This is a genomic window from Cytobacillus oceanisediminis (genome assembly GCF_003182355.1).
Classification (GTDB): domain Bacteria; phylum Bacillota; class Bacilli; order Bacillales; family Cytobacillaceae; genus Cytobacillus; species Cytobacillus oceanisediminis_A.
In genome coordinates, this window is the sequence record NZ_QGTW01000008.1 from 115343 (window position 1) to 173013 (window position 57671).

Annotated in this window: 51 protein-coding genes (2 of these 51 running past the window's edge); 1 reads left to right on the top strand and 50 read right to left on the bottom strand. The window is 42.1% G+C overall.

Features of this window, described 5'->3' with window-relative positions; all coding sequences use genetic code 11:
- The 48 genes from fliI to DFO73_RS16005 all read right to left on the bottom strand — a co-directional run.
- Positions 1-907, bottom strand: partial view of a flagellar protein export ATPase FliI gene (fliI, locus tag DFO73_RS15770; protein ID WP_110065691.1) — the 5' portion only. It extends 410 nt beyond the left edge of the window; only the first 907 of its 1317 coding nucleotides appear in the window; the start codon lies at positions 905-907; the stop codon falls past the left edge of the window.
- Positions 904-1689: a flagellar assembly protein FliH gene (gene fliH / locus DFO73_RS15775; protein ID WP_110065692.1), complete on the bottom strand. Its 786-nt coding sequence runs from the start codon at positions 1687-1689 to the stop codon at positions 904-906. The genes fliI and fliH overlap by 4 nt, the downstream gene beginning before the upstream one ends.
- The gene (gene fliG, locus DFO73_RS15780; protein ID WP_110065693.1) at positions 1673-2689 is read right to left on the bottom strand and encodes a flagellar motor switch protein FliG; all 1017 of its coding nucleotides are present in this window, start codon (positions 2687-2689) and stop codon (positions 1673-1675) included. The genes fliH and fliG overlap by 17 nt, the downstream gene beginning before the upstream one ends.
- A 13-nt stretch (positions 2690-2702) precedes the next feature.
- Positions 2703-4301 carry a flagellar basal-body MS-ring/collar protein FliF gene (gene fliF, locus DFO73_RS15785; protein WP_110065694.1) on the bottom strand — a complete coding sequence of 533 codons (1599 nt, stop codon included), beginning with the start codon at positions 4299-4301 and terminating at the stop codon, positions 2703-2705.
- Positions 4302-4476: 175 nt separating this feature from the next.
- Entirely contained in the window at positions 4477-4782 is a 306-nt protein-coding gene (fliE, locus tag DFO73_RS15790) for a flagellar hook-basal body complex protein FliE (protein ID WP_110065695.1), read from the bottom strand.
- 12 nt (positions 4783-4794) lie between these two features.
- Entirely contained in the window at positions 4795-5247 is a 453-nt protein-coding gene (gene flgC / locus DFO73_RS15795; protein ID WP_110065696.1) for a flagellar basal body rod protein FlgC, read from the bottom strand.
- Positions 5248-5249: 2 nt separating this feature from the next.
- Positions 5250-5645, bottom strand: coding sequence for a flagellar basal body rod protein FlgB (gene flgB, locus DFO73_RS15800; RefSeq protein ID WP_110065697.1), 396 nt, complete (start codon positions 5643-5645; stop codon positions 5250-5252).
- A 423-nt stretch (positions 5646-6068) separates the two neighbouring features.
- Positions 6069-6848, bottom strand: coding sequence for a GTP-sensing pleiotropic transcriptional regulator CodY (gene codY / locus DFO73_RS15805; RefSeq protein WP_110065698.1), 780 nt, complete (start codon positions 6846-6848; stop codon positions 6069-6071).
- Positions 6849-6983: 135 nt separating this feature from the next.
- Entirely contained in the window at positions 6984-8390 is a 1407-nt protein-coding gene (hslU, locus tag DFO73_RS15810) for an HslU--HslV peptidase ATPase subunit (protein WP_110065699.1), read from the bottom strand.
- Between the two features lie 18 nt (positions 8391-8408).
- Positions 8409-8951, bottom strand: coding sequence for an ATP-dependent protease subunit HslV (gene hslV / locus DFO73_RS15815; RefSeq protein ID WP_110065700.1), 543 nt, complete (start codon positions 8949-8951; stop codon positions 8409-8411).
- 314 nt (positions 8952-9265) lie between these two features.
- A complete protein-coding gene (gene xerC / locus DFO73_RS15820; protein WP_110065701.1) occupies positions 9266-10168 on the bottom strand; it encodes a tyrosine recombinase XerC in 903 nt (300 codons plus the stop codon).
- A gap of 62 nt (positions 10169-10230) precedes the next feature.
- Positions 10231-11538, bottom strand: coding sequence for an FADH(2)-oxidizing methylenetetrahydrofolate--tRNA-(uracil(54)-C(5))-methyltransferase TrmFO (trmFO, locus tag DFO73_RS15825; RefSeq protein WP_110065702.1), 1308 nt, complete (start codon positions 11536-11538; stop codon positions 10231-10233).
- A 222-nt stretch (positions 11539-11760) separates the two neighbouring features.
- Complete coding sequence (topA, locus tag DFO73_RS15830; protein ID WP_110065703.1) at positions 11761-13836, bottom strand: type I DNA topoisomerase; 2076 nt, start codon at positions 13834-13836, stop codon at positions 11761-11763.
- 503 nt (positions 13837-14339) lie between these two features.
- Positions 14340-15215: a DNA-processing protein DprA gene (dprA, locus tag DFO73_RS15835; RefSeq protein WP_110065704.1), complete on the bottom strand. Its 876-nt coding sequence runs from the start codon at positions 15213-15215 to the stop codon at positions 14340-14342.
- Between the two features lie 151 nt (positions 15216-15366).
- Entirely contained in the window at positions 15367-16269 is a 903-nt protein-coding gene (gene sucD / locus DFO73_RS15840; RefSeq protein ID WP_110065705.1) for a succinate--CoA ligase subunit alpha, read from the bottom strand.
- A 136-nt stretch (positions 16270-16405) separates the two neighbouring features.
- Positions 16406-17566, bottom strand: a complete 1161-nt coding sequence (sucC, locus tag DFO73_RS15845) for an ADP-forming succinate--CoA ligase subunit beta (RefSeq protein WP_110065706.1) — start codon at positions 17564-17566, stop codon at positions 16406-16408.
- 325 nt (positions 17567-17891) lie between these two features.
- A complete protein-coding gene (locus tag DFO73_RS15850) occupies positions 17892-18188 on the bottom strand; it encodes an EscU/YscU/HrcU family type III secretion system export apparatus switch protein (RefSeq protein ID WP_110065707.1) in 297 nt (98 codons plus the stop codon).
- Positions 18185-20077: a hypothetical protein gene (locus DFO73_RS15855; RefSeq protein WP_110065708.1), complete on the bottom strand. Its 1893-nt coding sequence runs from the start codon at positions 20075-20077 to the stop codon at positions 18185-18187. The genes DFO73_RS15850 and DFO73_RS15855 overlap by 4 nt, the downstream gene beginning before the upstream one ends.
- Before the next feature lie 11 nt (positions 20078-20088).
- Positions 20089-20868 (bottom strand): ribonuclease HII, encoded by a 780-nt coding sequence (locus DFO73_RS15860; protein ID WP_110065709.1) that lies wholly within the window; start codon positions 20866-20868, stop codon positions 20089-20091.
- An 86-nt stretch (positions 20869-20954) separates the two neighbouring features.
- The gene (ylqF, locus tag DFO73_RS15865; protein ID WP_110065710.1) at positions 20955-21827 is read right to left on the bottom strand and encodes a ribosome biogenesis GTPase YlqF; all 873 of its coding nucleotides are present in this window, start codon (positions 21825-21827) and stop codon (positions 20955-20957) included.
- 69 nt (positions 21828-21896) lie between these two features.
- Entirely contained in the window at positions 21897-22448 is a 552-nt protein-coding gene (gene lepB / locus DFO73_RS15870) for a signal peptidase I (RefSeq protein ID WP_110065711.1), read from the bottom strand.
- A gap of 339 nt (positions 22449-22787) precedes the next feature.
- A complete protein-coding gene (rplS, locus tag DFO73_RS15875) occupies positions 22788-23132 on the bottom strand; it encodes a 50S ribosomal protein L19 (protein ID WP_009330779.1) in 345 nt (114 codons plus the stop codon).
- 136 nt (positions 23133-23268) lie between these two features.
- Complete coding sequence (gene trmD, locus DFO73_RS15880; protein ID WP_110065809.1) at positions 23269-24006, bottom strand: tRNA (guanosine(37)-N1)-methyltransferase TrmD; 738 nt, start codon at positions 24004-24006, stop codon at positions 23269-23271.
- Positions 24006-24527 carry a ribosome maturation factor RimM gene (gene rimM, locus DFO73_RS15885; RefSeq protein ID WP_110065712.1) on the bottom strand — a complete coding sequence of 174 codons (522 nt, stop codon included), beginning with the start codon at positions 24525-24527 and terminating at the stop codon, positions 24006-24008. Before rimM ends, trmD begins: the two co-directional genes overlap by 1 nt.
- Positions 24528-24541: 14 nt before the next feature.
- Entirely contained in the window at positions 24542-24928 is a 387-nt protein-coding gene (locus tag DFO73_RS15890) for a YlqD family protein (protein WP_110065713.1), read from the bottom strand.
- A 419-nt stretch (positions 24929-25347) separates the two neighbouring features.
- Positions 25348-25578, bottom strand: coding sequence for a KH domain-containing protein (locus tag DFO73_RS15895; RefSeq protein WP_009330783.1), 231 nt, complete (start codon positions 25576-25578; stop codon positions 25348-25350).
- An 11-nt stretch (positions 25579-25589) separates the two neighbouring features.
- Positions 25590-25862 (bottom strand): 30S ribosomal protein S16, encoded by a 273-nt coding sequence (gene rpsP / locus DFO73_RS15900; RefSeq protein WP_026585563.1) that lies wholly within the window; start codon positions 25860-25862, stop codon positions 25590-25592.
- 355 nt (positions 25863-26217) lie between these two features.
- Positions 26218-27570 (bottom strand): signal recognition particle protein, encoded by a 1353-nt coding sequence (gene ffh / locus DFO73_RS15905; protein ID WP_110065714.1) that lies wholly within the window; start codon positions 27568-27570, stop codon positions 26218-26220.
- Positions 27571-27582: 12 nt separating this feature from the next.
- On the bottom strand, positions 27583-27915 hold the full coding sequence (locus DFO73_RS15910) for a putative DNA-binding protein (protein ID WP_110065715.1): 333 nt from the start codon (positions 27913-27915) through the stop codon (positions 27583-27585).
- Between the two features lie 272 nt (positions 27916-28187).
- Entirely contained in the window at positions 28188-30971 is a 2784-nt protein-coding gene (locus DFO73_RS15915) for a VWA domain-containing protein (protein ID WP_110065716.1), read from the bottom strand.
- Positions 30955-32727, bottom strand: a complete 1773-nt coding sequence (locus DFO73_RS15920) for a vWA domain-containing protein (RefSeq protein ID WP_110065717.1) — start codon at positions 32725-32727, stop codon at positions 30955-30957. Before DFO73_RS15920 ends, DFO73_RS15915 begins: the two co-directional genes overlap by 17 nt.
- A 7-nt stretch (positions 32728-32734) precedes the next feature.
- The gene (locus DFO73_RS15925; protein WP_110065718.1) at positions 32735-33601 is read right to left on the bottom strand and encodes a DUF58 domain-containing protein; all 867 of its coding nucleotides are present in this window, start codon (positions 33599-33601) and stop codon (positions 32735-32737) included.
- Positions 33601-34605, bottom strand: a complete 1005-nt coding sequence (locus DFO73_RS15930; RefSeq protein ID WP_110065719.1) for an AAA family ATPase — start codon at positions 34603-34605, stop codon at positions 33601-33603. Before DFO73_RS15930 ends, DFO73_RS15925 begins: the two co-directional genes overlap by 1 nt.
- Before the next feature lie 5 nt (positions 34606-34610).
- On the bottom strand, positions 34611-36200 hold the full coding sequence (locus DFO73_RS15935) for a hypothetical protein (RefSeq protein WP_258309510.1): 1590 nt from the start codon (positions 36198-36200) through the stop codon (positions 34611-34613).
- Between the two features lie 80 nt (positions 36201-36280).
- On the bottom strand, positions 36281-37129 hold the full coding sequence (locus DFO73_RS15940; protein WP_110065721.1) for an ABC transporter permease: 849 nt from the start codon (positions 37127-37129) through the stop codon (positions 36281-36283).
- Positions 37126-38061: an ABC transporter ATP-binding protein gene (locus DFO73_RS15945; protein ID WP_110065722.1), complete on the bottom strand. Its 936-nt coding sequence runs from the start codon at positions 38059-38061 to the stop codon at positions 37126-37128. The genes DFO73_RS15940 and DFO73_RS15945 overlap by 4 nt, the downstream gene beginning before the upstream one ends.
- Positions 38058-40439: a hypothetical protein gene (locus DFO73_RS15950; protein ID WP_110065723.1), complete on the bottom strand. Its 2382-nt coding sequence runs from the start codon at positions 40437-40439 to the stop codon at positions 38058-38060. Before DFO73_RS15950 ends, DFO73_RS15945 begins: the two co-directional genes overlap by 4 nt.
- A gap of 887 nt (positions 40440-41326) precedes the next feature.
- Positions 41327-42328, bottom strand: coding sequence for a signal recognition particle-docking protein FtsY (gene ftsY / locus DFO73_RS15955; RefSeq protein ID WP_110065724.1), 1002 nt, complete (start codon positions 42326-42328; stop codon positions 41327-41329).
- Positions 42329-42414: 86 nt separating this feature from the next.
- Positions 42415-45981, bottom strand: coding sequence for a chromosome segregation protein SMC (smc, locus tag DFO73_RS15960; protein WP_110065725.1), 3567 nt, complete (start codon positions 45979-45981; stop codon positions 42415-42417).
- A gap of 194 nt (positions 45982-46175) precedes the next feature.
- Positions 46176-46919: a ribonuclease III gene (rnc, locus tag DFO73_RS15965; protein WP_110065726.1), complete on the bottom strand. Its 744-nt coding sequence runs from the start codon at positions 46917-46919 to the stop codon at positions 46176-46178.
- 373 nt (positions 46920-47292) lie between these two features.
- A complete protein-coding gene (locus DFO73_RS15970; protein ID WP_009330799.1) occupies positions 47293-47526 on the bottom strand; it encodes an acyl carrier protein in 234 nt (77 codons plus the stop codon).
- A 90-nt stretch (positions 47527-47616) separates the two neighbouring features.
- Positions 47617-48360 carry a 3-oxoacyl-[acyl-carrier-protein] reductase gene (gene fabG / locus DFO73_RS15975; RefSeq protein ID WP_110065727.1) on the bottom strand — a complete coding sequence of 248 codons (744 nt, stop codon included), beginning with the start codon at positions 48358-48360 and terminating at the stop codon, positions 47617-47619.
- Positions 48357-49304: an ACP S-malonyltransferase gene (gene fabD, locus DFO73_RS15980; protein WP_110065728.1), complete on the bottom strand. Its 948-nt coding sequence runs from the start codon at positions 49302-49304 to the stop codon at positions 48357-48359. The genes fabG and fabD overlap by 4 nt, the downstream gene beginning before the upstream one ends.
- 181 nt (positions 49305-49485) lie before the next feature.
- The gene (gene plsX, locus DFO73_RS15985; protein WP_110065729.1) at positions 49486-50490 is read right to left on the bottom strand and encodes a phosphate acyltransferase PlsX; all 1005 of its coding nucleotides are present in this window, start codon (positions 50488-50490) and stop codon (positions 49486-49488) included.
- A 21-nt stretch (positions 50491-50511) separates the two neighbouring features.
- A complete protein-coding gene (gene fapR, locus DFO73_RS15990) occupies positions 50512-51072 on the bottom strand; it encodes a transcription factor FapR (protein ID WP_110065730.1) in 561 nt (186 codons plus the stop codon).
- A gap of 409 nt (positions 51073-51481) precedes the next feature.
- Positions 51482-53530: an ATP-dependent DNA helicase RecG gene (recG, locus tag DFO73_RS15995; RefSeq protein ID WP_110065810.1), complete on the bottom strand. Its 2049-nt coding sequence runs from the start codon at positions 53528-53530 to the stop codon at positions 51482-51484.
- A gap of 556 nt (positions 53531-54086) precedes the next feature.
- On the bottom strand, positions 54087-55763 hold the full coding sequence (locus DFO73_RS16000) for a DAK2 domain-containing protein (RefSeq protein ID WP_110065731.1): 1677 nt from the start codon (positions 55761-55763) through the stop codon (positions 54087-54089).
- Between the two features lie 16 nt (positions 55764-55779).
- Positions 55780-56142: an Asp23/Gls24 family envelope stress response protein gene (locus DFO73_RS16005; RefSeq protein ID WP_009330806.1), complete on the bottom strand. Its 363-nt coding sequence runs from the start codon at positions 56140-56142 to the stop codon at positions 55780-55782.
- 454 nt (positions 56143-56596) lie between these two features.
- Here DFO73_RS16005 and rpmB point away from each other — a divergent pair, with 454 nt between their 5' ends.
- Positions 56597-56785: a 50S ribosomal protein L28 gene (rpmB, locus tag DFO73_RS16010; RefSeq protein ID WP_019381740.1), complete on the top strand. Its 189-nt coding sequence runs from the start codon at positions 56597-56599 to the stop codon at positions 56783-56785.
- A 159-nt stretch (positions 56786-56944) separates the two neighbouring features.
- On the opposite strand, the gene spoVM is transcribed toward rpmB, so the two are convergent.
- The gene (spoVM, locus tag DFO73_RS16015) at positions 56945-57025 is read right to left on the bottom strand and encodes a stage V sporulation protein SpoVM (protein WP_019381739.1); all 81 of its coding nucleotides are present in this window, start codon (positions 57023-57025) and stop codon (positions 56945-56947) included.
- A gap of 176 nt (positions 57026-57201) precedes the next feature.
- Positions 57202-57671, bottom strand: the 3' portion of a protein-coding gene (locus DFO73_RS16020; protein WP_110065732.1) for a thiamine diphosphokinase. It continues 178 nt past the right edge of the window; 470 of the gene's 648 nt are visible here — the last part of the coding sequence; the start codon falls outside the window, past its right edge; it ends in the stop codon at positions 57202-57204.

Consider the following 57671-nt stretch of genomic DNA (forward strand, 5'->3'; position numbering starts at 1 on the left):
TGGAACCATATTCATTTGTTCCGGTTCTCTCCAGAAGCTTAGGGAGGACAGCAAACACGGAAGGTGTATAGCCCTTTGTGGTTGGCGGCTCACCGACTGCTAGCCCAATCTCCCTTTGCGCCATGGCCACCCGTGTAACCGAATCCATCATGAGCATGACATTCAAGCCTTTATCCCTGAAATACTCTGCAATAGCAGTTGCTGTATAGGCGCCCTTAATTCTCATAAGTGCTGGCTGGTCAGAGGTAGCCACCACAACGATTGATCTGCTCAAGCCTTCAGGGCCCAAATCCCTCTCGATAAATTCACGTACCTCTCTGCCCCGCTCCCCTATTAGAGCTATAACATTTAAATCTGCATTGGTATTTCGGGCAATCATTCCGAGAAGTGTACTTTTACCGACTCCGCTTCCCGCAAAAATTCCAACTCTTTGGCCATTCCCTACAGTCAGCATACTATCAATCATCCGTACTCCAACTTCAATAGGTTCTGAGATTGGAGGCCTTTTCAACGGGTTAGGCGGTTGTTGTTCTGTTAGTACAGGCGTGAGGCCTTTAGGCAGCTGTGAGCCATCAAGAGGCTGGCCCAGGGAATCAATAACCTGACCAATTAATGCAGTTCCGATTTTCACCTCGAGAGGCTTGGAGGATGCTTCTACCAGACAGCCGGGAGATATGTCCTGAACATCTGTATAGGGCATGAGAATAACACTTTCATTTTTAAATCCTACAACCTCAGCTTGAATTTTTCTTGTACGGCCCTTACCAATATGGATGCTGCACACATCTCCAACCGAGCTTTCAGGCCCTTGCGATTCAATCATTAAACCTACTACTCTCTTTACTCTCCCGAACCTCTTGTAGCTATCAATTTTTTCTATCTGCTCGATCAGTTCCTCCAGCTTCATTGCTCTTCACTCTCCAGCATTTCGAAAAGCCTTCTTTTAATTTCCTCAAGCTGGCTATCTAAGCTGGCTTCAATTCTTCCATTGGCAGATTCTATAATGCAGCTTGTTTGGCTGAGTTCCTCATCTGGATAGATATATAAATCCGTTTCTTTTGGAAAGACCATAATCAGCTCTTCCTTGTGTGACAGCAATAGATCATAATGAACAGGATTTACATGGAGTTGAATTTCCCTGTACTCCCTTGCTTCTTTAAGCGCCCTTTTCACAATGGAAAGAAAATGCTCACTGTTTTGATCAAGAACTTGACCAAGAATTCTTCCTGCAGCTTTCATTCCTAAATTCAAAATCGTCCGTTCTGACGATTCAATATGCTGCTGATAGTCATGTTTTGCTGAATTAACAACCTCTTTAGCTGATTGAATCAGGCTCCTATATTCTTCAAAACCGCTTTGCCTTCCTTCATCAACCCCAGAGGCAAAGCCCTGTTGACGGGCTTCCTCGAAGACAGCTTGTCTTTCATGTTCAAGTTCTTCCCTTTGCCGATTAATATGCTGATAGTTTTTTTCGGCTTCTGATCTAGCAGCCTCAATAATGGCCTCAGCTTCCTGGCGTGCTCCCTGCAGCATTGCTTCGATTTGTTCATCTGTCCTTTTTAAATTTTGCTCTGGCTCATGCTCTGCCGTATTTTGATGATTTTTCAGTAATTTTATAGAGATGACTTTCTTTTCCTCTTGGAGTAGCTTAGGTGGAAATGATTTTATTAACCTAGACAATAATATCATCCCCTCCGCCGCGGGCGACGATGATCTCGCCTGATTCTTCCAGCCTGCGGATAATGCCGACAATTCTTGACTGTGCCTCCTCAACATCCCTCAGCCTTACAGGCCCCATATACTCCATTTCATCCTTAAAAGTCTCAACCATTCTTGAGGACATATTTTTAAAGACAATTTCTTTCACCTCATCACTGGAGACCTTCAGTGAAAGCATAAGGTCCTCACTTTCACAATCGCGAATAACACGCTGTATTGCACGATTATCGAGAGTAACAATGTCCTCAAATACAAACATTCTTTTCTTGATCTCCTCAGCTAGTTCAGGGTCCTGAATTTCCAATGCATCCAAAATGGTTCTCTCTGTAGCGCGGTCAACACCATTAAGCACATCGACAACCGATTCGATGCCGCCTGTTTGCGTATAGTCCTGAGTAACAGTAGAAGAAAGCTTTCGCTCAAGAATCTGTTCAACCTCATTAATAATTTCAGGAGAAGTGCTATCCATCACGGCAATCCTCCTGGCAATATCCGCCTGCATTTCCTGCGGCAGCTCTGATAAAATTTGACCTGCCTGCGGCGGATCAAGATAAGACAGGATTAAAGAAATTGTTTGCGGGTGTTCATTTTGTATAAAATTTAAGATTTGCGCAGGATCCGCTTTTCTGGCAAAATCAAACGGCCTGACCTGCAGAGAAGACGTAAGCCTATTGATGATGGCTGAAGCCTGCTCTGCTCCCAGGGCTTTTTCAAGAACTGTTTTCGCATATCCGATTCCGCCCTGTGATATATAATCCTGTGCCAGAGCAATTTGATGAAATTCTTCAAGTATCTCCTCTTTGGCAAAAGAATCAACTTTGCGGACACCCGATATTTCAAGTGTCAATTTTTCAATTTCTTCCTCACTTAAATGTTTATAAACGGAGGAAGCTACATCAGGACCAAGGGAAATAAGAAGAATAGCCGCCTTTTGTTTACCTGTTAACTCTTTTTGCTCTCTTTTTGGCATTTTTTATTCCTCCTTAGTCTTCAGCAATCCAGGTGCGAAGCAGTTTCGCAAAATCCTCAGGCTTGTCCTTCGCCATTTTTTCCAGCTGCTTGCGCCTCATTGTACTTTCTGTTTCATGTTCTTCATTTACATCAGGAACATTGAAAGTTTCCTGTACTTTTACGGCTATTGCTTCCTCTTCCTGCTGCTGTTTTTTTCTGGCTTTTACAAAAAGGAAAATTAAAAGGGCAATTATTAGCAGCAGAATGCCTCCCACAGCATATATCCACCATGGCAGTACAGGAACAGTTTCGTTCGGGAATTCGACCTTGCCGTTAAACGGCTGGACCGAGACGACAATTTTGTCCTGAATAGCCTCATCTGTTAATTCAGCCTCAGCAGCATCTTTATTAATTGTCGTGCGAACAATGGTTCCAAGAATTTGTGTAATATCGTTGATTCGTTCCTGTGGAAGTGAGGCTGGGTCATCCGCTTTCGGCGGCTCAACCATTACCTGAATCCCCAGATCCCTTACTTTATACGGGCTTTCCACAATTTCTTTTCTGATTTTATTCACTTCTTTGTTGATGGTCTCTTCTATCCGTTCATAGTCACCATTAGAGGTGTTTCCTTCCAGATATTCCGAGCCGAGTGAATCTGCCGGACTTTCTCCTTGTGGATTACCTCCCACTGCTTCGCCATTACCAGTAAACGTTTCAGTAATCTTTTGGGCACTGATCGCAATGCCCTCCATATTTTCTTCATCAACCGGCGAAACGAGGTTTTCTTCTCTGTTTTCTTGGGTAAAGTCAATATCGGCTGTTACTGAGACAACAACTTTGTCCTGCCCCATCAGGGTGCCCAGCATATTCTGGACCTGGCGCTGGACATCTCTTTCAATTTTCTTTTTTATTTCATGCTGGGCCGCAAACGTGCTGCCTGGTGAAGAATTTTGATTATTTTTTAAATCAAAGTACTCAAAAAACTGGTTCGTAATGACGATATTATCAGTGGGAAGATTTGGTATGCTTTTCGCCACCAGGTGATATAGCGCTTGAATCTGTGATTCCTCAAATTGATAACCCGGTTTGGTGTTAAGGACAATGGAGGCAGATGCCTCTTCAGAAAGGTCATTCACGAAAATCCCTTTTTCCGGAAGGTTGATCATTACTTTTGCATCATTGACACCGTCGATTCCTTTCATTAAGTTGGCTAGTTCCGTTTGCATGGCATCCAGTTTCAAGACATTGAATTCATTTTCCGTCATGCCGATCCCGGCATTTTGGCTGAAGAATGAATAATCAATGCTCCCCGATTTAGGAATTCCATCGGCAGCAAGCTCAACTTTTAGAGTATCCACTACCTCCTCCGGTACTTTAATGGTTGTACCGCCATCTGTTATTTCTGATTGGATCCCTCTGCTATCCAGGCTTTCTTTTATAGTCCCTGTTTCAGATGGTGTCAGGTTGCTGTATAAAGGAACAAGAGTTGTCCTGGTTGCCAGAATAGAAGCAACTGTAATCAGCAATATAAAGAAAACAACGCAACTGATTAATATGTTTTTCTGTTTTTTTGTTCTGCTGCCCCAATATTCTTTCACATTTACTGCATATCTTTGAAACGACTCATTCATCACAATCCCCCGGTTATTCTGTCTAAGCTAATAACCGCAATTCACTAGTTTTTAGCTTTAATCTTATGTAATTCATTAAAAAATTGAAAAGCTCGCCCATAAATTGGACTTTTTTCAGCTTTTCAATTTACGCGGCTTTTATGTTTCCGAGAAGCTCGACAGCTTCTGTTTTCTATTAAACTTGCATTCTCATTGCTTCCTGATAAGCTTCAATTACTTTATTTCTAACTTCAAGAGCAGCTTGCATGGTAATGCTCGCTTTTTGTGAAGTAATCATTACTTGATGGAGATCAATATTCTCTCCCCTTGCCAGTTTTTCTGTCATAACATCTGACTGGATTTGGGCTTCATTAATTTTTTCAATTGATTGCTTTAATACCGACGAAAAACTCTGCTGTGCTTCGTATGATGTATGTGTATGGGTCTTTGCTTTTTCAGCCGGTTTTAAAGAATGTACAGGCATAAAAGTTACTTTATTCATTCAATACACTCCCTATTTGCCTATTTCCAGCGCTTTCATCATCATACCTTTTGAGGCATTGAAAACAGTTACATTCGCTTCGTAAGATCTTGTTGCGCTAATCAGATCCACCATTTCTCTTAACGGATCCACATTTGGCATCGCAACGTAGCCATTTTCATCCGCATCAACGTGAGTGGGATCGTAGACCAGTTTAGCCGGTGTTTCCCTGTCCTCCACAATTCTGGACACCTTTACTCCATACCCGACGGAATTTCCACCGCCTTTACTCATTGCCTTATTCAAAAAGGAGGAGAATTGCCCTTCTTTAGGCTCCAAAATAACTGACTTCCTTCTATAAGGTCCTTCCCCGTTTACACTCCTGGTGGAGTCTGCATTTGCCATATTGGATGAAATCACATCCATACGAAGCCTTTGGGCTGTTAGGGCCGATGCTGTGTTATTCATACTGTGAAATATGGACATTTTTATTTTCCTCCCCTTATAACATTCTGCAGACTTGAAAATTTCCCGCTCATTCTTTCAATCATTGCATTATAATAAATTTGATTTGTCGCTAAATCCGACATTTCTTTATCAAGATCCACGCTATTTCCATTATGGTTATACGAAACATTCCTTTTTGTAACTACAGCCTTTGCAGAAGATGGTCTGGCCTTAAAATCATAATGTCTGGCATCGCTTTTATTCGCTTCCAAAGATCCATTCACCGTCTGCTGTAAGACTTCTTTGAAGCTGGCGTCCTTCGCTTTATAATTTGGTGTATCGGCATTTGCAATATTTTGCGATATAACCTTTTGCTTAAGTGTTGAGTAATCTAAAGCATGTTCAATTGTGGATATGGTTCCTGAAAACAGTTTCAATGCTTACACCTCAAATTTTAGAAACTCTAAAAACCTGGTAATTCTTGTAGAATTTTGTTGATAATGGACAAATTATGTCATCACAAACATTATTGTAATGAATATGAAATAATATGTCTATGTACATCAGGTTAATTTTAATGATTCTTTTGTCCTATTTTCGACAAATTTTTAAAATATGCTGAAAGTTTTATTTATATTTTTTAATTTTTTCCAGGTTTTGTTCTCCCTGTCCTTTATTACTATTTTTGTACCTGAAGGCTATATAAGACTTTTGGAAGATAGTTGTTTTTTCTGTATTTCGAACTATACAATAGACAGGTCTTTTTACTTACCTATTTATAGATAATTGCATATATTTACCAACTCTTTTTGTAATATATTTGCAACAAAAAAACCCGTCAATATTGACGGGTTTTCATTTTAGTTTGATTTAAGTTTTTCCAGTTCAACTAAGAACTTATCGTTTAATACTTTAATATAAGTACCCTTCATTCCAAGTGAGCGGGACTCGATTACTCCTGCACTCTCAAGTTTTCTAAGAGCATTTACAATTACAGACCGCGTAATTCCAACACGATCGGCAATTTTTGATGCAACAAGAAGTCCCTCATTACCGTTAAGCTCTTCGAAAATATGCTCAATCGCTTCGAGCTCACTGTAAGAAAGGGAGCTAATAGCCATTTGAACGACTGCTTTGCTGCGAGCTTCCTCTTCAATTTCTTCTGCTTTTTCACGAAGGATTTCCATACCAACTACGGTTGCACCATATTCAGCAAGAATTAAATCATCATCATGGAATTGCTCCTGCAATCTTGCAAGGATAAGCGTTCCTAGACGCTCACCACCGCCGATAATCGGAACAATTGTAGTTAAACCGGTTGAAAAAAGGTCTTTGTTTTCAATAGGGAATGCAGTATATTCACTTTCCACATCCAGATTAGAAGAAGTTTCCTGGATGTTAAATAGATTTTTCGTATACTCTTCCGGGAATTGGCGGTCTGCCAGCATTTGCTTCATTCGCTCGTTCTCAATTTGCTGATTTACAGCAAACCCAAGCAGTTTTCCTCTGCGGCTGACTACGAAAATATTCGCTTCAATTACATCACTTAGAGTTTCTGACATTTCCTTGAAGTTAACCGGTTTTCCGGCTGCTCTTTGGAGCATTGCATTAATTTTTCTTGTTTTTGTTAATAAATCCATTGTATTTCCTCCTATTTGCTACAACCATAAACATATATTTTGTTAAGATTAATTATCTTATTGCTTCAAAAATTATTACTGCATTCAGGATTCTTTTTTCGTCTACCCTATCAAGTGCCCCTTCAAACAAACCCATTAAAGAATAAATTGGCTTAAATCTTTATTCCTTGAAATGGCCCCCAGCTTATCCTCAACATATTGAGGAGTAATTGTGATTTTCTCCATTGTGATATCTGGCGCTTCAAAGGATAAGTCCTCCAGAAGCTTTTCCATTATGGTATGAAGACGTCTTGCACCGATATTATCCGTATTTTGGTTAACGTCGAATGCGAATTCGGCAATCCTATGAATAGCATCGTCAGAAAATTCAATTTGTATACCTTCAGTTACCAATAAAGCTTCATATTGTTTTATAAGAGCGTTATCAGGCTCCACTAAAATTTTATAGAAGTCCTCCACGGTAAGCTTTGTAAGCTCTACACGAATCGGAAAACGGCCCTGCAATTCAGGTATTAGGTCAGAAGGCTTCGCCATATGAAATGCTCCAGCAGCAATAAATAAGACATGGTCTGTTTTAACAGAACCATATTTTGTTACTACCGTAGAACCTTCTACAACAGGCAGAATATCTCTTTGGACACCTTCCCTTGAAACATCCGCAGAAGAACCTCCGTTGTTTTTGCTTGCAATCTTATCAATCTCATCAATGAAAATAATTCCGGATTGTTCAGCACGGAATACCGCCTCCTGGCTGACTTCATCCATATCTATCAGCTTTTGGGCTTCTTCATTTGTTAATATCTTTCTTGCTTCACGTACCGTCAGTTTTCTCTTCTTTCTGCGCTTTGGCATCAGGCTGCCCAGAGCATCCTGCATGTTCATACCCATCTGTTCCATCCCGGAGCCCTGCAGCATATCAAACATGGAAGGCTGCTGTTCTTCCACTTCAACAGTGATAAGCTCATCTTCAAGTTCACCAAGCGCTAGCTTTTCTTTAACAATTTTCCGCTTTTCCTGCAGGTTATAATCTTCCGACTGATATGAATCCTGCTGCTGCTGTTCATTTCCTCCTCCAAATAGCATTTCAAGAGGATTTTTATAATTAGCTGCTTTTTTAGCTCCTGGTACAAGCAGTTCAAGAATTCGTCGGTTTGCACTCTCTTCCGCTCTTTCTTTTACACTGGACATTTTTTCTTCTTTAACAAGGCGCACGGATGTTTCCACAAGATCTCTAACCATTGATTCAACATCTCTTCCCACATACCCTACTTCTGTAAACTTCGTTGCTTCGACTTTAACAAAAGGGGCACCAACCAATTTTGCCATACGGCGGGCAATTTCTGTCTTACCTACACCAGTAGGCCCAATCATCAAAATATTTTTTGGATTGATTTCATCACGCAGCTTTTCTTCCAGCAAGCTGCGGCGGTAGCGATTTCTAAGAGCCACGGCAACAGCTTTTTTTGCATCTTTTTGTCCAATGATAAATTGGTCCAAACGTTCAACGATCTGGCGGGGAGTTAAATTTGTTCCTTTACCCATGTAACAGCACTCCTTTTGTTAGAGTTCTTCCACAATGATATTGTTATTTGTATATACACATATTTCAGCAGCCATTTCAAGTGACGCCTTTGCAATTTCTTTTGCAGATAAATGTTCGCCCGCAAACCTCTTTAAAGAGCGCCCAGCTGCCAGAGCATAGTTGCCTCCTGATCCGATAGCCAATATCCCATCATCCGGTTCGATGACTTCACCCGTACCTGAAATCAGCAGCAAGCTATCCGTGTTCATGACGATAAGCATCGCTTCAAGTTTGCGCAAAACTTTATCGCTTCTCCACTGTTTAGCAAGCTCGACAGCAGCTCTCTCAAGGTTACCATTGTATTCTTCCAGCTTTCCTTCAAACATTTCGAATAAGGTAAATGCATCTGCCACTGAGCCAGCAAATCCTGCCAGTACCTTTCCATTAAAAAGCTTTCTCACTTTTCTCGCTGTGTGTTTCATCACAACTGCATTGCCAAAGGTTACCTGGCCGTCACCAGACATCGCACATTCTCCATTATGATGCACAGCAAATATCGTTGTTGCATGAAATTCAGACATGAAAGACTCCTCCTTTGGAGCATTAGCTTATTATTTTGGCTCTGTTTAAAATTATGTTTTGATTTCCGCTGCAGGCACTCAGCGAACCGCGGGCTTCGGACGCTTCTCCGCGCCCTGCACTTGCAGGGTCTCCCATGGTACGCTATTCTCCGCAGGACTTTGAGTAAACCTCTTCGAATAAACACCGACGAAGAAAACGCGAATGATTTTCGAGGAGCTCGTGCATTTCGCTCAATCAACACAGTGCTAAATAAACAATTAGCTTCAACACAGCTTTCTTCTGTCAATCAATCAGCTTTATAATGCGCTTACTGTCACGCCCGCGGATGATGGGCCATATATGTTTTCTTTAAATATTCGTTTGTAACATGCGTATATACCTGGGTTGAAGATAAAAATGCGTGTCCAAGCAATTCCTGAACTGTTCTCATATCTGCTCCATTTGCCATCAAGTGTGTTGCAAATGTGTGGCGCATCATATGAGGATGAATCTTGCCTGTTAAAGTTGATTTTTCAATAAGCTTGTTAAGAATTTCTCTGATGCCTCTTGCAGTTAACGGTCCTCCGCGTGCATTCAGAAATAAATTCTCTGTAGAGTTCCCTTTGGACACTAATTCTTTACGCCCATTGGTTATGTATGTTTCGAGTGCATCTTGCGCAAAGCTGCCAAATGGGATATACCGTTCTTTGCTGCCCTTGCCATGCACTAAAACAGTAGATAAGTACATATCCAAATCCCTAAGCCGAATTTGGCTGCACTCGCTTACACGCATACCTGTGGCATACAATAGTTCCAGCAGCGCTTTGTTTCTTTGCCCAAGTGGGGTGCTTTCATCACAGGCCTCAAACAGCTGCTGCAATTCTTCTTCATAGAAAAACTCAGGCAGCTTTTTTTCAGCTTTTGGAATGGAAACAAGAGCAAAAGGATTTTCAGCCACAAATTCTTCTCTCAGCAGGAATCTAAAAAAGCTTCTTAGGCTTGAAATCTTTCGGGCTACCGATTTGCGGGCCAGCTTCTTTTCAAAAAGCAACGTCAGGAATACCCTGACATCAGGGTATTCTACCGTTTTCAAATCTGGTATCGCTTGTTCAGACATGAACATAAGGAATTCCTTAATGTCATGTTGATAATGTTCAATAGTATATTGTGAATAATTTTTTTCAATTTGTAAATATTCAATAAACAACTTTAAAGAAACGTTCACATTTTGATTCATATATATCCACCTCGCAAGGGCTACTAAATAGTATCACAATTCAATAGCCCATGCAACATAATTTACAAATTTTTCATAAAGTTCTGAATTGTTTCTAATGCTCTTTCAGCATGCTTTTCATTTCTTTCTTTTTTCCCTCTTATTTTCACAGGCAAATCAGGGAATAAACCAAAGTTTGCATTCATCGGCTGAAAGCTTTTTGGATTTGCCGTGGTAATGTATCGTGCCATGCTTCCAATCGCCGTTTCGTGAGGGAATTCTATTGGAGCTTCCCCTTTTACAAGCCTCGCCGCGTTAATGCCTGCGACAAGTCCGCTGGCTGCAGATTCCACATAACCTTCTACACCAGTCATTTGCCCTGCAAAGAAGAGATCATTGCGGTTTTTAAACTGATACGTTGCACGCAGCACTTTTGGAGAGTTAATAAAAGTATTACGGTGCATCACTCCATACCGTACAATTTCTGCATTTTCAAGTCCAGGTATGAGGCGAATTACTTCTTTTTGCGGACCCCATTTTAAATGCGTCTGAAAACCAACAATATTATAAAGCGTACCTGCGGCATCATCCTGGCGGAGCTGAACGACTGCATAAGGTCTTTTTCCTGTTTTCGGATCTTCTAAACCTACTGGCTTCATTGGACCAAATAGCATGGTCTTCTTTCCGCGGTTCGCCATTACCTCAATTGGCATACAGCCTTCGAAAAAAATTTCTTTTTCAAACTCTTTTAATGGCACCGTTTCAGCAGATGTCAAAGCTTCATAAAAACGGTCAAACTCGTCTTCTGTCATCGGACAGTTCAAATATGCAGCTTCCCCCTTGTCATATCGGGATTTAAGATAGACTTTGTCCATATCAATCGAGTCTTTTTCAATGATTGGTGCAGCTGCATCGTAGAAATAAAGATAATCTTCCCCGGAAAGCTCTTTCAATTTTACAGATAAAGCTTCACTAGTAAGGGGGCCAGTAGCGATGACTGTTGGGCCCTCTGGAATATCTTTTACTTCTTCATTTATTACTGTTACATTCGGATGGTTTTTAACCTGTTCCGTTACACGTGCGGCAAAATCATGGCGGTCAACAGCAAGCGCTCCGCCAGCCGGTACCGCACTGCTGTCAGCTGAATGAATGATAACAGAATTTAGCTTACGCATTTCTTCTTTAAGTACTCCAACAGCGTTTGTTAAAGTGTTGGCACGCAGTGAATTACTGCAAACCAATTCTGCAAATTTATCTGTATGATGTGCAGGAGTCTGCCTGACAGGCCTCATTTCATACAAACGAACTTGAATGCCTCTGCTTGCAAGCTGCCATGCGGCCTCACTGCCTGCAAGTCCTGCACCTATTACATTTACTGCTATATCTGTCATAATACGAACCTCCACAAATACTTATGATCATTTCGATCCAATTAAAATTTATTATTTAAAAACAGTCTCTCTTACTTTACCCTGTTCTTATTCATTTTGCCATTTTACAATACGATTTAAAAATATAAAAGTTTCAAGCATTATAAAAAGGCACAAACGCCATCTGGAAAGAATCTGGATTTCCCATCCCGCAATAGAAAAGAGTGAGCATTAAGCCCACCCTTAACTTTGCTTTTCTTCTTTGTAGTCGCATTCAACGCATTGAACCTGGACACCTTTTTTGAGCTTTTTCTCAACAAGAAGATTATCGCATTTCGGACAGCTTCTTGGCAGCGGCTTATCCCATGAAATGAAGTCACATTCAGGAAACCTGTCACAGCCGTAGAAAATCCGGCGTTTCTTGCTTTTTCTTTCTATTATATTTCCTTCTTTGCATTTCGGGCATTTGACTCCAATATCCTTAACGATTGGTTTTGTATTGCGGCAGTCAGGGAAATTGCTGCAGGCCATGAACTTTCCGTAGCGCCCCATTTTGAAAACCATAGGGCTTCCACAATTCTCGCAATCTTCTCCAGCAGGTTCGTCTTTGATTTCAACTTCCTGCATTTCCTTTTCTGCCTTTTCCAGATGCTTTTCAAAATCCCCGTAGAACCCATCGATAATCTGCACCCAATTTACTTTGCCTTCTTCAACATAGTCCAGGTCTTTTTCCATCTTGGCCGTAAACTCTATATCAAGAATTTCGGGGAAAAATTCCAGGATAAGCTCAAGGACAATTTCTCCAAGCTCAGTCGGAATAAACCTTTTGTTATCTAAAGCGACGTATCCGCGTTTTTGGATCGTATCCAGCGTCGGAGCAAAGGTTGAGGGACGTCCTATGCCCTGCTCTTCAAGAGTCTTTACCAGTCTTGCTTCTGTATACCTTGGAGGAGGCTGGGTAAAATGCTGCTTGGGTTCGATATCCTTTTTTAAAACCTCGTCCCCTTCCTTTAGGTCAGGGAGCATATTATCCTTTTCTTCAGCCTGATCATCCGAACCCTCTACATATACTTTCATAAAGCCAGGGAATTTGACTTTGGATCCTGTAGCCCGGAAAATCACTGCGCCATTCTTAAGATCCACACTCATTGTATCCATGACAGCTGGTGCCATCTGGCTGGCGACAAAGCGTTCCCAAATGAGCCGGTATAATCGAAGCTGGTCACGTGATAGGTATTCTTTTAAGCTTGCTGGTGCCCTTAACGTGCTTGTTGGGCGGATGGCTTCGTGAGCATCTTGGGCATTGCTATTTTTCTTTTCTTTTTTCTTTTCACTCTGCAAAAACTCTTTGCCATAGGAGCTTTGAATATATTCTGCAGCTTCGCTCTGGGCAATCTCTGAAATTCGGGTGGAGTCCGTTCTCATATAGGTAATTAAGCCGACCGTTCCTTCTTTGCCGAGATCAATCCCTTCATAAAGCTGCTGGGCCAGCATCATCGTTTTCTTTGCCCGGAAATTTAGTTTTCTTGCCGCTTCCTGCTGAAGAGAGGAAGTTGTAAACGGAGCAGCTGGATTCCTCTTTCTCTCTTTCTTTGTAACTGAAGCAACTTCAAATTTATTCCCCTTCATTTTACCCAATATATTTTGGACATCGCTTTCAGATTTCAACTCAACTTTTTCATTTTCCAACCCATAAAAAGCTGCATCGAAAGCCGTTTTTCCTTTTAAGAACTCTCCATCAATCGACCAGTATTCTTCTGGTATAAAGTCCTTTATTTCTTTTTCACGATCGATAATTAATCGGACCGCAACGGATTGAACCCTTCCCGCACTCAAGCCCTTTTTGACTTTCTTCCATAATAAAGGACTTATATTATATCCAACCAGCCTATCAAGAAGCCTTCTTGCCTGCTGTGCGTCTACCAAATCCATATTAATTGGCCTCGGATGCTTAAAAGATTCTTTGATCGCATCCTTCGTAATTTCATTAAAAACCACGCGGCAATCCGATTTAATATCCATATCCAGGCTATGGGCCAAATGCCAGGCAATTGCCTCACCTTCACGGTCGGGGTCAGCCGCGAGATAAATTTTCTTGGCTTTTTTGGCCGCTGATTTTAGTTCTTTTAAAACAGGGCCCTTACCGCGAATGGTTATGTACTTTGGTTCAAAGTTATTTTCCACATCTATGCCCATTTGGCTTTTTGGGAGATCCCTGACATGCCCCATAGAAGCTTTAACCTTATATTTTTTTCCAAGATAACGCTCAATCGTTTTCGCCTTTGCAGGTGATTCAACGATTACAAGAAACTCTGACATCAATAGTCCTCCTTGAGAGGGAATTTTAACATTCAGGCAAAATCAATTTTGAAGGACTGTTATTCGCCTTTCTAAGATTGACCTTTGTATTTTAGGCTGAATGGCATTATATATATCTTAATTTTGGAAAAGCATTTTTTGCTATTTCCAGATTCGAATCATTCATTTAATCTGCAGATATTTACCTTTTTCAATCGGGCAGCTTGCATTTCTAACCAGCTATACTGCACCTGTCAGTTAAATATTCATTATTATTCTACATTCTATTCAGGTTTGTCAAACATAATCGGCTTATTTCGAAACCGTTTTCAACCGTTCTGTTAAATTTTTCAAACTCAAACATCCATTTTCTCTTACGGATACCTGTTGCAAAATGTATAACAGTTTTAATAGAATTTCAACCTTTTTGTAAAAAATCCTTTAAATTAATACACAAAAAAGAATTTTATTGCAGGATAGAGAGCAAAAATGCATTGGACAAGGGCTCTCTATCTAATCCTTTTTTAATAAATCAGCTCCTCAAGTATATCTTCTGCGGTTTTGACAAGTTTGGCCCCCTGCTGTATCAATTCATTTGTTCCCGCTGAATAGGCACTAAAAATACTTCCCGGAACTGTAAAAACTTCCCTTCCTTCTTGGACTGCATAGTTTGCAGTTATAAGGGAACCGCTTTTGCTTTTTGCCTGGATAATCAAAGTACCTCTGCTAATCCCGCTTATTATGCGGTTCCTCATTGGAAACTGCCATCTTGACGGCCTCGTATTAGGCGGATATTCAGAGATGACAAGATGATTTTTCATCATTTCATAAGCGAGTTTTTGATTGGACTGAGGGTATATATGAAAAAGCCCTCCCGCAATGATGCCAATTGTTTTCCCTCCATTTTTAATTGCCTCTTTATGTGCAATTGCATCTACACCTGCTGCCAGTCCGCTTACAATAACAACCCCGTTTTGGATAAGCTTTGGGAACAAATATTCAATCGCCCTCTCTCCATACTCTGTCGCCTGCCTCGACCCGACGACAGCAAGATGGATTCCAGTTTTCAGAAGACCTGTATCACCCTTCGCATATATAATCCACGGAGGCTGGTAGGTTTCTTTTAACAGCACCGGATATTCTTCATCAAAAAGGGAAATTATTTTAATGCCATTAGGAGAGTATTGGCGAATTTGCTCCTGGATTCGATTGGAATGAAGGTCATGGAGAGTGTCTGAAAGGGAGTCCTGATTTACAAATAAAGAGTGACTTGAATAGTAAAACGGATCATTGTAAAGGAATTTTAATTGGGGATCTTTTTTTAGAATGCTTAAAATCATTTTCCAGCTCACTCCTTTGCAATGATGCAAATGGGCCAGCTTCATATTGAATTCTTCCATGGGGAACCTCCTTGGTTTTAGAAAAATGAAAAAAGGTGCTGGAGAAGGGAATGAAAAGAAGGGGATGCAAGCGGAATTACCAATGTAGAAATAGCCCCCCCATTAAACAGGGGGACTATTCTTATAATAATCAGTTGAAATTTTGTTGAGATTAATGAGTTTTACACTTATCATAAAGGCCTTTTTCTTTTAATACCTTTATTAAAGTTTCACCCATAACGGATGGAGTATCTGCTACTTGAATTCCGCACTCGTTCATTACACGGATCTTTTCATCTGCAGTTCCTTTGCCTCCGGAAATGATAGCGCCAGCATGGCCCATACGTTTTCCTGGAGGTGCAGTGCGTCCGCCAATAAAGCCTACAACAGGTTTAGTCATGTTTGCTTTAACCCACTCAGCAGCTTCTTCTTCTGCAGTTCCGCCGATTTCTCCAATCATGATTACAGCGTAAGTTTCAGGGTCTTCATTGAATGCAGACAATACATCGATGAAGTTAGTTCCGTTAACCGGGTCTCCCCCGATTCCAACAGCTGTAGATTGGCCGATTCCAGCCTGTGATAATTGGTGGACTGCTTCATATGTCAGTGTTCCTGAACGGGATACAACCCCTACATGGCCTTTTGTATGGATATACCCAGGCATGATACCGATTTTGCACTCATCAGGAGTGATAACGCCTGGGCAGTTCGGTCCCACAAGGCGAGTTTTCTTGCCTTCCATGTAACGCTTAACTTTGACCATATCCAATACAGGAATATGCTCTGTAATACAGATTGCCAGATCAAGTTCAGCATCAACCGCTTCAAGAATCGCATCCGCAGCAAACGGAGCTGGAACGTAGATTACAGAAGCATTCGCACCTGTCGCTTTAACTGCTTCCTCCACAGTATTGAAAACGGGAACACCTTCTACTTCTGTGCCGCCTTTTCCTGGAGTAACACCGCCGACAATTTGAGTGCCGTATTCAAGCATTTGCTTTGTATGGAAAAGGGCAGTTGAACCTGTAATCCCTTGAACTATAACTTTAGTATCTTTATTAATAAATACGCTCACGTTAATTCTCCTTTCTGGTTTCCAGAGATGCCCTTCCGGGTCGCCAGGACTTAAGCCAAACAAGCTGCAGGATATTAAAACCTGCTTCAGGCTGGCCTAATGCTGCCGCACCTGAACGGCCGCTCATTTTTTAGTTTTAACCTACTAATGAAACGATTTTTTGCGCGCCGTCAGCCATTGATTCAGCTGCAATGATATCAATATCGGATTCAGCAAGGATTTTCTTGCCCAATTCAACATTCGTGCCTTCCAATCGTACTACTAAAGGCACACTTAAGCCTACTTGCTTCGCTGCTTCTACTACTCCAGTAGCGATGACGTCACACTTCATGATTCCGCCAAAGATATTAACAAAAATACCTTTTACGTTTTTGTCAGAAAGGATGATTTTGAATGCTTCTGTAACTTTCTCAGCTGTAGCTCCGCCCCCAACGTCAAGGAAGTTGGCTGGATCTCCGCCGTAATGCTTAACGATATCCATTGTAGCCATCGCCAAACCTGCACCATTAACCATGCACCCGATGTTTCCGTCAAGGGAAATGTAGCTTAGATCGTATTTTGAAGCTTCGATTTCCTTTGCATCTTCCTCTTCCAGGTCACGAAGAGCCAGGATGTCTTTTTGACGGTAAAGAGCATTTGAGTCAAAGTTTAACTTCGCATCCAATGCCATTACCTTTCCGTCTCCTGTTACAACGAGCGGATTGATTTCAGCAATGGAGCAATCCTTGTCGATGTAAGCTTTGTATAAACCCATCATGAATTTTACAGCTTGTCCGACAAGCTCAGTTGGAATATTGATATTGAAAGCAATTCGGCGTGCCTGGAATGCTGTCAAACCAAGAACTGGATCGATTTCTTCCTTGAAGATTTTTTCAGGCGTTTTTTCTGCCACTTCTTCAATTTCTGTTCCGCCCTCTTCAGAAGCCATTAAAACAACGCGGGACGTTGCACGGTCCAATACTAAACCAATATAGTATTCCTTTTTAATGTCACAGCCTTCTTCAATAAGTAAGCGTTTTACCTCTTTTCCTTCCGGACCAGTCTGGTGTGTTACAAGTGTTTTTCCTAAGATCTCACTTGCATATGTACGTACTTCTTCGAGGTTTTTGGCAACTTTTACACCGCCAGCTTTTCCTCGTCCTCCAGCATGGATTTGCGCTTTAACAACACAAACCTCAGTGCCTAGTTCCTTGGCAGCTTCAACAGCTTCCTCAACTGTAAAAGCCACTTTTCCGTTCGGAACTGATACCCCGTATTGTCTGAGGACTTCTTTACCTTGATACTCATGTATATTCATTTCCCATCCTCCTATCTAACTCTTCAAAAAATAGACTGCGCTTTCATTTTATAAAATGACACTACCCTTGTCTACCATTAACTCTAAAATATTATATTTCTTTAAAAATTTAAAATATTAAATAGCAGGGAAACCCCTTTATTCACAGTGATTTTTGACATTACCAACAAATAAATTATTTTATTAAAATAAAGAAAACTGCCTTTTCGGCAGTCTCTACTTTGGCTAGTTTTTTATATTTCTTCATGCTTGCCCCTATATGTAAACGCTGTCATTTCTCCTATTCTTTTAATCCGGATCACAAATATTGGTTTAGCAGTATAAATTATTTTCTCCCAAGCTTATTGCCTGCATCTTGATCCGCCCTATAGATAAAAGCAAAGACTTCAGCAACCGCCTGAAAGAGTTCTTCGGGTATCCCTGCATTTATATCAAGTTTTCCAAGAAGCTCAACCAAAGATGGGTCTTCCTGGACCGGAACGTTGTGTTCCTTTGCTTTATCGAGAATGTTTTCAGCAACCAAGCCCCTCCCCTTTGCCGATACTCTTGGCGGAGCCTGCCCATGTGGATCATACGTTAGAGCAACCGCTTCTTTTCTTTTTCTATTATTCTCTTTTTTCATACTCTCAAATCCACTCCGGTAAATTGGTTTGCCTTTACAAGTTCCCTCTCTTTCAAGGAATTTCCAGCTGTCTCCGGCTTTTGATAAGTAACTGATGAAAGCTTATAATTCAGCTCAGCCAGGCTTTCTTTTAATTTAACAGTTAGTGGAGCAGCAAGTGCTTTCATTCCCTCATGCTCGTTAATTACAGATATATTTATAATTCTGTTTTGGACATGAAGGTCAACGATGGTTTCATTTAAATGCTCCAGATTTAAATAAAAAAGCACCCGGCAATGGCTGGGGTCAATGTCTCCGTTTTCTGTTTTTCTGCCGCTCCACTGCATCGTCAAATCAGATACTTTCCCCCATAATGGAACAGGCAGCTGAAAAACAATGTGCTGCCTCGGCCCAAATTCCTGCGAGAGGGCCTGGAAGCCTGTTATTTTATGCAGAATCCTTTCTGCTGCATCCTTTGCTGAAAACGGCACTTCTTCGCTTAAAAGGCCTATAAGAAGCGGTTTAAGCGATTCCCACTTTGGAGCTGCCCCATCATCCGGTTGTTTTAAAAAATGAACCATATCATGTTCATGGGATAGACCCAATGCCTGAATCAGGTTTTTTAATTGGGCTTTAATACTTTGCTGATCAACCTTGAAAATACTTTCAGCTTGGATGCTATTTTTCAAATCTGCCAGTATAGTTCTGTCTTGCGGTTGAAGCATTGCCGCCAGGGAATTATTCTCTCCTGCCAGAAAACTGCCCATCTTAACTGATGCTATTTTCAATTCAGATTCGCCGAATATGGATAAGAAACGGTTTCCTGAATTGCTGGCACTATCTTTCATATTTAAAAGCATAGCTTCCTTTATCAAAGGCACGATTATTTTGTCTTCCACCGGAAATGTAATTTGGTTAGTTCGAATATTACTTAAAATTCTTTGAACCTCGCTTAAAGCTTGTGATTGTCCCCTTGATACCTGAAAATTGCCAATAACACTGCTCAGTTTTGCCAGATTTAAAATAAACTCTTGTCTCTTTCCGGATTGGTTTGTTTGAAGCAGTTCCTTTATATACTCCATAATTGCAAGCTGCCCCGGGATGTGGTTTCTTTGGCTCCAACTATCTATCGCCTGCATTAATGCCGTTTCCTCATTCGTCCCTCCTTTTACTAGTTCCAGAGCCTTCAGGATGTTAAAAGCTGCAAGTGAGTTCGCCTGGTTTTTTGTACTTAACCATTCGGCAGACAGCCTTGCTGCTGCAAGCGCACCAGATTTTTCTCTTGCAGTCTGTGTAAAATCATTTAATAGGATGCTAATTTTTTGGCCTCTTGCCGTTAATTCGCTTTGATTTAACTGCTGCAGGAGTTTTTTCATTAGAATTGAAACTGAATCACCATTATTAACTGAAGATAAGGCTAAAAAAACATCCTTTGTAAAAGGCAATTGCCTGACGATTAACTCTTTCAATATACGAAGTCCGTCTTCAAACGATTCACCTTCCTTAAGCCAATCGGACGCCAGCTGCAGCGTTTCACCGGTAATAGGCAGCTGTTCCTTTAGGAAATATTGGACAAGCAATTTATTTTCTTTCGATGCCGGCAGTCCCAGCTGTGCAAGAAGGCTTACAGCCGGAGAAGCCATACCGGCTTGGCCTGCTGATTCGATCACTTTAAGGTGTATCATCCCCTCACCAGGCTGTACTTTAAACCAGTATCGGCTATTGGCTGATAATGGTGTTTCAAGCTGCGCAATTGCTTTATGTGGTCCTATTTGGACCTCTGCCGTCTGATTAGGAAATAGCTTAACTATTTTTCCGCTAACAATTTGGCCAGGCCTAAAGGAGACTGATTTTCCCGAATAGCCCTGGTCTTGCCTTATCAATGTCTTGATCATTTCAGACGGCTTCATGTCTTCACCTTCTATTTGTTTTCTGTAACATAATCTTTAACCGGAGCGAAGCTTTTTCGGTGATGCGGAGTTATACCATGTATTTTAATGGCTTCAAGGTGTTCCTTTGTCCCATAACCCATATTTTGCCCAAACCCATATTGCGGGCAGGTTGTTGCGATTTCAGCCATCATACGGTCCCTGGTAACCTTAGCTATTATGGATGCTGCGGCAATGGATATGCTCTTGCCATCCCCCTTAATAATCGCATCCAACGGGTAAGGCGTTACCAGCTTAACTGCGTCTACCAAGAGAAAGTCGGGCTTAGGATTCAACCCTTCTATCGCTGACAGCATCGCTTTTTTTGTCGCCTCATAAATATTGATGCGGTCGATTTCCTCCGGTTCAATGATGCCAATGCTAATCGCTACGGCCTTAGCCTGAATTTCTTCATAAAATTCATTTCTTTTTTGTTCAGAGATTTTTTTTGAATCATCAAGGCCGGGCAGAAAAAAAGATTCCGGCAAAATGACTGCTGCGGCAACGACCGGCCCCGCAAGCGGCCCTCTGCCTACTTCATCAATACCAGCAATAAATCGAAAACCTTGAGACCTATATTTGTTTTCATATTGTATCATCTCGATATGCTTCTCATAAGCCTTTTTCTGCAGCAGCTGCCTGGAATGCCATTTATTCAAAAGCTGCTGCACACCTTTTCTGTCATCGTTTTGTATAGAAAGAATAAATGGATCATCCTGTATGTCGATAGAATTGAGTTTCTCCTCAATCTGGCGAATCGTTAACCTTGCCATTTCTTTCACCTTTGTCCCTTTAATGTATGTATCGGCATTTCTTCAAAAAAATAAAGGCCTTCAATTTTAGAAGGCCTCATTATAGCTTATTCGGCTTCACTTTTCTCAGCCATTTCCCGAGGAAGCTCCAAAGTGATTGGCCCCAGTTTCTCTGAACGGAATTCTCTTATAACCAATTCAGTTACTTTATCATAATCAATTTCTCCGCCGCCCATCAGACATCCGCGGAGCTTTCCAATTTTATCAAACAGCTCTACGATATCTTCCGGAATTTCTTCAAGCTGATACCGCTCTTTCATCCTTTCCGGATACCTTTTTTCGAGGAAGCGCAGAGCATACACTGCAATATCCTGGAGATTCAAGATAGTATCTTTGATTGCCCCTGTCAGGGCAAGCTTAAGCCCAACTTCCTGGTCTTCAAATTTTGGCCAGAGAATTCCTGGTGTATCCAGCAATTCCAGTTCCTTGCCTACTTTTATCCACTGCTGGGCTTTGGTAACGCCGGGAGTGTTTCCTGTCTTGGCGATATTCTTTTTGGCAAGACGGTTGATCAGAGTTGATTTGCCGGCATTCGGAATTCCAACGATCATCGCACGTATCGCTCTCGGTTTAACACCCTTTGCTTTCATGCGGTCAAACTTTTCTTGCAGTATATCCTGTGATGCAGATACGATTTCCTTCATTCCCTGCCCTGCCTGCGAATTTATGGCTATGGCTCTAATGCCTTTTTCTTTAAAATATTTTATCCACTGTTTAGTAGCTTCTTTATCAGCCATATCCGCTTTATTCAGCAAAACAAGCCGCGGCTTATGCTGAATTATTTCGTCAATCATCGGATTTCGAGAAGAATACGGAATTCTAGCATCGACAAGTTCAAAGATGATATCTACCAGCTTTAGTTTTTCTGTTACCTGTCTGCGGGCTTTCGCCATATGGCCGGGAAACCATTGGATGGTCATGGCTGGCACCTCCTTCTTCAAGTAAGTGTTCAAAAAGGAGGACAACTCCGGACTTTTTGAACTACTTCTTTAATTAACAATCCGAATATCTTCTATAGGCCAGTAAATAATGCCGGCATCACCTAATACCTCTTCCAGCGGAACAGGTCCAATATGGCGGCTGTCCTTGCTGAAACGGCGGTTATCGCCCATTACAAACAAATGCCCTTCCGGCACTGTTTCCTGCCCTATTTTTTCTTTAAGCGTAAACGGTTCTGTTAACGGACCGTCTATAACCTGTTTTTTATACTCATCCAGATAAGGCTCTTCATACGCTTTGCCGTTTACAAAAAGCGTATCATCTTTGTATTCGATCTTATCTCCAGGAAGCCCGATCACCCTTTTAATGTAATCCTTGTTTTCAGGCGCATGAAAAACGATAATATCAAAGCGCTCAGGCTCTCCGATTTTATAGCTGAATTTGTTCACAATCATTCTGTCCTGGTCATGCAAAGTAGGCATCATGGACAAACCGTCGACCACAATCGGCGCAAATAAAAAATATCTAATAACTGCCGCTAACAGGACTGCGATCACAAGTGCCTTTGTCCATTCCCACAACTCATTTTTCTTTTTTGCCATTCAATTCCCCACCATTCTTCAGTCAAAAATTATCCTAAAAGGCCGTCTGTCCTTCAGGGAAACGCTCTGCATCTCAAATTATTGCAGGAAGTGTTTTCTATTTTTTATTTTACAAAAATTTGTCTCAATAAACACGATGGGAATCTCATTTATATATTATTTAACATTTATGTAATATTATTAGCCAAATAAGAAAAGCGCAAGGCGCCCGACTATGGCAGCAAGCTTAAGTTAAGTGATGACGTTCTTTGTCATCAGAAGCGAAAACCTTTAGACGAAGTTCAAAAGTTAATGAAAGAAAAAGGAGCTTGATAATCAAGCTCCTTCTTTTTTCTCTTATTAGCGAATTTCTTTGATACGAGCTTTTTTACCGCGTAGGTTACGCAAGTAGTAAAGTTTCGCACGGCGTACTTTACCGCGACGGATAACTTCAAGCTTCGCAATCTTTGGTGTGTGTACAGGGAATGTACGCTCAACGCCTACACCGTAAGAAATCTTACGAACTGTGAAAGTTTCGCTGATTCCACCACCACGACGCTTAATCACAACACCTTCGTATACCTGGACACGCTCACGTGTTCCCTCAACAATACTTACGTGTACACGTACAGTATCACCAGGACGGAAAGAAGGAAGGTCTGTACGAAGTTGTTCTTTTGTGATTTCTTCGATTAATTTTTGCATCGTTTTCAACTCCTCTCAACAGACGCTCTTGCACAACCTTTTGTTTGCAGCGGAACATCTTTATCAGACGCAAACTGAACAAGTTCAGCCTAAGTCACAAAAAGTATCATACCATACCTGGACGGCAACTTCAACGTTATTTGCCTTCTTTTTTTATTTCTTCAAGCCATTTTTTCTGATCTTTTGTTAAATCGGCTTCCTCAAGCAAATCGGGGCGCCTTAAATAGGTTCTTCTTAGTGATTCCTTCGCCCTCCATTCTTCGATAAGCCGATGATTCCCTGACATTAAAACATCCGGCACCTTAATCCCCCGGAATTCAGCAGGCCTGGTGTAATGGGGGTGCTCAAGGAATCCGGTGCTGAACGAGTCTTTCATATGTGATTCTTCGTTGCCCAGAACACCTGGAAGCAAACGAACAACGCTGTCTATTACAACCATTGCCCCCAGTTCGCCGCCAGTAAGAACAAAATCCCCAATCGAAATCTCATCGGTTACAACATGTTCCCGAATTCTTTCGTCGTAGCCTTCATAATGTCCGCAGACAAAAATAAGGTGTTCCAGCTCGGCCAGCTCTTCAGCTTTCCGCTGGGTATACCGCTCACCCTGGGGGCAAAGCAAGATAACCCTTGGGGCTGTTTCTCCATGGCCGCGGAGATCGTCTACAGCATCAAAAATTGGCTGCGGCTTTAATACCATTCCTGCTCCCCCGCCATAGGGATAATCATCCACCGTTTTATGCTTGTTGTCCGCATAGTCCCTGAAATTGACGACATTATATTCTACTGCTTCATTTTCAGCCGCTTTTTTTAAAATGGAATGTCCCAAAACCCCATCAAACATTTCCGGAAAAAGAGTGAGAACATCAATTTTCATCATGAAAGCAGCCCTTCAATCGGGTTGATTACTATACGCTTCTCATTCACATTTACTTCTTTGACAACATCTTCAATATATGGAATCAGAATCTCTTTGCCGCCTTTTCCTTTGATTACCCACACATCATTGGCTCCTGGCGAAAGGATTTCTTTTATTTTGCCAACTTCTTCGCCTTCAAGTGTTTCTACTATACAGCCTATTATTTCATGATAGTAAAATTCATCTTCCTCGAGAGCGCCCAGCTGATCTTCAGATACTTTCAATATGCCGCCCTTCATTTTTTCAATCTGGTTAATATTTTCGTACCCTTCAAAGATAAGCAAATCAAATGACTTATGAGTCCGATGGGATTTCACCGTCAGTTCAACCGGTTCAGCTTTTGAGTCCGGCATAAATAAATATAGCTTGCTTCCCGGCTTATATCTTTCGTCCGCAAAGTCTGTTTTGGATATTACTCTCGCTTCTCCTTTAATGCCATGGGTGTTTACGATTTTCCCTACATTAAACCATTTCTGCATATTAACTATCACCTCTAGCGGATTTCATCAACAATACCATCTTTAATGATAATTGTTTTCCCTTTTTCTATGTCTTCCCAGCGAAAACCCTCTTCAACCTCGATAATCGCCTGGATTTCTTTTTCCTTCAATTCGCTCCCTAGTGGTAGCATATGTAATTGTTCTATTTGAAAATCGAGGAGTTTAACTTTTTCCTGCCTCATTTGAATTTCTTTTTCAAAATGCTTCATTAAACTGGCCGGGTGAATTTTTTTCGTTTTTTCCTGCTTTTTCAACTCAAACCGGAGCTGGTCGCTTTCTTTCTGCAGCTGCTGTTTTTTGGCAGCATATCCCTCGAGCAGTTCTTTCTTGCTATTCTCTGTTAACACCTGTTTGACTGTTACTGATTGAATAATTTTCATCTACAGCGCCTCCCAAACGCATTAGCCGGAAACGAACCCGGCCTCCTTGACAATCATGTCGATTCTTAGTTGGCGATGTGTTTATATTTTTAAATTCTCTCTGTTAACCTTACCTGTTGATTTCCGCTCCAGGTGCTCAGCGGAGGGCGGTCCGGGGGCCTCCGGGCACCTTGCACCTGTGTGGTCTGCCTTTGACTCGCTCTTCCCGCAGGACTTTGAATAAGCATCTTCGAATTAACACCGCACGAAGAAAATTAGGATGTATTTTCGGGGATCTCGTACCTTCCGCTCCAATCAGCAGGGTATCAAGATTAACAAGACTCTTTAACTTAGCCTTTTAAATTGTAAAAAAAGGAGGGGAAACCCCTCCTTTCTTAGTGCCATCCAGCTCTGGCCGCTGGCGGCCGGAACTTTCAGTGTTATTCGATGATCTCTAAAAAGATCTTCTTTTGTTCTGATGAACCTGCTGCATAAACAACGGTCCGTATTGCTTTCGCAACGCGCCCTTGCTTCCCAATTACTTTCCCCATGTCATTCTTGTTGACAGAAAGCTGATAGGTTACGCGCTGATCCTCTTCTTGGACATTCACTTGAACATCTTCCGGAAAATCAACAAGGGGCTTAACTATCGTTTCGATAAGCTCTTTCATCTTATAATGAATTACTTACCGTTTTTAGCGTTATGGAATTTCTCCATAATGCCTTGCTTAGAGAAAAGGTTGCGTACTGTATCAGATGGCTTAGCACCAGTCTGTAGCCATTTAAGAGCCAACTCTTCATTGATATCAACGATCGCTGGTTGAGCAACCGGATTGTAAGTTCCTACTGTTTCAATGAAACGTCCGTCACGAGGAGAACGAGAATCAGCTACAACGATACGATAGAAGGGATTTTTGTGAGCTCCCATACGCTTTAAACGAATTTTTACTGCCATTTTAAAAAGCACCTCCGAATAGTTTCACACAAGATAGTATAATATCAGATTGTTAATTAGTTTGTAAAGGTTTTTTTCTTTACATGTTATGAAAAGCTTGCTGTCTAGAAAAGCGCAAGCGCCTTGCCCACCCCCGACAAGCACAAGACGAGCCTCCCGGAAAGGCGTTTTTTGCCTTTTTGGGAGGATTGCCCGAAATGTGGAGGCGACTGCCCAGGGACGACAGGCATAAGACGGTTCCTGTAAGAAGGCGTTCTTCCTTCTGAAAGGAAACGGCTTATGACCCCGAGTCCCTAGGAGCCGCAACAAGACAAGCTTGTGACCTCGAGGGGGTAGGCGCTGGAGCTAGACATTACTAAAAAGGATTAAAAGGAAGCTTGAATCCGCCCTTTTTCTTTCCCTTTTGCTGCATGCCAGTCATCTGCTTCATCATCTTCTTCATATCTTCAAATTGCTTCAGCAGACGGTTTACTTCAGGAACGGTTCTTCCGCTTCCTTTTGCAATCCTTTTGCGGCGGCTTGAGTTGATAATTTCCGGATGAGTTTTCTCTTCCTTTGTCATCGCTTTAATAATCGCTTCAACGTGAGTAATTTGCTTCTCATCGATTTGAATATTATTCAAGCCTTTAATTTTGTTGGCACCAGGCATCATTTTCAGAAGCTCGTCAAGAGGCCCCATATTGCGGACCTGTCCAAGCTGATCCAAAAAATCATCAAATGTGAAGGAAGCAGTTCGCATTTTTTGCTCAAGCTCTTTCGCCTTTTCTTCATCCACATTGGCCTGCGCTTTTTCAATTAGGGATAAGACGTCTCCCATGCCTAAAATACGGGACGCCATCCGTTCTGGATGAAACGCTTCAAGCGCATCCAGTTTCTCGCCAAGACCGACGAATTTAATTGGCGTGTTCGTCACGGATCTGATGGATAGAGCCGCTCCGCCTCGAGTATCGCCGTCCAGCTTTGTCAGTACAACTCCTGTCAGTCCGAGCAGTTCATTAAAGCTTTGCGCAACATTCACCGCATCTTGACCTGTCATGGCATCTACAACAAGGAATATTTCATCCGGGTTAGAAAGCTCTTTGATTTGCTTAAGCTCATCCATTAGAGCCTCGTCCACATGCAATCTTCCCGCTGTATCGATCAGAACATAATCATTATGTTCTTCCTTAGCCTTTGCGATGGCCTGTTTTGCAATTTCAACAGGGCTGACCTGATCGCCAAGGGAAAAGACCGGCATATTCAGCTGTTTGCCAAGTGTTTCAAGCTGCTTAATGGCAGCAGGGCGGTAAATATCCGCGGCTACCAGCATCGGATTGCGGTTGTACTTTTTACGAAGCAGGTTTGCAAGCTTTCCGGTTGTTGTCGTTTTACCGGCACCCTGAAGGCCGACCATCATAATGACAGTCGGCGGACGATTCGAAACAGCAATTTTGCTCTGTTCTCCGCCCATCAGTTCCGTTAATTCCTCTTTAACAACCTTAATGACCTGCTGGCCCGGCGTCAGGCTCTTTAGTACTTCCTGCCCGACAGCGCGTTCGCTTACTTTTTTGACAAACTCTTTGACGACTTTGAAGTTAACATCCGCTTCCAAAAGAGCGAGACGGACTTCACGCATCATTTCTTTTACATCCGCTTCATTGATTTTGCCTTTTCCGCGGATCTTCTGGATTGTATTTTGCAGTCGGTCGGCTAATCCTTCAAATGCCATATATGCCGCCTCCTAATCTAATTTCTCAAGCTCTGCTACTGCTTCATTTAGTGCTTCGGCGGAAGGGGAACCTTCCTTAAGCATCTCTTTCATGTTTGCAATCAGCTTGCTGCGCTCTTGAAATTTATGAAATAATAACAGCTTTTCTTCATACTCTTCAAGCATTGCTTCTGTACGTTTAATGTTGTCGTAAACCGCTTGCCGGCTAACTTCATATTCCTCGGCAATCTCTCCAAGCGAAAAATCATCCAGGTAGTACAGGGACATATAGCTTCTCTGCTTAGGAGTTAACAACGATTGATAAAAATCATAGAGGTAATTCATCCTCGTTGTCTTTTCGAGCATCCCTATTCCCCCTTGTTAAGTGAAAAGCCTTTACAAAGTTAGTTTACATAGAAGTGCATGGCATGTCAAGAAAATATCTTTACATGATGGGCCATGACTCGCTTTTGCGTTTCGTTGATATTCACTGAAATATTAAAATCTCGTTGATATATCGAAAATTCCGTTGATATATCCAGTTTTTCGAGAATAACAGCTTACTTTCGCGGCCGCATAAACCATTCGCAACAAAATTTTGATTGCTGACAAACAAAAGCAGAGCAATTGCTCCGCTTTTACTTATTTTTTCTGTTTTTCGCGTCCAGCAGCCTTTTCATTCTCTCTTCCCGTTCTTTTGGTGTGAGCATTTCCGGCTGTCTTGAAGGCTTTTGCTTTTTTCTTTCTGCTTTCACTATCGGTTTTTCATTTGAAAGGTGCTCCTTCAGAACCGGAGCTTCATCTGCTTTAGCTATCTTTTCCCTGGCAGGTTGCAGCTTTGCAAACTTTTCTGTTTTTTCACGCTTTTCTTTAACCGCTTTCTTTCTGTTTTTCTTCAAAATTCCTCCAACAAGCCCTATCAAACCAAATCGCCTAAGCGCTATTTCGGTAAAAAAGATCAGGAATGCCGCCAGGATCAGCCATTCGCTGATCGGCTGTTTTGTACTGGCGGGGTTCTTTAGCGGGCGAAAGCTGTCTATTTCAGCCTCAAGTCCTTTGCCCCCTGTCAGTTTGGAAAGTTCCTCCAGATGTTCTTTATTGGCTCCCTTTTGCAGATATTCAACTGAGTACGGGATGGTAAAGCCAGTCTGATGAATTTGGACATTTCCATTTTGATCTGCCTGTTTAATGTTTAAAAAATACATCCCAGAGCTTTCGGGCAGGGTCGCTTCATATTTAGCCGGGGCGGTTAGCCTTGTATTCGCTTCAATCTGCTCGCCAGTTTCCGAAACAATGGAGGTCTCGATTGGGAGTGACTGGCTATTTGCAGACTCAAGGTTTAGCACTGTACTTCCGTCCCTTTTTTCAACGGAAATCCTGTATGGTTCACTTTCATACTGCGGCAAGGTTTTTGTAACAAGCTGATTAATAAATAAAGGCCATTTTTCCCAGCGCGCCCAATCCCCTGACCATTTTCCTGAGAAGTCGGATGTAAAGGCAATGGTCCGGCCCATACCATACTGCCATTCAGCAAGGACAGGGTCTTCTTTTTCGCTCAATACCGGAACCTCCGAGCGCGGCTTTGCCGTTGAAGCAATATAGGCATTCATTTTGGGAACACCCTTTTCAAAAAGTGCTGACCACTCTGGATATGGCTGAACACTCGGATAGAAGGGGTTATCCTCTATATAGGTTCTTGTTGCCATCACGGTTTCTCGCGACAATATGCTCGGAATGACAGATGAATCGGTAACATCGTAAAATCGACCAGATCCCATTGCTGCGAGATCTTCAAGAAGGCTTCGGTCAGCATCCTGTCCCAGAGCAACTGTTGAAAGGGTAATATTTTTCTCTTTTCCGCTCTCTATCAGTAAGTCATAGTCATTATTAGTTGAAGACTGCCCATCTGTGAGCAAAATAATATGCTTTCTCTGCAGCTTCAAATCTTCCAGCTCTGAGAATGCTTGTTCAAGGGAGGCAAAGATTTCAGTTCCTCCGCCTGGTGTAATGGATCTGATCTTATCAATTGCCTTCTTTTTATCCTTCAGCGGCTCTGTCTCAAGGATTTCCCATGGCCGGTCATCGAATGCGATGACACCAAGCGTGTCTTCTTCACGGAGCAGCTCCACTGAGCGGGCAGCAGCCTCCTTGGCCAGTTCGATTTTGCTTCCGGCCATACTTCCAGACCGGTCCATTACAAGTACAAGCCCCAATGAAGGCATTTCTTTCTTGCCCTTGATATCCATTTCCACCGGCAGCAATCTTTCGATTGGTGTTTTAAAATAGCCTCCTAATCCGAAGCTTTCATCACCGCCCATCATGATAAAACCGGTACCAAATTCTTTCACTGCTTTTTCCATTAAATTCATCTGATTTTCCGAGATAACGGTAGCAGGAACATTGTTAAAGATAATGGACTGATATTGCAAATACCCTGACATAACTGTCGGAAGCTTTTCAGGCTGAACTGTATCTGCCATAAGGCCTGAACCCTCCAGAAGCTCCTCAATATTCCCCGATTCCGTTCCCTGCACAATCAGTACCTTCGGCGTTCCTTTTACATTTACAACCGAGTGCAATGTATTATTTTCTGTAAAAGTATCCTGCTCAGCAGCTATTTCTGCCTTATATACCGTTAGTCCGGCTTTATCTGCTTTATGGGTAAACGTATAAACGTTCTTTCCTTCATTTACTTGAACCGTTTGCTTGAAAACCTCTTTATGATTAACAGAAAGGCGAATATCAGCTTTTTTACTGGTATTGCTCGTCACTTCAATCGTAATGGGAGCCTCTTCTCCCAAATAGAGTGAAGGAGGAACAGATAGTTCTGAAATAGATACATCTTCACCCGAGGTTGTTTTTAACAAAACATGATCAATTTCAATTTGCCGATTTTTTAAAATGGAAGCTGCTTCCAGGCTGTTGCCGGAAGTTTCATTGCCATCTGACAGAAGTACGATTCTTCCAGCTGAATCTCTTGGCATCAATGATGCCGCGAACTGCAAGCCTGCCTCCAGGTTGGTTTGGGAATCATCCACTTTCCCGTTAAATTGGGCAACAGCCTCCCGATTCCTTCCCAGATTCTGCTCGAGGGCCACATGTTCGCCAAATGCAGCAACCGCATACTGATCTTCGCTTTTCTTATGGCTGACACTATTTTCTATCCAGGCAAGCGCTTCCTCGGTTTCACCAATACTCGCTGAACGGTCGGCAAGAAAAATGACGGTCTCTCCATTTACCGGCAGCAGAATCTGAGGAACGGTCAGTGCAAAAATTAATAGAGAAAAAACCACCATCCTCAGGCCGGCAATCCAATAGTTTTCATTCCCCTTAGTCCGGTGTTTCCATAAATACAAAAAAATCAAAAGTACAGCAGGAATAAACAACAAAAACAGGAAGGGATATTTAACCTCTATGCCCACGGCGATATACCTCCCATTCCAAAGCAATTAAAATAAGAGCAGTTAACGCCAGCCAGAACCAGAGCTTTTCATTTGGCTTATGGGTCGTACTGTCTTTTTCCGATGATTTTTCATTCAATGTATAGGACTCTTCAGCTCTTGTATTTTTTTCCCGTTCATCGAGAAGCACGGAAAAATAATAGATTTGATTTTCCGAAACAGCCTGATAGGTTCCAGGAACGGCAGGCGCTTTGAAGTTTTCCTTGCTTAAATCCAGGGAGTACAAATTCTCATCTTTATGATTAAAAATCTCCCAGCGATCCGAACCCTCGCCTATATTAACCCATCGCTCCTCACCAGCGCTGAAATAACCAAGGAAATCTGTCTGCTGGGATAACCATTGATAAGCGTTATAGAAGAAAATCGGAAAGCCCGGCTGCAGCGGCCAGTCCGTATCAGCCAGGTCAAAATTCAAAATAATAATTGGCTGACCCCTCAGCATACCCTTTTGTATTAATGGGATGCTGCCGCTTTTCAGCACAGATTCCCATTCTCCATCCAAGGCTGCAGATGCAGAATGGATAAACACTTTATCAAAATTAACAAATTGAAGGAGAGCATCGTCTTCTTCAGTAATCCCTTCAACTAGCTTTACTTTTTCTTTGCTGCTGTTAAAAAATATAAGCGGCTGCTGTGGAAGTTCCATTAGGGTGCTACCTTCGGCAAGAACTACTCCTTTAATATCCAATCCGCTAATGTTGCCTGAATCTGTCTGCAATAATTCTGCTCCGATGGTTTGAAAGCCTTTTACAGCAAACGGGTTTACCGTTCCCATTGTGTAGATCTTTGGCTTTGAATCCGTATAAATGGAAGCAGCAAAATTATCAGCGCTGTAGCCATCCTCAATCGAGATAGATGCCTCATAATAAGGTTTTTCAGGCAGTGAAGGGACCTGAACGGTAATTTGCTCATTTGCTTTTAATGATATTTTTTGTTCGAATAAAACTTCTTCTTCATTTTGCAACTTAAAGCCAGTTTCTATATTTCTTGAAGATTGGTTTTCTATCACTGCAACAGCTGAAATTTCACCAGCTACTGCTGCAGTGCCAAAGGACTGCAGCGAAACATTTCCTTCATCCACTCCAAAGTTATGTACAACAGTGTATTGGCCATCCATTTTTTCTTTTATTTTGTCCTGTGTAACTGCGTCGGAAAAAATATGGATAGCCGTGTCTTTCCCTGAGGATAAAGAATTTGCCAATACGAGTGATTTATCCATATTTTCATGCTCATAAGAAAGCTCCAGGCTGTTGATTTTTCTGCGGATTTCTTCTGAATCATCTTCCCTGCTCAAAAGAATCTCGCTTTTCTCACCTGCTTTAATCAAAGTTACTACCTGGCCATTTAGCTTGTCTGCCAAACCCAGCATTTCTTGTTTCGCCATTTCAAATCGGGTAGAGTCATCCATTTCGGCTGACATGGAGGCAGAAGAATCCGCGATAAGGATTAGGTGCTCACCCTTTATGGCACTTTCCAGCCAGAACGGACGTACAAGGGCAAGCAATAATAACAGCAGGGCCAATATTTGCAGCCAGAACAAAAGATTTTGCTGCAGCTTTTTCAGCCACGGAGAGGCCTGCCATTCGTTTAACACCTGCTCCCAAAGCATGTTGGATGAGACTGTCCTTTCCATGTACTGCTTGCGAAAAAAATAAAATAAAACAACGGCCGCTATGAAAATAGTTAAAATAAAATAGATAGGATTTAAAAATTGCATGTTTTCGTCACCTTACCATTCCCTTTGCAGGAAGATCCCGGAAAAGAATCGTCTGCAGGTCCCTGACTTCAGGGGCGAAGATATACTGGCCGCCATACCGTTTGCATATGGCCTCTAGCTGCTTATTATGTTCCTTCAGCCGTTTTTCATAGTCAGATAAAATAGAAGAATTCAAACTGACATTTACTTCGGTCCCTGTTTCACTATCTATTAGCTTCATATCTCCCGAATAGGAAGGGGCAAGCTCTTCATTAGCCAGCACTTGGAAAAACCAAAACTCCTGTTTCAACCCTTTTAATTTCTTAAAGAGTATTTCCCATTCTTTAATCGGCTCAAATCCATCAGTTACTAAAATAGCAAGCTGCTGCTGTTTCAATAAAGAATCTTTCAAGCAGCCTAGAAAGTTTTTGGCCATTGGGCCGCCTTCGTGTTTTTGAATTTCCAAGAAAGTCCGTCTGCTGTATATAGAACCCTTTCTCTTTACTGGCTGTATCCCTTCAGAAGATACTGCTGCAAATAAAAGCCGGTCTTCACCAGCAAGCACCATAAAACTCAATGCAGCAGCCAGCCCTTTTGCATACTCCCACTTCGAATGGATTTTTGTCATTGAAGAGGTTCCATCAAGATAAACGGCAATGGAAAGTTCCTGTTCATCCAAAAACCGTTTGATGTAATGCTTTTGGGTTCTCCCGAAAACATTCCAGTCAATTTGGCGAATATCATCACCAGGCTGATAGGCCCTAAAATCGGAGAATTCCATGGAAGATCCAAATTTATTGGACTGCCGTGAGCCTGCATGAAATCCCCTTTTTCTTGTTTTTACAACTACCTTTCTTTTTTGCAGCCTTCCAAGCAAAGCCTGTTGATTGTTCATCAGCCATTTGCTCCCCGAACGGCTTCCCTAAGCAGTTCCTTAATGATTGAATCAGCGGTAACACTTGATGCTTCACCTTCAAAGTTCAAAATTAGACGATGCCTTAAAACAGGATTTGCAACATGCTTAATGTCGCCAACGGAAACATGAAATCTTCCTGAACACATAGCCCTTGCCTTTGCCATATTAATTAAGCTTTGCAGCCCGCGCGGCCCGCTTCCATACTGGACAAAATTTTTCACCATTTCAGGAGCCTCTTCCGAATCAGGATGGGTTGCAGTAATCATCCAAACCGCATAATCCAGTATTTCATCTGAAACAAGGATTTCCCTGGCCAGCCCTTGCAGTGCAATAACATCGTCCAATCCTGCTACCTTTTTTAGCTGCGCTCTTTGCGGCCCTGTTGTTCTTAAAGCAATTTCCTTTAACTCTGCCTTTGTTGGATATTGGACATTGACTTTGCAAAGAAAACGGTCTGTCTGCGCCTCTGGCAGGGGATAAGTACCTTCCATATCAATCGGATTCTGAGTTGCCAGTACAAAAAAGGGCTTTTCCATGCTTTTGGTTTCACCCATAATTGTTACGGTTTTTTCACCCATTGCCTCAAGCAGGGCACTCTGTGTTTTGGGAGTTGCCCTATTGATTTCATCTGCCAAAATAATGTTGGCAAATAGCGGCCCTTTATGAAAACTGAATGTTTGCCTCCCTGCCTCGTCAGGCTGAAGCAGCATCGTACCGGTTATGTCGGATGGCATGATGTCAGGCGTGAACTGTATTCGGGAAAAATTCAGATCAAGCACCTCTGAAATTGTTTTAATCAGCATCGTTTTTCCGAGTCCAGGCAAACCTTCCAGGAGTACATGGCCTCCTGCAAAAATACTCCATAAAACATGTTCAACAACTTCTTCCTGGCCGACAATAAATGATTGAATTTCTTCTTTCACTTTTACAATTGTTTCAGCCGCTTGTGCAAACTGCTGTTCTTTTTCTTCGATAACAGACATTGAAGTCACTCCTTGTCAGGATCTATACTCGTAAAGTAATTCTTAACTATTTCTTCTAAATCAGCCGGAAGCTTATACCGATCCGTACTTTGCCTGTAAGCTTTTTCATAACTGCCAAATACCTCACTGTATGATCTGATGCTTCCTTTCAAGACAGGCCCATCCCCTTCAAATTGCTGTCCTGAATTCCCTTCTCCCAGGGTGCCATTATCATTCTCGATATTCTCCTGCCCTTCCATATGAGATGGGATAGTTAACAGCTCTCTTGAACCCTGGCCCAGGCCTGCCCCGCCGCCAAGGGCGCTGCCTGATCCCGCTCCGGATCCCGAGCCCGAACCGCTGCCTGATCCCGCTCCGGATCCCGAGCCCGAACCGCTGCCTGATCCTGTTCCGGAACCTGAGCCTGTACCTGTACCACTGCCATTTCCGCTGCTTGAATTATTGCCAGTTTGGTTATTTTGCTGGCCGGAGTTGTTTTGCTTCTGGCCCTGCTGCGAATTAGTGCTTGTACCCTGGCTGCCAGGCTGGCCAGGAGGTGCAAATGCCAATTGGCCAGGAGGCATTCCGTTTGCAGCCATTTGCTGCTGTAGGGACAATCCTGAATTTTGCAGCGCCTGCTGCGCTGCAGCAAGCTGTTTCAAAAGCTCTTCCGATTCCATCGCTTCTTCAAGCTGCTCCAAAAGCTTCGATAGCTCTTCTTCCGATAATGGCTCTTCACTCCCGGTAAGCTCGCTCAATGTCTTTTTTTGCTCTTCGCTTAATCCATCCATCTGGTCGTTCAGCTTTGACAGTTCTTTCTCAAATGCGGCCATATCTTTTTGAGCCAGCATGCGGCTTAATTGATCCAAACCGTTTTTATTCAAGTCTGATTTCATATTTTCCAGTGCCAATGATTTTTCTTTTTCTTTAAGCAATCTTAATTCGAGACTTTTCGTTTGTTTGGCCAATTCCTTTAAAGCTTCTTCAGCTGATTTTTTTTTGGCGATTTTATCTTTTGCCATTTCTAATGCCTTTTTCACCGCAGGATTCTTTTCCTTCTCGGCTTTTTTCTCCAATTCCTTTTTTGCTTCTTCTACTAGTTTGATTTCCTTCTCCTGCTTGTGTGCCAATTCTATATTTTCGCTGGGGATCAAATAAAGCAGCACCGCGGCAGCAAAAAAAGCAAAAAACAGTGAAAGAGGCTTAGGGAAGAGGATGATTTTCTTCCTTCCTAAGACCTTATCATGCACTTTTTTCATATGTTTTACGGTATCAGCAAGCTGCAGCCTGGCTATAATTCCTTCATCCTGCAAAAAAGAAAAAGATGTAATAACTCTGTCTTCCGCTACAAACCTGTTATATAATGCCGCTGCTTCAGCCATTCCCGGCCTCTGTTCCCATATTCGATAAACGGAAACGAGCAGGGATAATAGAATGATTGGCCAAAAATAATAACTAAGAAAAGGAATGGCAATAAACCTTGCTGCAGTAATCAGAAGAAAAGACAGAGCCGCTGCTAACACAAGGAATACCTGCGATTCCTTAACAATTAGCTGAAGCAGCATCTGCCGCCTAATCGGTTTTAAAAGTTTCAGATATTGAATGCGGTCTTCCATCGGTTTCATTCCCTTATTAAAAATTGCGGGCAATCCCAGCCCCTAAGGGAGAAAGAAATTGCCCGAACTTTCCTATTCGTTTAGCCCTTTCTCATATTGGGGCGGAGTTTTCTGATGCTGAGCAGCAAAGCTCCAATGAAAATTACAGTGTACGAGATTAAATAAGAAATCCATAACGGAAACTCAATGCCAGTTGATCTGGAAATTTCATTCGTAATCTCCGGTTGAAACGTGCTGATCAAAATAATAACAGGGTTCAGCATCGCCGGAAAATAGGCCAAAGGGTTTGTCGGTTGAACCGCTGAATAATTGTATGCATTGTTTAGCTGGATAAAGATTAAAGCCAGAAAAGCAGTTCCTCCCGCCAAAAATAAAGTAACTCCATAAGTAGTAACCATTGATACAATAGTTTTTCGAATGAGCGTTGAAAACAGTACCCCAAGGCTGCCAAATGCAAGGATTGTGAATAGATAAAATCCCATAGTCGTAAGCAGCTGCCCAGGGGAAACACCGCCAAATAAAAACACGAAGCTATATAGCGGCAGACTTGCCGCAATAAGCAGAAGCAAATACGAAATAGAAGAAATCAGCTTGCTTAGCACAATGCTTGCAGAGCTTTGGGAAGTGGTCAGCATGATGTTTAATGTTTGCCTTTCCCTTTCACTGCTGATAATTCCGGCAGTCAATCCCGGTGTAATAAACAGAATCAAAGCAAGCTGCAAAACTGAAAGAATCATAAACATCGTTCGGCTCTGGTCTGGTTTAAAATAGCCCTGCATGTTATTGGACAATGATTCTATAAATATAAAGCCGACAATGATTAGCCCAAGCGCCAAAAGGTAAAAGAGAACGCCAAGATAGCTCTTAAAGTTACGGAAGCGGAGCTTAAACTCTTTATTCAGTACAGGATTTACCACAAAATTCTTCATGTCAGCTCAACCCCCTTTGTAATTTCCATAAAGACATCTTCAAGGTCTGTCTCCACTTCGGAAAAGCTGGTAATACCCAGATTATTAAGTACTGCTTTTTTCAGCATTGCTGTTTGTTCTTCTGCAGTGCCTCTATATATAAATTGGAAGGACAATCCATCTTCCAGTGCTGATAATTTGGAGACATTATGATCATCTTCAAAAAAAGAGATCGCCTCCTCAATCCCTTCATGGACTTTTACAATAATTAGCCTCTCCCCTCTTAACTGAGCCTGTATATCAGCAACTGATCCCTTAGCCACCAATTTCCCTTGATCAATAATGCCAATAATGTCGCACATCTCGGCAAGCTCAGGCAAAATATGGGAAGAAATTAAAATCGTTTTCCCCATACTCTTCAGCTCCTTTAATATTTCCCTCATCTCCACCCTTGCACGTGGATCCAGGCCTGAAGCGGGTTCATCAAGAATCAATACTTCCGGGTCATGGATAAGGCACCTCGCCAGACAGAGGCGCTGCTTCATCCCCCTTGATAAAAGGTCAACATATGAATCCCTTTTATGTGACAGATTGACGAGGTCGAGAAGCTGCGGAATCAGCTTCTCCCTCTCGGCAAACGGAATGCCATAGCTGGCACCATAGAAATGCAGGTATTCATCTGCCTTGAGCTGATCATAGACTCCAAAGAAATCCGGCATATACCCGATTTGTTTCCTGACCAGCTTTGGCTCCTTTTGAACATTAAAGCCATTAACATAAGCAGTTCCTGAGGTAGGGGCCAGAAGGGTTGCCAAAATGGAAAATGTCGTCGACTTTCCCGCGCCATTCTGTCCGACAAATCCAAACACACTCCCTTTTTCTATTGTCAGGTTTAATGAATCAAGTGCCGTGAATTTCCCATATCTTTTCGTTAAATCAATAATTTCTATCATTTTGACACCTCCCCTTTAATCGTAATAGCTGGCAATTGAACATAAGGATCGCCCTGGGCAGATTTGTTGAGCTTTAATATGAGTTTGCCTTCTTTCGAAATAAATTGGCTTAGATTGTCCTTGCTGGTTAGCTTTAAGCTGCGCTGATCGGGCTCTATCGGCAGCCATTCTGCGGTTTTATGATTTTTAACTGAATATTGTACTGCATGGCTATTGATTCTAATTGATATTTCTTCAAGACTATATGATTTGTCTGCCAGCTGTTTTGGCAGATTTAAAATATATTCATATTCTCCGTCCTCTAACATAATTTCTGTATGCGATCCGCCCATTCCTTTTTCATAAATTTGACCTTCGATCACATTCCAGTCCTGCGCCATCATTCCATCTTTCAGCGTAAATGAACCAGAAAATTCATTAATAGCCTCAAATGGCTGAAGTATAAGATTGGTATTGTTTTGCTTTTCTTTTTTCCCATCAATGGTTACATCAATAACAGCATCTTTCGTTGTCCCTGCAAGGACTGGCTGTGTCACATCTCCAAGCAAAAATGTGGAAGAAGCAAATTCCATTCTTTCTTTTTTAAATTGGCTGATATCATTATTTCGATTGCTCGGGTATGCTCCATTAAAACTGCCTGAATAAGGCCTTGTCAGGAGGGATTGCTTTGTTGTCTTATCTACTTTTAATGTTTCACCTTTCTTTAGCGGCCCCAATTTAATCGCTTCATTGCCTGACCAGACAGATAATTCTTCAAAATCGTATTCAAACCCGTTTGTAACCGTTCCTGTTAACCGCTTGTCTTTTAGAGTTAGATCAGCTGTAAATTTCTCCGTTATTTGGGTCTGAGCCTTTCCGTATATCGTTTTGGAAGACCAATAATCCACGACAGGAAAAATGATTTCATTATTTTTAACTTTTTCAGCCATAATTCCGCCCCTGAGCGGATCGAAGGTGGACGAATTGTTTGAATGCACAACAGCATTGAATTCGCCTTTGGGCATTGACAGCGTGTACTCACCGCTTTTATTTGATAAAAGCGTCGAAGCCTGATAGCCAGTCAAAAGCTGATTATTCACCTTAAAAATACCCATTTGGTTAAGCTGCGGCTGTGAAATCCTGTCTTTCGCGCCAATTCCAAAGACAACAGCCGCCATTAAAAAGGCAATTGAAGGAATGATCCACCAGGAATGCTCCCTTTTATCAAGCTTCCGCAAAACAAAGTAAAGAACCGGCACTATCACAATAATATAGCCGGCAAAAAGGCCCATTAACTGCCCCACTGAAAAATTGGATGCAGGAAAAAATTCATTTGCTTCTGCAAACTCCCAATAAAGCTGATCCAGATAATCCTGTGCATATGGGTTGGATCCTGTGCTGGCACTAGAGGCATCCTTTAAAAAGCCGCCAAACCAGGTACTGTATCCTTTCCAGGAAGATAAGGGCTCATCTCCCAGTGAAAAAGCAGTTTGCAGAATCGCACCGCTTCCATATTCCTTCTTTAAGGTAACAGGAAGTTCGCCGCTTTTCGTAATAACAGCGGAACCCTTTTCTAACGGACCTGTAAAAAAGTTCAGCTCTTTAAAATCGGGCTGTGAGTCTTTAGTACCCTGCAGGAAATCAGCTGTACCGGTTGTTTCTTTTTCAGATTTCATCGGAAGCAATGAATATAGATCCCCATAAGATTGGCTTGCATCCGGTGCTGCCCCAGCAATTAAAACTCCGCCGTTATAAATCCAATCCTTAATTGCTTTTTGCTGCTGCGCATTCAGCTCCGAAACCTCATATTCATCCACCAGCAAATAATCAAGCATTTCTAATCCGGTAGCCTGATTTGGCAATGCTTCCTTTTTTAGCTCAATCATCTGAATGGACATGGAAGGCAGCGTCCTAAGTTCCTTTAAACGGTCATATTTTTCGCTTAAGACTCCAACAACCTTAGAATTCATATCTATAAACTTTGGTTTTAAAGTATCTTCGCCTTTGAAACTAACTTTTTTCCCGTTCTTCCAATCTCCATGATAAAGAGTCAGTGAAGGAATATTTTGATAAATGGAAGGATGGTCCTCCGTCATTCCCGGTATGGAAACCAAATATTCTTTCGTGCTGCCTGCCGGAAGCTCGACATCCACCGAAACTGCACCACCCGTATTATAGGAAGGATGATAGCTTATTAATAAGTCACCGCTAAAAGACTCCCCTTTATTTTCAAGCTTTATCCTTAGTGGAAACCCCTTTCCCCTCTTTACCTTTCCTCCAAATCCTTCATCAAGCGTAATTTTGATCTCTGAGTTTGCAGCCCCAGCGGTTTCCAAGGGATTAACCATAAGAAATAAACATAAAAGACCCATAATGATTATTTTAAACCTTCTGTACAACCCAATCTCCCCCAATTAAAAATATAAACATCAATTGTATTGGCCCTTATTCTGTTATCTTTTTTCGGGCCGTATTAAAACCGTATATCAGCTGCTATTAAAAATAGATGACTATTTTGTACAATGACAGCTTCCATAGATATAGACGCAGACAACTGACAAAAAGTTCCTGGCCATTCAGAAATTTAACCATTTTATTAGATTTTGATGGAGATTTTCTCAGAGAATACCTGCTAATAATTACCTGTCTATATTTAGTGTAATTTTACACTACAAGGATTAATTGTCAATCTATTTTGACATTTTTGTTGATAGTTACGCTCAATAAATTCCCTTGATTAAACAGGGGGTTAAGATTCAGTAGCATTCTGCAAGATTAACTACCATATTTGAGGTGAGGTACAAGTTTTCGTCGTTAAACATGATTAACTACCATATCTAAATAGATGCACTGGTTTTCGTCGTTATTCAACATGATTAACTACCATATCCAAAGAGATGCACTGGTTTTCGTCGTTATTTAACATGATTAACTACCATATCTAAATAGATGCACTGGTTTTCGTCGTTATTCAGCATGATTAACTACCATATCCAAAGAGATGCACTGGTTTTCGTCGTTATTCAACATGATTAACTACCATATCAAAGAGATGCACTGGTTTTCGTCGTTATTCAACATGATTAACTACCATATCCAAAGAGATGCACTGGTTTTCGTCGTTATTCAACCAGATTAACTACCATATCTGATGGTTCGTTGCTATTATCCTCTATTAACTTCTTTAACAGCTTAAATTAAATCTTCCCTGAAGCCACCGTAAATGCAAGCTCCTCAGCTCATAAAAAAACAGCCATAGAACTCTCTCCGGCTGTTTTTCCAAATCTTATTCTTCTTCCTCTTCTGCTTCTTTTTCGACCACGTCGGCAAAAAGGCCGTAAACGTATTGTTCTGCATTGAATTCCTGGAGATCATCCATTTTTTCGCCAAGTCCCACGAATTTAACCGGGATTTCCAGTTCGTTTCTGATGGCGAGAACAATTCCGCCTTTTGCTGTGCCATCCAGCTTGGTAAGGACAATGCCTGAAACATCTGTTGCTTCTTTAAAGGTTTTCGCCTGGATCATAGCATTTTGTCCAGTGGTTGCGTCCAGTACCAGCAATACCTCGTGCGGAGCGCCAGGAACTTCCCTTTCAATGACACGCTTGACCTTTTCCAATTCCTTCATCAAGTTTACTTTATTTTGCAAACGTCCTGCTGTATCGCATATCAAAATATCCGCTTTGCGCGATTTTGCAGATTGGACTGCATCAAACATGACTGCAGCCGGGTCAGAACCTGCTCCCTGCTTGATTACATCAACTCCGACACGTTCTCCCCACACTTCAAGCTGTTCGATCGCTCCAGCGCGGAAGGTATCGCCTGCGGCAAGCAAGACGCTTTTGCCTTCATTTTTGAACTTATGGGCAAGCTTGCCGATGGTAGTGGTTTTCCCAACACCATTAACACCGACAAATAAGATAACTGTAAGCCCATCAGGCTGAATATTTAATTCAGTAGAGACTTCGCCAGCTCCTTCATATATTTCCACAAGCTTCTCTGAAATGACAGCTTGTACATCGCGAGGGTCCTGGATATTTTTTCGCTTGACTTCACGCCTTAGCTCTTCCACCAATTCCATTACAGTGTCAAAACCGACATCCGCTTGAATTAGGATCTCTTCCAGTTCTTCGAAAAATTCTTCGTCAACTTTACGGTATCTGGATACTAGGTCATTTACCTTATTTGAGAAGTTATCACGTGTTTTGGTTAATCCATCTTTAAATTTATCAGTAACAGTATCTGTTTGCTTGGTGATTTTTTCTTTTAATTTCTTAAAAAAACTCATCTTCTCACTTCCTTTTTAAGAGCTTTAATATGTATGGGCATGGAACAGCTTTTTAAAATGCTGCTCCACAAATAATGCAAATAATGCTATTGAGGGATTAATTCTTTCGTTTCTTCAAGCCGTACAGATACGAGCTTTGACACTCCTGATTCCTGCATGGTAACACCATAAAGGACATCCGCTTCTTCCATTGTTCCCTTTCGATGGGTGATGACAATAAATTGGGTTTCATCGCTGTATCTTTTTAAGTACTGGCTGAATCTTTGTACATTCGCTTCATCCAGCGCTGCCTCAACCTCATCAAGAATACAGAACGGAACCGGACGGACTTTGAGGATTGAGAATAGGAGTGCGATAGCGGTCAGCGCCCTTTCTCCCCCTGATAAGAGGCCGAGGTTCTGCAGCTTTTTGCCTGGAGGCTGTGCCACAATTTCCACCCCTGTATTCAATAAGTCATCGGGCTGAGTCAGCCTTAGGTCTGCTCTTCCACCGCCGAATAATGATTGAAAAACAGACTCAAAATGGAAACGAATTCCTTCAAAGGTTTCTTCAAAGCGCCTTTTCATTTCTACATCCATTTCATCTATAACCTGGAATAATGTGTCCTTTGCTTCCTGAAGATCCGTTTTCTGTTCGAGCAGGAATTCATAGCGTTCTGAAACACGTTCGTACTCTTCTATTGCCCCAAGATTCACAGCTCCCAGCTCTTCAATGGCCAATTTAATCAGTTTTACCTTTTTACGCGCTTCGTCCACTTCGATTAAAAGCGGGTATTCTTCTTTAGCCGCTTCAAAGGAAAGCAGGTATTCTTCTCTTAAATGGTTTAGCCTATTTTCAAGCTCTACATCCAGGCGATTTTGCTTCACTTCTTCGTCCTTCAGCACTTCAGCCATGCCTTTGTGCTGGCGCTTCAACTCCTTAGTCTCCAGCTCGAGGTCCTCCAAAGCTGTTTGAAGTTTTAGCCGCTCTTCCCGCCTTGATGCAATCAATTCGAGCGTTTCGTTTTTTTCTTTGAGCTTTTGCTGTGCAGCTTCTTCCAAATGCTGTTCTCCGGAAGAGCTGTTTGTCATTTCCGATGATAAAAGCTCCAAATCCTCTTTAACCGTCTTCAGTTTATCTTCATTAAAAGCAAGTTCGGTGGTCATTGCTGCCAGCTTATCTTCGGCATGTTTCAGCTGTTCGCTTTTTGAAGCGTACCCGATCTTAAGCTCATTGATTTCGGAGACCAGTGTTTCCTTTGATGTTTGCTGGGTGTTTTTTCTATCGGTTAAAGCTTTTATTTCCTCATCCAGATTGGCTATTTGTTTTTGCTGTTCTCCCAATATAGATGCGAGCTCATTCTTTCTGTTTAAAAGCTTTTCCCTGTCTTCAGAAAACTGGGCCTTGTCCATATCATAAAGAGACAAGCGTTCATTAATGCTTTTCTCCTCAAATTCTACTTCCAGAAGGTCGCCTTTAAAGGCTTGTTCCTTCATGCGAAGCTCTTCACCTGCTTTTCTGAGCTTTTCAATATGGGCTTCCTGTTTTTGAATCTCGCTTTTTTGCAGCTTCACTTGTTTTTCGAGGTTGGCTGTCTTGGATTCCATGTCGGCAATCCGGTCTTTCAGCTCCTCTAACTCGCCTTTACGGGATAAAATCGAAGAGCTTTTTTGTTTTACAGCTCCGCCTGTCATGGAACCGCCTGGGTTGACCACATCTCCTTCGACAGTTACAAGCCTCACACGATACTGAAGCAGTTTTGCCAGCTCATTGGCTCCTTTTAAATCCCTTGCAATGACAACATTGCCCAGCAAATTTTCAATTGCAGGCTGATGTTTGCCTTCAAACTGAATTAGTGAAGCTGCTTCGCCAATAAAAGCTGGGTGTGCTTTCACAGATTGCAACTGGCCGGAATTTAACTTTTTGCCTTTTACTACACTTAACGGGAGGAAAGTTGCTCTGCCAAATGAGTTCTTCTTCAGGTATTGAATCGCATTTCGGCCATCCTGTTCAGTCTGGACAATAATATGCTGCATGGCTCCGCCCAGTGCCGTTTCAATCGCGGTTCCGTACTCCGTTGGCACCTGAATCAATTCGGCAACCGCTCCTTCAATCCCCTGGAGCTTGTTCCCGCGTGCCTTCAGGACCTCTTTTACCCCCTGGAAAAAGCCAGAATAATCTTCTTCCATCTCTTCAAGCATTTCCTGCCTTGATTTAGCCTGCTGCAGGTATTGATATGCCTGATACAAGGTCTTTTCCTGCTTTTGATAATTATTTTTCAAAGATTCAAGCTTACGATCTTCATTGCGGAAAAGTTGGACATGCCCCTCTAATTCCTTCTGCAGGTCCTCGAGATTTGACTGAATAGCTTTCTTTTTATCTTCAATTTTCATGCGCTCGGCAATGTACTTTTCATTGTCCATTTCAAGTTTGGAGCTCCGCTGTCCCTGCTGGCTCAGCTGCTGCTCAATATTTTGCAATTCATTTCTGGAAGCTGCCTGGCAGTTAAGTACTTCGATATAATCACTTTTAAGCGATTCTATCTTTTCTTCCGTATTTTCACTAAAAAGCTTAAGCTGCTCCTGCTTTTCTTTTAATGCCTTTTGAAGCTTAAGCGCCTCAGCCTTTACCTTCTCCTTAAGAGCTGCTTGTTTTTCTATTTGCTCTCTCATGCCGGTTATTTTCAAAGCCAGTTCTTCCATGTTACTTTGAAGCTGACCTTTATTTTGGTTTGCATTTTTCTTTCGTTCTTTCAGTACTTCTTTTCTGCCTTCAAGCTTTTCAAGCTCTTCACTGGCATGAAGGAGGACCTCCTGCAAATCATTCACCGACTCATCGAGGGCAGCGATATGGTCTTTTAATTCCTCCGTTTTCGCTTCTTTGTTCTGCAGGACTGAGGAAAGTTTCATTTCGTCCTCTGTATGCTGTTCAAGCTGGCGAGAAAGCTGCTCCCATTTTGAATGCAGGTCTTCTATCTCATAGACAGTAAGAGCAACCTCTATTTTCTCCAATTCTTCCTTCTGCTGCAAAAAATCCTTTGCAATCGAAGCCTGAATCTTTAAAGGCTCTACCTGGCTTTCAAGTTCATGCAGAATATCATTAACACGGTTTAAATTATCCTGTGTTTCAGAAAGCTTGCTTTCCGCTTTTTTCTTTCTTGTTTTATACTTAAGAACGCCTGCTGCTTCTTCAAATATGGTGCGGCGTTCTTCCGCTTTACTGTTTAAAATTTCTTCAACCCTGCCCTGGCTTATGATCGAAAAAGCTTCTCTCCCCAGGCCGGAATCCATAAATAAATCCACAATGTCTTTAAGTCTGCAAGTTTGCTTGTTGATTAAATATTCGCTGTCTCCTGAACGGTAAACCCTTCTTGTCACACTAACTTCACTGTATTCAATCGGCAATCCTTGATCACCATTATCAAGTGTCAAGGTAACCTCTGCAAAGTTCTGCGCTTTTCGGGAATCGCTGCCAGCAAAAATGACATCCTCCATTTTAGCTCCACGAAGGGATTTAGCCGATTGCTCGCCCAATACCCAGCGGATGGCATCCGTTATATTGCTTTTACCGCTTCCATTCGGACCCACAACAGCAGTGACACCCGGAACAAAATCAACTGTGATTCTTTCAGCAAATGACTTAAATCCAACTACGTCAAGCCGTTTTAAAAACAACTTTGCTCCCCCTCTGTCTCCTCCGAGTCTCCATTCTTAGCTGTCAGAGTTCACTTTATCGGGTATAACGGACAGTAACCCCCACTCATGACCTAATATCTGTAATATAACTAATTTTTAGTGGGGCACAACTGCCCATGAGGCCCGATTGGTTCAACTAACATCAGCGGAAAGGTCCTCCGCTGATTAAAGTTTCACTTTATATGGTTCTTCAATACTTCCAGAGCCATTTGGGCAGCATGCTGTTCGGCTTCCTTCTTTGACCGCCCTGTGCCTGTTCCAAGTTCCCTGCCATTCAAGGAAACGGTGGAAACAAATTCACGATTATGAGCAGGCCCTTTTTCCTGAAGAATTTTATATTCAATTGAACCTGCACCATCACGCTGGACCAGCTCCTGCAGCTGGCTCTTAAAATCCATCACATGCGAAAAAGCACCTGAATCGATTTTTGGAAAAACGACTTTTTCCAAAAAGCCGACAACCGTATCCAACCCTTTATCCAAATACAAGGCACCGACAAAAGCTTCAAAAACATCTGCAAGCAGTGCAGGACGAGCTCTTCCGCCTGTCATTTCTTCTCCTTTTCCTAGCAGGACAAGATCTCCGAAGAATAATTCATGGGCAAAAGAAACCAGGGATGGCTCACAAACAACAGCCGCCCTCAATTTAGTTAATTCTCCTTCGCTCATCATAGGATATTTCAGGTAAAGGAATTTAGAAACTGTCAATTCCAGTACCGCATCTCCCAAAAATTCAAGCCTTTCATTATCCTCGTAGGGTTTTCTCCGATGCTCATTCACATAAGATGAATGGGTAAAAGCTTGTTTTAAAAGCTTTTCATTTTCAAATTGAATTCCTAGCTTTGCCTGAAAATCTTTAAATTGCTTTTCGATTGCGCGAAATGATTTTCTTTCCTTGTCTTTATTGTTACTGCGCATAATGCATCCACCTTGCTAACATATTATATTCTTGCTTTCTTTGTATCATCGTTAAAGATAGAGTTTAACATGGTCTTCCCTAAGTTTACGTAATAAAGATGAAAAACGCAAAAAAACTCGAGTGCTTTTTACCAACCATTACAAGTTAATTCCGATAATCCATTTTTCACAGAAGAAAGCCCCGTTATCAAACGGAGCTTTTGTTGAAACATATTTACTGTCCGCAGCCACCTGATGAAACTGGCGGATACCGCGTTGGCATGAATGCAGCTTCTGGCCAATGCAACAGGTAACAACGGACAGTAAACATCCACTGTTAAAATTGCTGCAGCGAGGGGGAGTCCCTCACTGCAGAGTTTGGTTCACCTAACGATTATTGGCTAGCTTTTATGTAATTTACAGCGTCACCGACTGTTGCGATTTTTTCAGCGTCATCGTCAGAAATTTCCATATCGAACTCATCTTCTAATTCCATAACTAATTCTACTACATCAAGGGAATCAGCGCCAAGATCATCTTTGAAAGAAGCTTCCAATTTTACTTCAGACTCCTCAACACCAAGACGGTCTACGATGATCTTTGTTACACGTTCTAATACTTCTGCCATGCTTGTTCACCTCCCCTCAAGTATTATAGAGTATTTTAATCAATTAATAAAAGGTTTTATAAGAAATTTTGCATTACAAGCCTATTACAATTACATAACCATTCCGCCATCTACATGTAGGGTTTGCCCTGTCATATAGCGGCTGTCTTCGGAAGCAAGAAATACTGCTACATTTGCAATATCAGACGGATCCCCAAAACGTGCTAACGGAATTTGTTTAAGCATTTGGTCTTTTACTTCCTCGTTTAGCTTATCAGTCATGTCAGTTGTAATAAAACCCGGGGCAATCGCATTAACCGTAATCCCTCTTGATGCAAGCTCCTTGGCGGATGTTTTTGTCAGGCCAATCACCCCGGACTTCGCAGCCACATAGTTAGCTTGGCCAGGATTTCCGCTTACCCCTACAATGGAGGAAATATTGATAATGCGTCCGCTGCGCTGCTTCATCATCTGCCTTGTTACAGCTTTGGTACAAAGGAATACCCCTTTGAGATTTATGTTAATAACATCATCCCACTCGTCTTCCTTCATTCTCATGATCAGATTGTCTTTTGTTATACCGGCATTATTGACAAGAATGTCAAGCTTGCCAAACTTTTCAATTGTTTCCTTCACCATGTTAGCCACAGACTCACTATTGGAAACATCGCACTGCACAGCAAATGCATTTCTGCCCAATGCTTTGATTTCATCAACTACTTCATTTGCTCTTGTTTCGCTTCCTGAGTAGTTAACCGCAATATCAGCACCCTGCTTTGCAAGGCCAAGAGCGATTTCCCTGCCAATCCCACGGGAAGCACCTGTAACCAACGCTGCTTTTCCTTCCAACTTCATCGTAGTTCCTCCTTTAAGGACTCTAGTACTGCCTGACAGGTTTCTGCATCTGAAACCGCATAGGTTTTTAGGGAACGATCAACCTTTTTAACCAATCCTGACAATACTTTTCCAGGTCCTATTTCTATAAAAGCATCGACTCCAAGATCTACCATTTTGCGGATGGAGTCCTCCCAGAGTACTGGAGAATATAATTGCTCAATCAATCTGCTGGTAATCTCGGACGCGGATGTCATTTCTGATGCAGTAACGTTTGCAATAACGGGTACAGCAGCATCCTTTATTTCAATCTCATCCAAAATCTGTTTGAACTTCTCCGCAGCAGGCTTCATAAGCTCGGAATGGAAAGGCCCGCTTACGTCTAAAGGAAGCACGCGTTTGGCCCCTGCTACTTTAGCCTTTTCGGAAGCTTGTTCAACACCTGCTCTGGAGCCAGAAATAACGATTTGGCCAGGACAATTCAAGTTTGCCAGCTGCACAGGATTCCCTTCTTTGGTTACCTCCTCTGTCACAGCAGTCAGCTTGTCCCTGTCAAGGCCTAACACTGCAGCCATGGTGCCTTCCCCATTCGGAACAGCTTCTTCCATAAATTCTCCTCTTTTTCGGACAGCATATACGCCATCTTCAAAGGAAATAGCCCCTGCAGCAACCAGTGCTGTATACTCGCCAAGGCTGTGGCCTGCTACATAATCAGGTGTAACGCCAGATCTTTTAAAATAATCCAGAATAGCAATGCTTGTTGTCAGCAGCGCAGGCTGAGCATTTGTTGTTAATGTCAGCTTGTCCTGAGGCCCTTCAAATATAAGTGAGGAGAGTGAAAATTCCAGTTTCTGATCAGCATTTTCGAAAAAGGATTTTACCTTCTCATCTTGTTCAGCTAATGTTTTTCCCATTCCTGCAGTCTGTGATCCCTGACCAGGGAACAAAAAGGCGATTTTACCCATAGCGCTTCCCCCTAAATTTAATTATATTATTTGGCTCTGTTAATTTTGCCTGCTGATTCCGCTCCAGGCACTCAGCGAACCGCAGGCGGCCCGAAGCTCCTCGGCGCATTCGCACCTGCCTGCGGGGTCACGATCCAATCAACAGGGTGCTAAAATGAACATTAAGCTTTAACACGGCCTATTAATTAATAGCAGCTTTGCCCGCTTCTTTCTCAACAGCTGCCTTGATTGTTTCGGCCACATCGTTTTCAACCATATTCCGAGTCTGCCGTACTGCATTATATAAAGCATTCGCATCAGAAGAGCCATGCGCCTTAATTACCGGTGCCTTTAGCCCGAACAATCCGGCTCCGCCATATTCAGAATAATCCATTTTGGATTTAAGCTCATATAAGTCAGGCTTTAAAGCAGCTGCTGCCAGTTTGGTCTTAAAGCTGCTTGTCAAAGTTGTTTTTAACATTTTAAAAACAGAAAGCGCTGTGCCCTCAATTGTTTTAAGCACCATATTTCCGGTAAATCCATCTGTTACTACAACATCGGCAGCACCTTCTAGCAAATCGCGTGCTTCCACATTGCCGATAAAATTAATATCAGCCCGCTTCAGGAGATCGAAGGTGTTTTTAGCTAGTTCATTTCCTTTTTTCTCTTCTGTTCCAATATTTAAAAGGCCGACCCTGGGATTGGATACTCCACGTACCTTTTCCGTATAAATGGACCCCATAATTGCATATTGGAGAAGATGTTCAGGCTTTGCATCCACATTTGCTCCTACATCCAGCAGCAGGAAACCTTCCCCGCCAATGGTTGGAAGCGTTGGTGATAATGCCGGTCGTTCAATCCCTTCAATTCTTCCTACTACAAAAAGGCCTGCAGCCATTAGGGCACCCGTGTTGCCTGCTGATATACAAGCATCGGCTTTACCGTCTGATACGAGCTGGGCTGCCAGCACCATCGATGCATTCTTCTTTCTCCGGACTGCCCTTACTGGTTCATCATCCGGCAATATGACTTCATTCGTATGTAAAATTTCTATCCGTTCATGAGGTGTAAAGTGTTCTTTAATTTTCGACTCGTCCCCAACCAGGGTGATATGAACATCCTTAAACTCTGCTGCAGCTTTCATCGCTCCCAGAACAATTTCCTTCGGAGCGTTGTCGCCTCCCATTGCATCAATTGCAACTTTCATGATGATTCATCCTTTTAGTCTTTATTTTTTTCTGAACATATCAAATTCGCCTTTAAAAACCAATTCATTGTTGACGAAGCTATTGACCTCGACAATCGTCCTGCCGCTGCCTTTGTCGATTGTCAGTACTTTGGCTTTAGCGATAACACGTTCATTCAATCTTACTGGCCTTGTAAATTGAATATTTGCTTTTGCCGTTAAAGCAAGCTCATCGTTTATTACAGCCACCGCCAGTGAGTTGGCCTGTGCAAACATATGGTGTCCGCGGGCTATTTGATTTCTTTTAAAAACATGCTCTTCCTTTACATCAAAAATGGAAATAGCCGTTTTATCCAATTCTATATCTATTATTTCACCGATTATTTCTTCTATTGGCAAAGAACGGACTTCATCCTCGAACCTTTTCTCAGCTACATGCTTGATCCGTTCGCGCAATTCAGGAATGGATAATTCAAGGCGATCGAGCCTGATCGTCTGGACGCTTACTGAAAATTTTTCAGCTAGCTCTTCATCCGTAACAAAAGGGTTCTCTTTTATTGTGTCCGTTAATAATTGCTGGCGCTCTTTTTTATTTTTTTTCATAAAAATCCCACCGTCCGAGATATTAAGACTAGGTACTAATAGTAGTATATAATCAAAAAAAGCAGATTGCAAGAAAGAACTTTTCTGCAATCTGCATCGTTCATGTTCTTTGGAAGATGAAAAATAATTGCCATCTGCTTTGACTGAAAAGGGCTTCGTTTACGGGTTGAGAATAGATTTACCTTGCGAACCGGCATTATTTTCTACTATGGCATTTCTGCTGGTTTTTCTCTCCGGGGAAAAGACTTTATATGAGCTTTTGATGCTATTTCTGCTCGCTTTTATCTGATGTATGTAACGGGTAGACCACTTAAAATTATGTGGCCCACCCGTGTTAACTGATTCTGTAATCTACCTTATTTAAATCGGAACAATCGGTCCCCTTTTATGGTGGATACAAACCTTGCCATTAATCTAGCTTTTCTCCTTCAAGTACTCCTGTTTCCCTTAAATAATTCCTCAATGGCAGGTATTCATCGGAGTGCCAAAATTCATCTGATTCGACTAGGGCAGCGGCATCGTTTCTGGCAGTTTCAAGTGCGCGGTAATCATGGACCATATCCGCAACTTTAAACTCTGGCAGGCCGCTTTGTTTTTTTCCAAAAAAGTCTCCGGGACCCCTGAGTTCCAAATCTTTTTCACTGAGTGCAAATCCATCATTTGTTTCCGTCATGATTTTCATGCGCTCTTTTCCTACTTCAGATTTCGGATCGGCAAGGAGAATGCAAAAAGATTGCTTATCTCCTCGGCCAACTCTTCCCCTTAACTGATGGAGCTGCGCAAGCCCAAATCTTTCTGCATCATAGATAACCATCATGGTAGCATTGGGAACATTTACGCCAACCTCAACAACTGTAGTGGAAACAAGAACCTGAATTTCATTCTTGCTGAAAGCCTTCATGACGTGTTCTTTTTCTTCAGGATGCAGCCTTCCATGCATTAGCCCGACATCGTATCGGCCATGGAAATGGTGCATCAAAGTAGCATGGACATCAATAGCATTTTGGACATCCAGTTTATCTGATTCTTCAATAAGGGGGCATATTACATATACCTGCTGGCCCGCTGAAAGTTCTTTCTCCATAAAGCCCAGAACCCGGTCAAGCATTTCCGGCTTGGCCCAATATGTTTCAATTGCTTTTCGACCTGCGGGCATTTCATCGATGATGGATACATCCATTTCTCCAAAGACGGTGATCGCCAAAGTTCTTGGAATAGGAGTAGCAGTCATGAATAGTACATCGGGATTTTCCCCTTTTTCCCTCAGAATTCGGCGCTGGCCAACACCGAATCTATGCTGTTCATCCGTTATGACCAATCCAAGTCTTGCAAACTCCACTTCTTCCTGGATAAGTGCATGGGTTCCTATAAGGACATTAATTTCGCCTTCTTTTAGCTGATGGAGAATTTCTCTTCTACGCTTTCCCTTTACTGAGCTAGTAAGCAGTTCACAGCGTAATTCAAATGGCTCAAGCATGGCTTTTAAAGATTCAGCATGCTGCTCTGCCAATATCTCTGTCGGAACCATCAAAGCTCCCTGGAAACCTGCTGTTCTGCTGGCAAATAGCGCTATGGCTGCCACGGCGGTTTTGCCCGAACCTACATCCCCCTGAAGAAGCCTGTTCATACGGTATGGAGATTTCAAGTCGGCCAGGATTTCGTTTACAACCCTTTTTTGAGCGCTGGTTAATGAAAAAGGCAAAGAATCAATAAATTCCATTAACCAAGTAAGATTATAGGCTTGTACAATCCCCTTTGACAGCTCTCTTTCAATCTTTCGCAGTGCCTGCATTTTTAATTGAAAATAGAAAAATTCTTCAAAGACGAAACGACGCCTTCCCTGCTTCAGCTCATTTTCATTTGCCGGAAAGTGAAGGGATCTCATTGCATCTCTTCTATTAAGAAGCCTATATTGCAATAAATAACGTTCAGGCAATGTTTCCTCGATCTCATTCCCGTATTGGGAGAAAGCAAGATTGATAAAGCGCCTGATTCCTTTAACTGTTATTTTGCCCTTAACGGCATAAACAGGTTCAAAATCTTTGTTATTAGAGGCTGCGCCAACTTTCAACTCATTCGCCGTAATGACCTGGCGGTGCTGGTCCCATTTGCCTGTAACTGTTACCTTTTCATTCAAAGCGATTTTATTTTTTAAATATGGCTGATTGAACAGGACTACTTGGATAAGGTATCGGCCGACAAGTACCCTGACCGTTAGCCTCGAACGTTTTCTTCCATAATAGACAAGAGAGGGCTCACTGTGAACCTTCCCTTCCACGGTCACTCTTTCATCATGTTTGATGTCAGCGAGATCCTTTAGCCTGTAATCCTCGTACCTGTATGGAAAATGCTCAAGCAAGTCCCTGACAGTATTTATATTCATTTCGGCCAGTGATTCTGCTGTTTCCTCGCCTATACCTTTAACAGCCGTAACAGACTGGTTTAAGTTTTGATTCACGTTTATTGAGCAGAATGCCAATTAAAATTTAATGTATCTGTCTTCAAAGGCAGACCGCCAACCCTCCCTGCGCAGTTTCTTTTGTTCTGCAGGCATTAAAATGCCTAATTTATACCTAGCACATTTTTATTTGAATATGCAAATAAATGAATCACTCTCAAGCATTAATTTCAGGCTTACGTCAGTTGAACACCCTTGTGCTTTCAGAATAATTCCCTTGCATATTTTTGAATAATTTGCTTTGTAAAGGTTGCCTGTTGATTTCCGCTCACAAAGCTCTCTTTCCGCGGGCGGTCAGGAAGCTTCCTCAAGCATTAAGCCTGAGGGGTCTCCCATTGATCCGCACTCCCGCAGGACTTTGAATAAACATCGTCGAAGACACACCGCACGAGGGAAAGCGAATGCCTTTTCGAGGATCTCGCGCCTTCCGCTCCAATCAACAAAGTGCCCAAAACAACACTGCCCTTTAACACAGCTTAATATTCCCTGTGCGGCAAGAAAATCAAGCTTTTTAAACAGGCAAAAAGCGAAGGCAATGCCCTCGCTTTTGTCATTATTATTCAATTGAGAAGATGAAAGAGTATAGAGGCTGTTTGCCATCATGCACTTCCACTTCGACATCTTCATACTTTTCCTCAACATAGCTGATCAGTGCGTCTACCTCTTCCTCTGCGGCATCTTCACCTTTTAAAATGGTTAAGATTTCAGAGTCTTCGTCGATCATTTGATCAAGAAGGTCTTTGGCGGATTGCACTCTATCTTTGTTTTTTACAACTATTTTCCCATCGGCTATGCCCATGAAATCATCTTTTTCAATTTCAAGTCCGTCAATGCTCGTATCGCGGACAGCAAATGTGATCTGGCCGGTTTTAACATGCTGAAGGGCATCTGTCATGCCTTCCTCGTTTTGCTCAATGTTTGCACCTGGATTAAAGGCAAGAAGCGCCGCCATTCCTTGAGGGACAGTTTTTGAAGGTACAACTACTGCTTCTTCCTCTGTCACTTCCGCAGCCTGCTGTGCTGCCATGATAATATTTTTATTGTTTGGCAAAATAATGACTTTCTTTGCATTCACTTCTTTGATGGCTTTCACGATATCCTCCGTACTTGGATTCATCGTTTGGCCGCCTTCAATGACTGCATGCGCCCCGATGCTGCGGAAAAGATCAGCGATTCCTCTTCCCATAGATACCGTAACAATACCGTACTCTTGCTTTTCTTTCGGCTTTGTTTCGGCAGCTAAAGGTGTCTGGACATCTTCTACCAAATTTGTATGCTGCTGGCGCATATTCTCAATCTTCATATTGATTAAACTCCCGTAGCGCTGGCCATACGTTAAGCAATCGCCAGGCTGCTCGGAGTGAATATGTACTTTTACTAGCTGCTCATCTGCGATAACTAACAGAGAATCACCATATTGGCTTAAATCCTGGCGGAATTTTTCCTCTGAGAAAGGGCTGGCAGATAGCTTTTCACCTTCAAACTTCACCATAAACTCAGTGCAATAGCCGAATTCAATATCTTCAGTGTTCATGAAACTATGAATATTTTTGTGATGTTCCGCGCTTACCAGGTCATCCATCTTCGGAAGAGCAGCCGGTGTATCCGGAAGTTTCTCGCCTTTAAGCTCTGCAAGGAATCCCTCATAGACAAAAACAAGGCCTTGGCCGCCACTGTCTACAACACCCACTTCTTTTAGAACAGGCAGAAGGTCTGGAGTCCGGTTTAACGAAGCTTTTGCTTCTTTTAAAACTTCCTCCATGATGGCAATAATATCATCTTCATTTTTTGCGGCCTGTACAGCTTTCTTGGCAGAATCCTTGGCAACGGTTAAGATCGTTCCTTCTACAGGCTTCATTACAGCTTTATAGGCAGTCTCAACCCCGGAATTCAAGGCATCAGCAAACTCTTTTCCATTAATAGCAGCTTTCTGCTCAATGGCTTTGGAGAAGCCGCGGAACAGTTGGGAAAGGATTACCCCGGAGTTTCCGCGGGCACCCATTAACAAGCCTTTAGAGAGGGCAGTGCCCACTTTTCCGATATGTTCCTGAATATTATTCTTAACTTCCTTTGCACCGGAAGTCATGGACAAATTCATGTTTGTTCCAGTGTCTCCATCAGGAACAGGGAAAACGTTTAATGCATCTACTAATTTTGCATTAGCAGATAAATGGTTCGCTCCTTGTATAACCATTTCGGCAAAAAGCTTCCCATCTAAAACTTTTTTTGACACAAGTCTTTCCTCCTCACTACGGGTTCGTTACACGAACTCCCTGAACGTAAATATTTACCGAGTCTGTGCTTAGCCCCACAGTTTTATCAAGGGTGTACTTTACTTTAGATTGCACGTTGTGGGCAACCTCGGAAATTTTCGTTCCGTAACTTACAATAATATACATGTCAATATGTACTTCATCTTCTTCCTGGCGCACAATCACTCCGCGCGTGAAATTCTCTTTGCGAAGAATATCGGTTAAGCCATCTTTAATTTGGTTCTTAGAGGCCATTCCTACAATGCCATAGCAGTCCACTGCTGCTCCGCCTGCAATCGTTGCAATAACGTCATTTGAGATATCAATTTGCCCGAAATTAGTTTTTAGTTCGATGGACATGTTTCGTTCCCCCTTTGGAAATTGCTTTATATTAAGAAAAGCGCACTGCGCTCAAACGCTCCCATTCATGCTGGAGCGCTTGCGTTCCTCTTGTAACTGCCCCTATGCCTAAGCCGCAAAATAAAAACATGCGGCTTTTTTCAGCCAGACAGCTTTCTTCCTAACTCCAAAGCTTTAAGCATATCTTATGACATTTTACTATATGGGCTGTGAATTTGAAAGTCATACTTCCCCATCTCTATTATAGCTCATGTTGCCTACCCCTATGTCAAGGAAATTTTCTTGAAAGCAAACTATTGCAATAAGAAGGGTTCTGTGATAAATTATTAAAGTATCTTTTAATGTCGAAAGCCGAACTGGATTTTCACATTAATTCAGATGGATGAATCTGACGATTGCAAATGAAAGCATGAAAAATAGTTTCAGCTTTGGTATAGTAAGGAGGGAAACATACATGCCACGCAAATGTGTTGTAACTGGTAAAAAAACAACTTCAGGTAACGCACGTTCTCACGCGATGAACGCTAACAAGCGTACTTGGGGTGCTAACCTTCAAAAGGTACGTATTCTTGTAGACGGTAAGCCTAAACGTGTTTGGGTTTCTGCAAGAGCACTTAAATCAGGTAAAGTAGAGCGCGTTTAATATGCTCGGGACATCCTTTATTGGGTGTCCTTTTTATTTTCCGGAATTTTACTCCACTATCAGTCTCCCCAATTCTGTAAAAAAATAAAAGCACCCCGAGAAGAGGTGCCCAGTTTGACTCTGATAACTGATTTTTATCTGTTTTTGAAATGTATGGGTTTAGCCCTTTTTGAAGGTTCCTAGCATGGCACGTACAATGCCCCCTAAAAATTTCGGAAGTTTAATTGTATAAAATCTCATTACTCGTGTCCCTCCTCACGATCTTACGCATCCATTCTGTCCTTAAATCGTCCTTACTATCTTATTCAAATAATGAAAGATAAGTACTCATGATTTCTAAAATGATTAGAAAGCAATTTCAACTTAGACAGATGTCTGGCTTCCGGCACCATAGGCTGACGCCTTCAGCTTTTCAATTAATCCTTGCTTCTTACAACCATTAATATGCCTTCAGTAAAAGAAAAAGTACCATAATCGTTATTAAGTTCATTACTTATACATAGTGTTGAACCAATAGGAATTGTACGATTTGCAAGCGGATATTTGAAATCCTTAAGCGTAATGCCTTTTACTTCCATGGTGATCGGGATAAAAGAAATGTACTTAAACCTTTTATTTTTTTGTATCGTATACTCTCCAGCGGATTTTATATAGACTATATTTTTTCTGTCGATTATTTCAATTTGAACAGGGTTCTTTTGCAGAACAGGCTTTATAAGAAGCTGAACATTAGCGAACAAGTGATCAAGCCTTCCTCCTGTTGCCCCGAACAGCTGTATTCTCTCAGGACTTTGCTCGAGCGCCCAGTTCAATGCAAGCTCCATGTCTGTTTCATCTTTTTCCGGCTTGAATCTGTTTAGCTCTTTTACTTTTCCCTTAATCAATA

Coding starts and splice junctions, on each gene's coding strand:
- fliH (WP_110065692.1), bottom strand. CDS start 1,689: ATGATATTATTGTCTAGGTTAATAAAATCATTTCCACCTAAGCTACTC.
- fliG (WP_110065693.1), bottom strand. CDS start 2,689: ATGCCAAAAAGAGAGCAAAAAGAGTTAACAGGTAAACAAAAGGCGGCT.
- fliF (WP_110065694.1), bottom strand. CDS start 4,301: ATGAATGAGTCGTTTCAAAGATATGCAGTAAATGTGAAAGAATATTGG.
- fliE (WP_110065695.1), bottom strand. CDS start 4,782: ATGAATAAAGTAACTTTTATGCCTGTACATTCTTTAAAACCGGCTGAA.
- flgC (WP_110065696.1), bottom strand. CDS start 5,247: ATGTCCATATTTCACAGTATGAATAACACAGCATCGGCCCTAACAGCC.
- codY (WP_110065698.1), bottom strand. CDS start 6,848: ATGGATTTATTAACAAAAACAAGAAAAATTAATGCAATGCTCCAAAGA.
- hslU (WP_110065699.1), bottom strand. CDS start 8,390: ATGGGTAAAGGAACAAATTTAACTCCCCGCCAGATCGTTGAACGTTTG.
- hslV (WP_110065700.1), bottom strand. CDS start 8,951: ATGTCTGAATTTCATGCAACAACGATATTTGCTGTGCATCATAATGGA.
- xerC (WP_110065701.1), bottom strand. CDS start 10,168: ATGAATCAAAATGTGAACGTTTCTTTAAAGTTGTTTATTGAATATTTA.
- trmFO (WP_110065702.1), bottom strand. CDS start 11,538: ATGACAGATATAGCAGTAAATGTAATAGGTGCAGGACTTGCAGGCAGT.
- topA (WP_110065703.1), bottom strand. CDS start 13,836: ATGTCAGAGTTTCTTGTAATCGTTGAATCACCTGCAAAGGCGAAAACG.
- dprA (WP_110065704.1), bottom strand. CDS start 15,215: ATGGAAGAATTCAATATGAAGCTGGCCCATTTGCATCATTGCAAAGGA.
- sucC (WP_110065706.1), bottom strand. CDS start 17,566: ATGAATATACATGAGTATCAAGGTAAAGAAGTCCTCAGACAATACGGG.
- DFO73_RS15850 (WP_110065707.1), bottom strand. CDS start 18,188: ATGAAAAAAGAGAATAATAGAAAAAGAAAAGAAGCGGTTGCTCTAACG.
- DFO73_RS15855 (WP_110065708.1), bottom strand. CDS start 20,077: ATGAAGCCGTCTGAAATGATCAAGACATTGATAAGGCAAGACCAGGGC.
- DFO73_RS15860 (WP_110065709.1), bottom strand. CDS start 20,868: ATGGCAAGGTTAACGATTCGCCAGATTGAGGAGAAACTCAATTCTATC.
- ylqF (WP_110065710.1), bottom strand. CDS start 21,827: ATGACCATCCAATGGTTTCCCGGCCATATGGCGAAAGCCCGCAGACAG.
- lepB (WP_110065711.1), bottom strand. CDS start 22,448: ATGGCAAAAAAGAAAAATGAGTTGTGGGAATGGACAAAGGCACTTGTG.
- rplS (WP_009330779.1), bottom strand. CDS start 23,132: ATGCAAAAATTAATCGAAGAAATCACAAAAGAACAACTTCGTACAGAC.
- trmD (WP_110065809.1), bottom strand. CDS start 24,006: ATGAAAATTGATGTTCTCACTCTTTTTCCGGAAATGTTTGATGGGGTT.
- rimM (WP_110065712.1), bottom strand. CDS start 24,527: ATGCAGAAATGGTTTAATGTAGGGAAAATCGTAAACACCCATGGCATT.
- DFO73_RS15890 (WP_110065713.1), bottom strand. CDS start 24,928: ATGAAAATTATTCAATCAGTAACAGTCAAACAGGTGTTAACAGAGAAT.
- DFO73_RS15895 (WP_009330783.1), bottom strand. CDS start 25,578: ATGAAAGAGCTTATCGAAACGATAGTTAAGCCCCTTGTTGATTTTCCG.
- rpsP (WP_026585563.1), bottom strand. CDS start 25,862: ATGGCAGTAAAAATTCGTTTAAAGCGTATGGGAGCTCACAAAAATCCC.
- ffh (WP_110065714.1), bottom strand. CDS start 27,570: ATGGCATTTGAAGGATTAGCCGACCGACTGCAAAATACAATCCAGAAG.
- DFO73_RS15910 (WP_110065715.1), bottom strand. CDS start 27,915: ATGCTCGAAAAGACAACGAGGATGAATTACCTCTATGATTTTTATCAA.
- DFO73_RS15920 (WP_110065717.1), bottom strand. CDS start 32,727: ATGCAATTTTTAAATCCTATCTATTTTATTTTAACTATTTTCATAGCG.
- DFO73_RS15925 (WP_110065718.1), bottom strand. CDS start 33,601: ATGAACAATCAACAGGCTTTGCTTGGAAGGCTGCAAAAAAGAAAGGTA.
- DFO73_RS15930 (WP_110065719.1), bottom strand. CDS start 34,605: ATGTCTGTTATCGAAGAAAAAGAACAGCAGTTTGCACAAGCGGCTGAA.
- DFO73_RS15935 (WP_258309510.1), bottom strand. CDS start 36,200: ATGGAAGACCGCATTCAATATCTGAAACTTTTAAAACCGATTAGGCGG.
- DFO73_RS15940 (WP_110065721.1), bottom strand. CDS start 37,129: ATGAAGAATTTTGTGGTAAATCCTGTACTGAATAAAGAGTTTAAGCTC.
- DFO73_RS15945 (WP_110065722.1), bottom strand. CDS start 38,061: ATGATAGAAATTATTGATTTAACGAAAAGATATGGGAAATTCACGGCA.
- ftsY (WP_110065724.1), bottom strand. CDS start 42,328: ATGAGTTTTTTTAAGAAATTAAAAGAAAAAATCACCAAGCAAACAGAT.
- rnc (WP_110065726.1), bottom strand. CDS start 46,919: ATGCGCAGTAACAATAAAGACAAGGAAAGAAAATCATTTCGCGCAATC.
- DFO73_RS15970 (WP_009330799.1), bottom strand. CDS start 47,526: ATGGCAGAAGTATTAGAACGTGTAACAAAGATCATCGTAGACCGTCTT.
- fabG (WP_110065727.1), bottom strand. CDS start 48,360: ATGAAGTTGGAAGGAAAAGCAGCGTTGGTTACAGGTGCTTCCCGTGGG.
- fabD (WP_110065728.1), bottom strand. CDS start 49,304: ATGGGTAAAATCGCCTTTTTGTTCCCTGGTCAGGGATCACAGACTGCA.
- plsX (WP_110065729.1), bottom strand. CDS start 50,490: ATGAAAGTTGCAATTGATGCAATGGGAGGCGACAACGCTCCGAAGGAA.
- fapR (WP_110065730.1), bottom strand. CDS start 51,072: ATGAAAAAAAATAAAAAAGAGCGCCAGCAATTATTAACGGACACAATA.
- DFO73_RS16005 (WP_009330806.1), bottom strand. CDS start 56,142: ATGTCCATCGAACTAAAAACTAATTTCGGGCAAATTGATATCTCAAAT.
- rpmB (WP_019381740.1), top strand. CDS start 56,597: ATGCCACGCAAATGTGTTGTAACTGGTAAAAAAACAACTTCAGGTAAC.
- spoVM (WP_019381739.1), bottom strand. CDS start 57,025: ATGAGATTTTATACAATTAAACTTCCGAAATTTTTAGGGGGCATTGTA.